The following is a 57,671-nucleotide window of genomic DNA, read 5'->3' as shown; positions in this document are numbered from 1 at the left end:
TCGTGCCGCGGAGCGACGAGAGGGGCGCGCCGTCGACGAGGAAGACGGACGGGACGCGCGGCGCCCCGAAGCGGCGGGACGCGACGAGCTGGTGCTCGTCGAGCATGCGACGGACGCGCCCGAGCGGCTCTCCCGTCAGCTCGACCAATTCGGGAAGGCTCAGCCAGTCAGTGGACACGGGCGACTCAGAACTCACCCTCCCACTATCGCATTCCCACCCCGCACTCGCTCATAACACCAGTCACATCCGTCTCATGGATTGACACCAGTCACATCGGCGTGTCACGGTTTCAGCGGGGGGATCCACCGATCTGGGACCGAACGAAGGAATGTCTGTGCGCCGGAACGACGTACTTCCCGCTGCTCTGATTCAGAGAAGCGCCCCGGCGGTGATCGGGTCCATCGCCCTCTCACTGTCTCTCCTCCCCCTCGATGCTGCGTCTGCCGACGAGCGGCGGGTCTCCGCTCCGGAACCGCTGACGGCTCGGGCCTACGCCGGCCCGACCTCCGCGACCGCGAAGGTCGACGTCGTCGGGACCGCGGCAGCTGCGCGATCCGTCAAGACGCACGTCGTCGCGCGAGGCGACACCGTCAGCGCCATCGCCGCAGCGCACGGAGTCCGGACCGCCGACGTGCTCACGTGGAACGGGCTCAGCTGGCGTTCGGTGATCCATCCCGGCGACGTGCTGCGGCTCGGCCCCAAGGCCGCCCGGACGGATGCCGCGCCCCCAGCGAAGGCTCCTGCCGCGGCATCCACCTACACCGTGCGTCGCGGCGACACGCTCTGGTCCATCGCGGCTCGTCACGACGTCAGTGTGTCGACGCTGTCCCGCGCGAACGGTCTGGGGGGCTCGACGACCATCCACCCCGGGCAGAAGCTGATCGTCCGCGCCCTCGCCGCGCCGCGCGTCGCTGTGGTCGCCGCGCCGGCCGCCGGACCCGTGCACGAGGTGTCCGCCGGGGAGACGATGTGGGCGATCGCGACGCGAAGCGGCGTCAGTCTCGCGCGGCTCCTCGCGGCCAACGGCCTGGACGAGGGGTCCATCATCTACCCGGGGCAGAAGATCCGCATCCCGACCGCGAAGCCGGCACCCGCGGCCGCCGGGAAGGCACGCGCCGCCCTCGACGGCGAGCAGATCGCGAACATCAAGACGATCATCTCCGTCGGGCGGGAACGCGGCGTCTCCCGGGACGGCATCGCGATCGCCCTCGCCACCGCGATGGTCGAGTCGTGGATCCGCAACCTCGACGGCGGAGACCGGGACTCGCTGGGACTGTTCCAGCAGCGTCCGAGCGCCGGCTGGGGAACGCAGACGCAGATCCGCGACCCCCGCCGATCCGCCGCCGCGTTCTTCGGCGGTCCGTCTGACCCGAACGGCGACCGCACGCGCGGCCTGCTGGACATCGACGGCTGGGAGGACATGGCGTTCGGGGACGCCGCGCAGGCGGTGCAGATCTCGGCCTACCCCGAGCGGTACGGTCCGTGGAAGGCCGAGGCGTACCGCTGGCTCGAACTGTACGGGTGAGTCCGGACCGGCACCCGAGCGAGGGTGCGCCGTTACCCGGGCTCGCAGGGTCGGCTCCGTAGACTTCTGACGTGAACGCCAACCCGCAGACCGACCCGCTGATCGGCCGCCTGGTCGACGGCCGGTACCGGGTCCGCGGGCGCATCGCGCGCGGCGGGATGGCGACGGTCTACGTCGCCACCGACCTGCGCCTCGAGCGGCGGGTCGCGCTCAAGGTCATGCACGGCCACCTGTCGGACGACACCGTCTTCCAGAACAGGTTCATCCAAGAGGCCCGATCGGCCGCACGACTCGCCGACCCGCACGTCGTCAACGTCTTCGACCAGGGCCAGGACGGCGAGATGGCCTATCTCGTCATGGAGTACCTGCCCGGGATCACTCTGCGAGAACTGCTGCGCGAGCAGAAGCGGCTGACGCTCCCCCAGACGATCACCATCATGGATGCGATCCTCTCGGGGCTCTCGGCCGCACACCGCGCGGGCATCGTCCACCGCGATGTGAAGCCCGAGAACGTCCTGCTGGCCGAGGACGGTCGCATCAAGATCGGAGACTTCGGCCTGGCGCGCGCGACGAGCGCGAACACGGCGACCGGCCAGATGCTCCTCGGCACGATCGCCTACCTCGCGCCCGAGCTCGTCACGCGGGGGACGGCCGACGCCCGAAGCGACATCTACGCCCTCGGGATCATGCTCTACGAGATGCTCTCCGGCGAACAGCCCTACAAGGGCGAGCAGCCGATGCAGATCGCCTACCAGCACGCGACGCATTCGGTGCCACGCCCGAGCGTGAAGAACGCCGGTGTGCCGGAGCAGCTCGACGAACTCGTCCTCTGGGCGACCGAGCGCTCACCGGACGATCGCCCCACGGACGCGCGGGAGATGCTCGAGCGTCTCCGTGAGATCGAGAAGGACCTCGGCGTGTTCCCGCAGGTCGTCCGCTCGACGCCCGCGGGCGCCACCGTCGTCGTCGACGATTCGCTCGACTCGGACGAGGTCACGCGTGTCATGCCGGGCACCTTCACGGCCCCCAGCGTCACCACCGAGATCGACAACGCGACCCGGCTCCGCCGTCGATCGCACCGCAACTCCGTCAAGGGGGGCTGGATCCTCGCCGTGGTGCTGGTGCTCGCCGCCGCCGCGGGCGGACTGGGCTGGTGGTTCGGGTCGGGTCCGGGCTCGCTCGTCGCGGTCCCGGCCGTCGAGGGCATGAGCTTCGACAGCGCGCAGAGCCTGCTCTCCGACAGCGCCCTCGTCGCGCGTCGGAGCGACGTGCACAGCCTGGAGGTTCCCGCGGGCGAGGCGATCGGAACGAAGCCCGGCACCGGGACCTTCCTCGACCGCGACACCACGGTCACGGTGGAGATCTCCGCCGGGCCGGCGACGGCTGATCTCCCGAAGCTCCAGGATCGGACGAGCGCCGAGGTCGAGACGCTGCTGAAGGACAACAGCATCCAGGTCTCGACCACCAAGAAGTACTTCACGAGCTTCGCGGCCGACCGGATCGTGCGCGTGTACGTGACCCAAGCCGGATCGGCCGAGCCGGTGGAGTGCACCGACGGCTGCTCGGTTCTGCAGGGCTCGACCGCGGAGCTGCGCGTGTCGCTCGGCCCTCTCCCCGACGTCACCGGCAAGACCGGCGACGAGGCCACGGACATCCTCGAGAAAGCCGGCATGAAGGTCGAGGAGGACCGGGAGTACAGCAGCAGCGTCGCCGACGACCTCGTCATCCGGGTCGAGGACCGTCCCGGCGGGGGCTCGTGGCAGCAGGGTGAGACCCTGACCATCGTCGTCTCAGACGGTCCGCAGCCGGTCGAGGTGCCCAATGTGGTCGGCGAGACGGTGCGGACCGCCGTCGACCGCCTGCAGGCAGCCGGGTTCAAGGTCAACCCGAACATCGAGGATGCCGAGATCCCGCTGGGCGGTCGATACTGGGACGTCTACCGCGTGAGGTCCATGACGCCCGACGGCGGAAGCCTGCAGCGTCCGGGCACGACGATCAGTCTGACGCCGCAGTTCCAGCCGTTCGGCTGACGCCCGGCCGTCGGCATCCGGAGACGACGAAGGCCCGACGGTGAGAACCGTCGGGCCTTCGCGGTGGATCAGCGGTTGCCGAGCTCCTCGGCGACGAGGAACGCCAGCTCGAGAGACTGCATGTGGTTCAGACGCGGGTCGCAGAGCGACTCGTACCGCGTCGCCAGGGTCGCCTCGTCGATCATCTCCGAGCCACCCAGGCACTCCGTCACGTCGTCACCCGTGAGCTCGACGTGGATGCCGCCCGGGAAGGTGCCGACGGACCGGTGCGCCTCGAAGAAGCCGCGCACCTCGTCGACGACGTCGTCGAAGCGACGCGTCTTGTAGCCGGTCGGCGTCGTGATCCCGTTGCCGTGCATCGGGTCGGTGACCCAGAGCGGGGTGGCACCGGAATCCTTGACGGCCTGCAGGAGCGGGGGCAGGGCGTCGCGGATCTTGCCCGCTCCCATGCGCGTGATGAACGTGAGACGGCCGGGCTCGCGCTCAGGGTCCAGCTTGTCGATGAGCGCCAACGCGGTCTCGGGCGTCGTCGTCGGACCCAGCTTGACCCCGATGGGGTTGCGGATCTTCGAGAAGTAGTCGACGTGCGCGCCGTCGAGCTCGCGCGTGCGCTCCCCCACCCAGAGGAAGTGGGCGGACGTGTTGTACGGCGTGCCCGTCCGCGAGTCGATGCGGGTCATCGGGTGCTCGTAGTCCATGAGCAGGCCCTCGTGGCCCGTGTAGAACTCGACGCCGCGCAGCTCGTCGAAGTTCGCTCCTGCGGCCTCCATGAACTTGATGGCGCGGTCGATCTCCCCCGCGAGGCGCTCGTAGCGCTGGTTGGCCGGGTTCTTCGCGAAGCCCTGGTTCCAACTGTGCACCTCGCGAAGGTCGGCGAAGCCGCCCTGCGTGAAGGCCCGGATGAGGTTCAGGGTGGATGCCGCTGTGTGGTACCCCTTCAGCAGTCGCTGGGGGTCCGCCGTCCGCGACGCTTCGGTGAAGTCGTAGCCGTTGACGATGTCGCCGCGGTAGGCCGGGAGCGTGACGTCGCCGCGGGTCTCGGTGTCGCTCGACCGAGGCTTGGCGAACTGGCCGGCCATGCGACCCATCTTCACGACGGGCATCGATGCGCCATAGGTCAGCACGACCGCCATCTGCAGGACCGTCTTGATGCGGTCGCGGATCTGCTGAGCCGTCGCACCGGCGAACGTCTCGGCGCAGTCGCCGCCCTGAAGCAGGAACGCCTGACCGGATGCCGCCTTGGCCAGGCGCGCGCGGAGGTTGTCGACCTCACCGGCGAAGACGAGCGGCGGGAGGGTCGCGATCTCGGCGGAGACGGCAGCGACCGCATCCGCGTCGGGCCACAGCGGCTGCTGCTTGATCGGGAGCGAGCGCCAGTGGTCGAGAGGAGTGGGCATCCGCTCATTCTACCGACGAGGGAGGGGGCCGTCGGTCGTGTGACGCCGGCCCGATCGTCGCCTCAGGCTGCGGCGGGGCGGCGGTCCTTGACGGTGGACGCGTAGACGTCCTCGTACTCCTGCTCCCCCATCCGCTGGAGCGCGACCATGATCTCGTCGGTCACCGACCGCAGCACGAAGCGGTCGGACTCCATGCCGTAGAACCGGCTGAAGTCGAGCGGTTCGCCGATCACCATGCCGACGCGCCCGACACGCGGGATGGAACGTCCGATCGGCATGACGTCGTCGGTGCCGATCATGACCACGGGGATGACGGGGACGCGCGCCGTGAGCGCCATGCGCGCCAGACCGGTCCGGCCCCGGTACAGCTTGCCGTCGGGGCTCCGGGTCCCCTCGGGATAGATCCCCAGGATGTCGCCTCGTCCGAGCACCTGGAGTCCGGTGTTGAGGGATGCTTCCGAGGCCTTGCCGCCGGTGCGGTCGATCGGGATCTGGCCCGTCCCCTGCATGAAGACGCGGGTCGCCCACCCTTTGAGGCCCTTGCCCGTGAAGTAGTCGCTCTTGGCCAGGAAGGACATGGGCCGGTCGATCATCAGCGGCAGGAAGATCGAGTCGCTGACGGACAGGTGGTTGCTGGCGATGATCGCCGCGCCGGATGCCGGGATGTTGCTGCGTCCCACGATCCACGGACGGAAGATCGCCTTCACGATCGGCCCGATGATCAGGTATTTCAGGACCCAGTAGATCATGTCAGACCCGGCCGCCCGCGAGGTCGGCGACACCGATGAGACCGGCGTCGTTGCCCAGGGTGGCGATCGAGAACGAGGCGATGGGCCGCTCGCCGTAGCCGGGAAGCGCCGTCGCATACGCTTCGCGCACGGGATGCAGGAGACGTTCGCCGAGGTCGGCGACGCCGCCGCCGATGACGAAGAGCGCGGGGTCCAGAACCGCCTGGAACCCACCGCACGCCTCACCCAGTGCGGTCGCGACCCGGTGGACCGCCTCGAGCGCGCCCTCGTCACCCGCGGCGATGAGGGCCTCCATCGCCGCGGCAGGGACGATACCCTCGGCCGTCCGGGCGGCGGCGAGGCCGGCTCCGAGTGCGCCGGATGCCGCGATGTCCGCGGCCTCCCGCTGCAGCGCCCGTCCCGAGGCGTACTGCTCGAGGCATCCGTTCTGACCGCATCCGCACGCGCGCCCGCCCCGTTCGAAGCGGATGTGGCCGAGCTCGGCCCCGATGCCGTTGCCGCCGACCAGGAGTTCGCCGTCGATGATCGCGGCTCCGCCGACACCCGTGCCGAGGGTGATCATCACCATGTCGCTGACATCTCGCCCCGCACCGAAGCGGAACTCGCCCCACCCCGCGGCGTTCGCGTCGTTCTCGAGTGTGACGGGGCGGCCGATGCGCCGCTCGAGCTCGTCGCGGAGCGGTTCGTCCGCCCAATCGATGTTGGGAGCGTGCAGGATGACCGAGCGGGTGGCGTCGATGAAGCCCGCGGCCGCCACACCGACGGCGTGGACGACGCGATCGGCGACCAGCTCGTCGACCATGGCCGCGACCGCGTCCGCAAGGGCATCGGGGTCCGTCGGCGTGGGCACGCGGCGCCGATCGACGATCGTCCCGTCCGGATCGACGACGCCGCCGGCGATCTTGGTCCCACCGATGTCGATGCCGACGTTGAGCACGCCACTCCCCTCCGCGCGTGCGCGGTCGCACGGCATCCGTGAGTCTAATGGGGCGGGCGAATCCCGACAGTCGCCGCGGGACCGAGGATCACCATGCCCTAGACTCGGTCGCACCTGACGCCACCCGGTACCAAAGGAGTTGCCGCCCATGAGCGCCGTACAATTCGACGTCCCCGCCGTCGTCGCCGCGGATCCGACCGCGAACACCTCGGACATCCTCGTGGAGCGGGTGAAGGCGACTCCGTCGCTCGCCCTGTTCGCCGTCCCCGACGGAGGCGGCTGGCGCGACATCACCGCGGCGGAGTTCCACCGCGAAGTCCTGGCGCTGGCCAAGGGCCTCGCGGCCAGCGGCATCCAGCCCGGCGACAAGGTCGCCTTCCTGGCGCGAACGACCTACGACTGGACCCTCGTCGACTTCGCGCTCTTCTTCACCGGGGCCGTCATGGTGCCCGTGTACGAGACCAGCTCGCCGTCGCAGATCGAGTGGATCCTCAGCGACTCGGGCGCCGTCGCCATGATCGTCGAGAGCACCGTGCATGCGGAGCGCGTCGCCGAGATCCGTTCGGACGTCCCGCTCCTGCGCGAGGTGTGGACGATGCAGGCGGGTGACCTCGACGTGCTGCGCTCGCGCGGCACCGACGTCACCGACGACGAGATCGAACGCCGTCGCTCGCTCGCAGATGCGGACGACATCGCCACGCTCATCTACACGTCCGGCTCGACCGGCCGCCCCAAGGGGTGCGTCCTCACCCACAAGAACTTCGTCGAGCTGTCGCGGAACTCCGCCGTCGCGCTCAGCGAGGTCGTGCAGCAGCCGGGCGCCGCGACCCTCCTCTTCCTCCCCCTCGCGCACGTCTTCGCGCGTTTCATCTCGATCCTCAACATCCACGGCGGGGTGAAGACGGGGCACGAGCCCGACACGACGAAGCTCCTCGCGGGTCTGGGGTCGTTCAAGCCGACCTACCTGCTCGCCGTGCCGCGGGTGTTCGAGAAGGTCTACAACTCGGCCGAGCAGAAGGCGGAGGCAGGCGGGAAGGGCAAGATATTCCGAGCGGCGGCCGCCGTCGCCGTCGAGCACTCGCGTCGACTGCAGGACGGGGAGAAGATCCCGCTCGCGATGAAGGTGAAGTTCGCCCTGTTCGACCGTCTCGTCTACAGCAAGCTGCGCACCGCGATGGGGGGCCGGGTCGCCCACGCCGTCTCGGGGTCCGCCCCGCTCGGCTCGCGCCTCGGGCACTTCTTCCACAGCCTCGGCGTGCAGATCCTCGAGGGGTACGGCCTGACCGAGACCACGGCGCCCGCGACCGTGAACCTCGCGACGAAGTCCAAGATCGGCACGGTCGGACCGGCCCTCCCGGGTGTCGGCGTCCGCCTCGCCAACGACGGCGAGATCGAGGTGCGCGGCGTCAACGTCTTCAAGGAGTACTGGCGGAACCCCGAGGCCACCGCGGCCGCATTCGACGACGGGTGGTTCCGCACCGGCGACATCGGGTCCTTCGACTCGGAAGGCTATCTGACGATCACCGGTCGCAAGAAGGAGATCATCGTCACCGCCGGCGGCAAGAACGTCGCCCCAGCCGTCCTGGAAGACCCGATCCGCGCCAACCCGATCGTCGGTCAGGTCGTCGTCGTCGGCGACCAGAAGCCGTTCATCGGCGCCCTGGTCACCCTGGACCGCGAGATGCTTCCGACGTGGATGGGCAACAATGGGCTGGCGGCCGACATGCCGATGTCGCAGGTGATCACGCACCCGAAGGTCCTCGCCGAGGTCCAGACCGCCGTCGACCGCGCCAACTCGTCGGTCTCCCGAGCGGAGTCGATCCGCAAGTTCGTGATCCTCGACACCGAGTGGACCGAGGCATCCGGCCACCTCACGCCGAAGATGAGCATCAAGCGCAACGTCATCCTCTCGGACTTCGCCGCCGACATCGACGAGCTCTATCAGGCCAACGTGTCGACGACGAACATCTCGCTCGGCAACTGAGCACCACGACGAAAGGCCCCGGAGATCCGGGGCCTTTCGTCATCGGCGGGTCAGAACCAGTCCGACTCCCGCACCTCGCGCATCGCCTGCCGGCGGACATCCTTCGGCAGACGATCCAAGTAGAGGATGCCGTCGAGGTGATCGCACTCATGCTGCAGCGCCTGGGCGAGCAGGCCCTCGCCCTCGATGACGATCTCTGCGCCGTCGAGGCCGAGCCCCGTCACACGCGCCCACGGGTGCCGGAGGGCGTCGTGCCAGAGGCCCGGAACGGAGAGGCATCCCTCCCCCGTCGGCTCCGGATCACCGGACACCTCGAGCACGGGGTTGAGGACGTACCCGATCACTCCGTCGACGTTGTAGCTGAAGGCCCGGAGCGCGACTCCGATCTGCGGCGCCGCCACGCCGGCGCGGCCCGGCTCGGCGACCGAATCGACGAGATCGGTGACCAGACTCCGGACACCGTCGTCGATGTCGTCGATGGGTGCACATGTTCCTCGGAGCACGGGGTCGCCGAAGATGCGGATGGGACGGACGGCCATCAGCGGACCGTCCCCGCCGCACGGAGCCCTTCGACGACGACCGCAGCAAGCTCCCGCGCAGCGAGTCGCGTGGCGGGGTCGAGGTCGCGGAAGGTGATCGGTCCCCCCGTGGCGATGTGCGAGTCGTAAGGGATCGTCACTACCGCGCGCACCCGCGACCGGAAGTGGGCTTCCAGCTCGCTGGGTCGGATGAGGCTCGCGCCGGGACGCGAGGTGTTCAGCACGACGACGGCATCGCGGGCGAGGTCGGCGTAGCCGTTGGACTCGAGCCACGACAGCGTCTCGGAGGCGAGCTTCGCCTCGTCGACGCTCCGCCCCGCGACGATGAGAAGCTGGTCCGCCAACTCGAGCGTGGCATCCATCACGGAGTGAACGATGCCGGTCCCGCTGTCGGTCAGGACGATGGAGTAGTAGTGAGCCGCGATGGCCGCCACATCGTGATAGTCCCGATCGCTGAACGCTTCGGAGAGGTGCGGGTCGGCGTCGGACGCGAGGATGTCGAGGCGGGTCTCGTCGCGGGCCACGAGGGCGGACAGGTCGTTGAAGCCGTGCACCTCGGCACGCGAGCGCACCAGGTCGCGCACCGTCTTGCCGCTGGAACGCTCGATCCGTTCGGCGAGCGTGCCGCGATCAGGGTTGGCGTCGATCGCGATCACCCGGTCCTCGCGGGCGTCTGCGAGGGCCATGCCGAGGAGGGTGGTGACGCTGGTCTTGCCCACACCGCCCTTCCGGGACAGGACGGGCACGAACTTCGCACCGCCGACGAGGGGAGCCGCGATACGACGGCCGAGTTCCTTCCGCGCGCGGACGCGAGGATTGTCCGCCAGGACGACCCGGCGGCCCGTGGCGGTGTAGACCAATCGCTGCCACAGGCCCTCGGGCTCGGACGGAGCGACGCGCGCGCGGTCGATGAGCCGGTCGGCGGTGAGGAGGTCCGGACTCTCGCGATCGGCACCGAGCTGGTCGAGGCGCCGCGACTGCAGCGGCTCCTCGTCGATGCGGGCACCGCGCACGCGTTCGAGGGCGTGCTTGTCCGTCGCGACTGCGTGGTGAGCCGCGCGGCGGGTGGTGCCCGTCTGCGTCGACACGGCGGTCGTCGTGGGGGGCACCACCTCGGCGTCGACCACGTCCTCGGTCACCTCGGCAGGCGACGCGTCGGCGGCGGGTTCTTCGACCGAGATCGGCTCCTCCAGTGTCGGCTCCTGAGTGGTGACGTCGTCCTGATCGGCAGAGATCGTCGTGGTCGCGACATCCTCGTCGTCGACGTAGTCGTCGTCATCGTCGGAGAGCGGCGGCAGCGCGAGATCGATCTGCGCCGTCGCCCCCTCGACGATGCCGATGCCGGTGGTCTCGAGGTTGTCGGTGCGCTCGAGCACACCGTTGTCGACGTCGTCCGACGTCTCGTTGTCGTGCTCGCGCATCACGGGGGTCACTCCTGGTGGTTCTCGGGGCTCGAAAAGCCCGACGCACCAGGTTAGTCCGCGGGACGGACCACGAGCAAAAGGTCGCCGGCCTCGACCTGCGCCGTCGACGCGATGACGATCCGCTCCACGACGCCGTCGACGGGAGCGGCGATCGCCGCCTCCATCTTCATGGCCTCGATGGATGCGACGGGCTCACCCGCCCGGACCTTCCTCCCCTCCTCGGCCTTGACGGTGACGACGCCCGAGAAGGGTGCTGCCACCTGGCCAGGCTTCGACGTGTCGGCCTTCTCGGCCTGCCGGGCCTCGACCGAGACGGCGCGGTCGCGCACGGTGACCGGACGGAGTTGACCGTTGAGGGTCGCCATCACCGTCCGCATCCCCTTCTCGTCGACCTCGCCGATCGCTTCGAGCCCCACGTAGAGCTGAACGCCGCGCTCGATCTCGACGACGTGCTCCTGGCCGGGCCGCATGCCGTAGAGGTAGTCGATCGTGTCGAGGACGCTGAGGTCGCCGAACGTCTCCCGCACCTCGTGGTAGGCCTTCGTCGGCGCAGGGAACAACAGCCGGTTGAGCGTATGACGTCGGGTCGCCGAGTCGGCGTTCAACGCCGCCGCGTTCTCTGCCGAGATCTCCGTCACGCCGACCCTCCTCGACCGACCGGCGAGAACCTTCGAACGGAACGGCTCCGGCCACCCGCCCGGCAGGTCACCGAGTTCGCCCGCCATGAAGGCGACCACCGAATCGGGGACGTCGTACTTCTCTGGGTTCGCCTCGAAGTCCGCGGGGTCGGCCTTCACCGCCGTCAGGTGAAGCGCGAGGTCGCCCACGACCTTCGACGACGGCGTCACCTTGGGGATGCGACCGAGCATGCGATCCGCCGCGGCGTACATGTCCTCGATCAGTTCGAAGTCCTCCGCCAGCCCCAATGCGATGGCCTGCTGACGAAGGTTCGACAGCTGCCCGCCGGGGATCTCGTGATGGTAGACGCGTCCGGTGGGGCCGGGCAGCCCGGACTCGAACGGTGCGTACAGATTGCGCACCGCCTCCCAGTACGGCTCCAGGTCCGTGACCGCCTGCAGATCGAGGCCGGTGTCGCGGTCGGTGTCGGCCATCGCGGCGACGAGCGCCGAGAGGGAGGGCTGACTCGTGGTGCCCGACATCGGCGCTGCGGCGACGTCGACGGCATCCGCCCCCGCCGCACTGGCGGCCAGGAGCGTCGCCAGCTGTCCGCCGGCGGTGTCGTGCGTGTGGACGTGAACCGGAAGGTCGAATCGCTCGCGGAGCGCCGTCACGAGCTTCGTCGCGGCAGCGGGCCGGAGCAGACCAGCCATGTCCTTGATCGCGAGGACGTGGGCCCCGGCCTCGACCATCTGCTCCGCGAGACGGAGGTAGTAGTCGAGCGTGTAGAGGTCCTCCGCCGGGTCGAGCAGGTTTCCCGTGTAGCAGACGGCCGTCTCCGCGACCGCCGTCCCCGTCGCCAGCACGGCCTCGATCGCGGGGCGCATCTGACTGACGTCGTTCAGCGCGTCGAAGATGCGGAAGATGTCGACCCCGGATGCGGCGGCTTCGGCCACGAACGCGTCGGTCACGCTCGTCGGGTACGGCGTGTACCCCACCGTGTTGCGACCGCGTAGGAGCATCTGGATCGCGACGTTCGGGAGCGCGGTACGCAACGCGTCGAGCCGCTCCCACGGGTCCTCGCCGAGGAAGCGGAGTGCCACGTCGTACGTCGCGCCGCCCCATGCCTCCACCGACAGCAGTTGCGGCGTCAGCCGGGCGACGTGCGGCGCCACGCGGACGAGGTCCTTCGTCCGCACCCGGGTCGCCAGGAGCGACTGGTGTGCGTCGCGGAACGTCGTCTCGGTGACGGCGAGGCCGGGCTGCGCGCGGAGCGCCTCGGCGAACCGCTTCGGCCCCAGCTCGAGCAGACGCTGACGCGATCCCGGCGCCGGTTCCGCGTTCAGATCGACCGCGGGGAGCTTCGCGGCGGGATCGGTGTGGACCGGGCTGTCGCCGTTCGGCCGGTTCACCGTCACATCGGCCAGCCACGAGACGATCTTGGATCCCCGGTCCTTCGACTCGCGGCCGAGGACGAGCTCAGGACGCTCGTCGATGAAGGCCGTGCTGAGGTCGCCCGCGACGAAGGCGGGGTCGTCGAGGACACGCTGCAGGAAGGGGATGTTGGTCGAGACGCCGCGGATGCGGAACTCCGCCAGGGCGCGCCGGGACCGGATGACGGCCGCCTCGAAGTCGCGACCACGGCAGGTCAGCTTCGAGAGCATCGAATCGAAGTGCGGGCTGATCTGCGACCCGGCCGCGGTCGTACCTCCGTCGAGACGGATGCCGGCACCCCCCGGCGAGCGATAGGTCGTGATCTTGCCGGTGTCGGGGCGGAAGCCGTGCGCGGGATCCTCGGTCGTGATGCGGCACTGCAGCGCGGCTCCGCGCAGCTGGATCTGCTCCTGACGGAGACCCAGGTCGGCCAGCGTCTCCCCCGATGCGATGCGCATCTGAGATTGAACCAGATCGACATCCGTGACCTCCTCGGTCACGGTGTGCTCCACCTGGATGCGAGGGTTCATCTCGATGAAGACGACCTCGCCGGTGCGCGGGCCCGCCGTCTCGAGGAGGAACTCGACGGTGCCGGCGTTCTCATATGCGATCGATTCGGCGAAAGCGACGGCGTACGCGTGCAGGCTCCGGCGGATCTCGTCGTCGAGGTTGGGCGCCGGCGCGATCTCGACCACCTTCTGGTGGCGACGCTGCACCGAGCAGTCGCGCTCGAAGAGGTGGACGGTGGTGCCGGCCTTGTCGGCGAGGATCTGCACCTCGACGTGACGGGGTCGCTGGACGGCCTGCTCGAGGAAGACGCGGGCGTCGCCGAACGCGCTGCCCGCCTCACGCATCGCCTCGGACAGGGCGGGCGGGAGCGCATCCGGGTGCTCGACGCGACGCATCCCTCGCCCGCCGCCGCCGGCGACGGCCTTCACGAAGATGGGGAAGCCGATGTCGCCCGCCTGCGCGACCAGGTGATCGATGTCGTCGGATGCCTCGGTCGAGCGGAGGACGGGCACACCTGCCGCGATGGCGTGCTGCTTCGCCGTGACCTTGTTTCCGGCCATCTCGAGAACGGTCGAGGACGGGCCGATGAACGCGATGCCGTTGGCCGCGGCCTTCGCGGACAGCTCGGGATTCTCCGACAGGAACCCGTAACCGGGGTAGATCGCGTCCGCGCCGCTCTCGAGGGCGACCCGGATGATCTCGTCGACGTCGAGGTACGCGCGGACCGGATGCCCCACCTCGCCGATCTGGTAGGCCTCATCCGCTTTCAGCCGATGAAGCGAGTACCGATCCTCGTACGGGAACACCGCCACCGTGCGGGCCCCCAGCTCATACGCCGCGCGGAATGCGCGGATGGCGATCTCTCCGCGGTTTGCGACCAGAATCTTCCGAAACATGCTCTTCCCCTCTACAGGGTGCGGGGCCGCTGCGTCGGGGCCGCCGAGGTACGGGCTGAGTACCCTCACAGCCTAGGGGACGGTAACGTGGTCGCTTGTGCACGTACTCTCCGTCAGCTCCCTCAAAGGTGGCGTCGGCAAGACGACCGTGACCCTGGGCCTCGCCTCCGCGGCGTTCGCGCGCGGGGTGCGGACCCTTGTCGTCGACCTGGACCCGCAGTCCGACGTGTCGACGGGGATGGACATCCAGGTGGCGGGGCGTCTCAACGTCGCCGACGTCCTCGCGAATCCCAAGGAGAAGGTCGTCCGGCAGGCGATCACCTCGAGCGGCTGGGCGAAGGTCCACCCCGGGACGATCGACGTCATGATCGGCAGCCCCTCGGCCATCAACTTCGACGGACCGCACCCGAGCGTCCGCGACGTCTGGAAGCTCGAAGAGGCGTTGGCGACCATCGAGGCGGACTACGACCTGGTCCTCATCGACTGCGCGCCGTCGCTGAACGCCCTCACCCGCACGGCGTGGGCGGCATCCGATCGCGTCGTCGTCGTGACCGAACCGGGTCTCTTCTCGGTCGCCGCCGCCGACCGCGCGCTCCGCGCCATCGAGGAGATCCGTCGCGGCCTCTCGCCGCGCCTGCAGCCCCTCGGGATCGTCGTCAACCGTGTGCGCCCGCAGTCGATCGAGCACCAGTTCCGCATCAAGGAACTCCGCGACATGTTCGGTCCGCTCGTCCTCACCCCTCAGCTGCCCGAGCGCACCTCGCTGCAGCAGGCTCAGGGCGCGGCGAAGCCCCTGCACATCTGGCCGGGCGACTCCGCACAGGAGCTCGCCGCGGACTTCGACTCGCTGCTCGACCGGATCGTCCGCACCGGCAGGATCCCCGTCTCCGGAGCCGTCTCCCCCGCCTGACCTCCGGGCGCACGACAACGGGCGACGCGCGTCGTGCGCCGGCGTCGCCGAAGTGTCAGGCCGAGCGGGCTGAGCGACGAGCCGCGAGCTCGTCCATCTGCTCGGGCTGCTGAGCGTCGAAGTCGACCAGCGTGGTCTCGACCTCGCGGAGCACCTTTCCGACGGCGATGCCGAAGACGCCCTGGCCCCGACTGACCAGATCGATGACCTCGTCGTTCGAGGTGCACAGATACACAGAGGCTCCATCGCTCATGAGCGTGGTCCCGGCGAGGTCGCGGATGCCGGCAGCGCGCAGCTGGTCGACGGCGATGCGGATCTGCTGCAGCGAGATACCGGTGTCGAGAAGACGCTTCACGAGCTTCAGGACGAGGATGTCGCGGAAGCCGTACAGTCGCTGCGATCCCGACCCGCTCGCCCCACGGACCGTGGGCTCCACCAGTTCGGTGCGCGCCCAGTAGTCCAGCTGGCGGTAGGTGATACCGGCTGCGCGAGCCGCTTGGGCACCGCGGTAACCGACTTCGTCGTCCATCTCGGGGAGGCCGTCGGTGAACAGGAGCTCTGTCGAGAACTTCTGCTCGCCCAGCGCGTCGTGCGCAGTCATCGAGGCCTCCTGCAGGTGATCGGTTCTTCAACGCTAGAGGAGGGAGGGGCCTCGGGCAATGACATCCGACTCCCGGGCCTCGGCGTGTCGCGGAAGGGACTCACGGCGTCAAGCGCTCGAGCGCGGCGCTGACGAACACCTGCCGGATCTCTTCGAGACGCCGTGCCAGCTCGGGCGCCACCTCACTGGCCTGCGCGCGCGAACCGGCATCCGTTCGGCGCAGCAACGGGGCGATGGCGCTCTCGATCAACGAGACCTCGCGCTCGGCGCTCTGACGGATGGTGCGGATGTGGCGAGGCTGGATGCCGTGCGCGTTCAGCGCGACGAGCGACCGCAGGACTCCCAGTGCTCGCTCGTCGAAGGTGTCGGCGGGAGCGATGATCCCCGCGGAGACGGCTTCGTTGAGCAGTGTCGCGGAGGCGCCGGCCGTGCTGAGGAGCTCGTCGCGACGGTAGCGTCGCGACGTGTGAACGATGGAGGCGGGAGGAGCGGGAGCGACGTCGTCGCCGTGTTCTTCGAGGTACTCGCGGATGCGGGCGAGCGGGATGCCGAAGTCACGCTGCATCGTGAGAGCCGTCCGCAGCCGCTCGACGTCAGCCGAGGAGAACTTCCGGTACCCCGAGTCGGTGCGCACGGGAGTCACGATGCCCTGGACTTCGAGGAAGCGGAGCTTGCTCGCCGTGAGCGCGGGGAATTCGGGACTCAACCGAGCGAGGACCTGACCGATGCTCAAGGAGCCCGAGGACGCTGCTCGTCCCCGGGTCGCGGCGGCCGGGCTCACGCGCTGATCGCCCGCTCGGCAGGAGCCACGAAGAAGTTGAGACGGAACTTGCCCACGCGGACCTCCGCGCCGTCCGTCAGGGTTGCGCGATCGACGCGCTCACCGTTGACGTAGGTGCCGTTCAGCGACCGCTGGTCGATGAGCTCGAACGTCGCACCCGTGCGGGTGATCTCGGCGTGACGACGCGACACCGTCACGTCGTCGAAGAAGATGTCGGCCTCGGGGTGACGACCCACGGTCGTGACGTCGGTGTCGAGCAGGTAGCGGGCACCTGCAGTCGGGCCCGAACGCACGATCAGGAGCGCGGCACGCGCCGGAAGGGCGTTGATCGCCTCGACCTCCGCCGCCGTCAACTCCGCGCCGAAGGGCACGAAGGAAAGGTCCGAGTCGTGCCCGAACGTCTGCGTCGAGTCCACGAGACGCGGGTGCGCCGAGGTCTCGGCACCACGATGGATGTCGCCGCCCGGTCGCTGATTGTCGTCCACGATGTCCTCCTTCTTCCACAGTAACCGATCGGTCACGCTCCCGGTTGCCGGGCACCCCGGATCGGGGCGCGCGGAGGGGCGTTGTCCTGGATGTCGTCGGGCACGACGAGCCGCTCCCCGCCTGGGTAGCCTGACGCACATCGTCCCCTTCTCACAAGGAGCAGATCGCGTACCTCCCCCGCCGTGCGACCCGATCATCTTCGCGGCGGTCGGAGTCGTCCTCGCCGTCGCGATCGTGCGCGGACGACGGGGCGCCGCGAAGGAGTGACGGCACCCGCAGCGGGCTAGGCTTGTCGCATGCCTCACTACGACGTCGTCATCCTCGGTGCCGGCCCCGGCGGCTATGTCGCGGCCGTCCGCTCAGCACAGCTCGGACTGTCCACCGCCATCATCGAAGAGAAGTACTGGGGCGGTGTCTGCCTCAACGTGGGCTGCATCCCTTCGAAGGCTCTTCTGAAGAACGCCGACCTCGCGCACACCTTCACCCACAAGGCCGACCTGTTCGGCATCAGCGGTGACGTGAGCTTCGACTTCGGCGTCGCGTGGGACCGCAGCCGCAAGGTCGCCGACACCCACGTCAAGGGCATCCACTTCCTGATGAAGAAGAACAAGGTGACCGAGTACGACGGTCGCGGCACGTTCCTCGACGCGAAGACCATCGAGGTCGCGAAGTCCGACGGCTCCACCGAGACCGTCACCGCCGACAACGTCATCATCTCGACCGGCTCGACCGTGCGCCTCCTGCCCGGCGTCACCCTGAGTGAGAACGTCGTCACCTACGAGGAGCAGATCCTCACCCGTGAGCTGCCGAACTCGATCGTCATCGTGGGCGCCGGTGCCATCGGCATGGAGTTCGCGTTCTTCATGAGCAACTACGGCGTGAAGGTGACGATCATCGAGTTCCTCGATCGCGCGCTGCCCAATGAAGACGTCGAGATCTCGAAGGAGATCCAGCGCCAGTACAAGAAGTACGGCATCGACATCCTCACCTCGACCAAGGTCGAGTCCGTCGTCGACTCCGGAGACAAGGTCACCGTGTCGTACTCGGCGAACGCCGACGGCGCGAAGGGTCAGATCGAAGCCGACAAGGTGCTCATGTCCATCGGCTTCGCTCCGCGTGTCGAGGGCTTCGGTCTCGACAAGACCGGCGTGAAGCTCACCGAGCGCGGTGCGATCGAGATCGACGACTACATGCGCACGAACGTCGACGGCGTCTACGCCATCGGCGACGTCACCGCCAAGCTGCAGCTCGCGCACGTGGCCGAGGCGCAGGGCGTCGTCGCCGCCGAGACGATCGGCAAGGCCGAGACCCAGACGCTGGGCGACTACCGCAACATGCCCCGCGCCACCTTCTGCTCGCCGCAGGTCGCCTCGTTCGGGCTCACCGAGCAGCAGGCCCGCGACGCCGGCTACGACATCAAGGTCGCGAAGTTCCCCTTCTCGGCCAACGGCAAGGCCAACGGCCTGGGAGAGCCGGTCGGCTTCGTGAAGCTGATCGCGGATGCCGAGCACCTCGAGCTGCTCGGCGGCCACCTCATCGGTCCGGACGTGTCCGAGCTCCTCCCCGAGCTCACGCTCGCCCAGAAGTGGGACCTCACCGCCCTCGAGGCCGCGCGCAACGTGCACACGCACCCGACCCTCTCGGAGGGCCTGCAGGAGGCGTTCCACGGCCTCGCGGGCCACATGATCAACCTCTGATCGCAGCGGGAAGACCTATCGGATCGATGGGGTCTTCAGTAACCTGACGATCACGACTGACGCCGCCCCGAACGAAGCCGGGGGCGGCGTCAGTGCGTTAACGGGTGCGGCGGCTCAGAGACCGAGTGCGCGTTCGAGCTTGGAGCCCGACGCCGACACGTCTCCGCCGGCGGCTCGGACCAGCTCGTCGGCCGCATCGAAGACCGCGTCGCGGGCGGCGGCATCCGCGGGCGCCGCAGGCCCGAGCTCGAGTTCCCACTCGCGCCAGGCCGTCTCGACGCCCCGGCGGACATCCGTCGCGGTGACGCGGTCGTCGACGAATTCGGCGAGGAGGCCTCCCCCGGCGTCGAGGAGGGCGTAAGCGGTGCGCGAGTTCCGGATGCGAGCGAGGGGCGCGAACGGGGGCGCTGCGATCTCGGCGAGGACGCTCTCGATCTCTGCCGGGACGACGATGTGCTCCGGGTCGCCGTCGTCGAGCGGCCAGCGCGACTCGGCCTTACCCTCGGGGGTCACGCGCTTGATGTGCCACCCCTCGTCGGGGCCGCCGCTCCGGCGACGCAGGGCGACGCGCGCGCGGCCGAGCGCTCCGTCCACCGTGTCGAGATAGTGCGCGTCGAGTTCGCGGGGCTCGGGCGCGCCGACGACGGCGACGCCGGGAAGCCGTGCCCAATCGGGCAGCGGCGTCCCGGCGTCGACGTCGTAGGTCCGCTCGATCTCGAGCGAGTGCTCCGGCTCAGTCGTCAAGGGTCGAACGGTCGTCGCGCTCGTCCGCGGACGGGTCGATGTCGTCTTGAGCGGCGATGAAATGGAAGTCGGCGGACGTGGGTCCGTCGTCTTCTCCCGTGTTCTCGTCGGCGCCCGAGCGCTCGTACGTGATCTGCGTCTCGCTGTAGGGCAGGATCAGCCGATCCGTGTCCTCTTCGAGCGGGATGACCTGTCCGTCGAGCGGACCGCCGTGAAGTCGTGCAATAGCCATGATGAACCTCCGCTACCGACTCTAATCGGGCGGATGCAGCTCGACCCGATGCCTTGTCAGCGGGCCGAGGCGGTGATATCCCGGCGACTCAGAGGATCGGCGGGGTGTGCCAGATGCGGTCGATGTAATCGCGCATCGACCGATCCGACGAGAAGAAGCCGCACCGTGCGACGTTGAGGATCGCGGCGCGGGTCCACGCATCCTGGTCGGCGTACAGGGCGTCGACGCGCTTCTGCGCGGCGATGTAGTCGGTGTAGTCCGCGAGCGCCATGAAGGGATCGTGGTGCGTCAGGTTAGACACGACCGGCTCGAACACCGAGGCGTCCCCGCCGGAGAACGCACCGGAGGAGATCAGCTCGAGAGCGCGCGACAGGTTCTCGTCGGCGCGGACGAAGTCGATGGGGTGGTAGCCCCGCGCCTGCAGGTCGGCGACCTCGGGCTCGGCCATGCCGAAGAGGAAGAAGTTGTCGTCGCCGACGAGCTCGCGGATCTCGACGTTCGCACCGTCGTCCGTGCCGATCGTGAGGGCACCGTTGAGGGCGAACTTCATGTTGCCGGTGCCGGAGGCCTCTTTGCCTGCGAGCGAGATCTGCTCGGACAGGTCGGCGGCCGGGACGATGCGCTCCGCGAGGGTCACGTTGTAGTTCGGCGGGAACAGCACCTTCAGTCGACCCTCGACGCGCGGGTCGTCGTTGACGACGGATCCCACAGCGTTGATGAGGTGGATGATGCGCTTGGCCATCGCGTAGCCGGGCGCCGCCTTCGCGCCGAACACGAAGGTCCGCGGAGTCACCTGGTCGGGCGTCACGCGGCCCGAGACGATGGCGTCGTACTCCGTGATGATGTGGAGGAGCTTGAGCGTCTGACGCTTGTACTCGTGGAGCCTCTTCACCATCACGTCGAGCAGGTGGTCGTCGGCGACCGTGAGCCCGTCGCGCTCGGCGAGCGTGCGGGCGAGCACTCGCTTGTTCGCCGCCTTGACCGCACGGAAGGCGGAGCGGAACTCGGCATCGTCGGCGTACTCCTCGAGCTCGCGCAACCGATCCAGGTCGGTGAGCCACCCCGCGCCGATCGTGTCGGTGATCAGACGCGACAATCCCGGGTTGGCGAGCTTGACGAACCGACGCGGCGTCACCCCGTTCGTGACGTTCGTGAACTTGTCGGGGTAGAACTCGTCGAAGTCCGGCAGGACCTTCTCGCGGAGCAGCTGGGAGTGCAGCTCCGCGACGCCGTTGACCTTCGACCCGGCGACGGTGGCGAGGTAGGCCATCCGGATCGCCCCGTCGGGCGAGACGATCGACATGCGGCGGATCCGCTCCGAATCGTCGCCGAACCGCTCGCGGACCGCCTCGAGGAACTCGTCGTTGATCCGGTAGATGATCTCCAGATGCCGCGGAAGCAGGCGACCGAGCAGGTCAGCCGGCCACACCTCGAGCGCCTCGGGCAGCAGGGTGTGGCACGTGTAGGCGAAGCACTGCTGGGTGATCTGCCACGCGGCATCCCACTCGAGCCCCTTCTCGTCGACGAGCACGCGCATGAGCTCGGGGACACCGATGACGGGATGCGTGTCGTTGAGCTGGAAGATGACCCGGTCGGGAAGATTCGCGAGGTCGAAGTCGGCCGGCAGGATGAGATTGACGAAGTCGCTGATGGATGCCGCGACGAAGAAGTACTGCTGCTGCAGACGCAGTTCCTTGCCCTGCGGCGTGGAGTCCTCGGGGTAGAGCACCTTGGAGATGTTCTCGGCGTAGGTCTGCGCCCGCACCGCCTCCTGGTAGTCGCCGGCGTTGAAGACGCGGAGGTCGAAGCCCTGCGTCGCCTGCGCACTCCAGAGCCGGAGCGTGTTGACGCGGCCGTTGTGGTAGCCGGGGACCATGTAGTTGTAGGGCACGGCGAGGACGTTCCACGCGGGGACCCAGCGCGTCCGCGTCACTCCCCCGTCGTCGTAGGTCTCGGTGTGGCCGCCGAAGGAGACGGTCCGCGCTGCCTCGGGGTGCGGGAACTCCCAGGGCGAGCCGAGCGCGAGCCAGGAGTCGGCCTGCTCGACCTGCTGCCCGTCGACGAAGGTCTGCCGGAAGATGCCGTACTCGTATCGGATGCCGTACCCGACGCTCGGGACACCGAGGGTCGCGAGCGAGTCGATGAAGCACGCCGCGAGCCGTCCCAGTCCGCCGTTGCCGAGACCCGGCTCGACCTCCATCGCGCGGACGTCGTCGAGGTCGAGGCCGCACGCCACGAGCGCCTCGTCGGCGATGTCGGTGAGGCCCGTGGCGAGCAGGTTGTTGTCGAGCTGCCGACCGAGCAGGTACTCGGCCGAGAGGTACGCGACACCCTTCGACTGGATCGTGCGCTGACGCCGGACATCCTCGAGCCACCGTGCCATGAGGTAGTCGCGCACCGTCGCGGCGAGCGCGAAGTACCGATCGTTGGCCGTCGACGTCGACAGCGCGACGCCGCGCCCGTTGTTGAGGTTCCGGAGGAACTGGGTCACGAAGCCGTCGACGGTGGGCTCGGGTGCCTGCACGGGCGCGAGGGCGATCGGGTGAGTCGGTTGAAGGCGCGGGTTCTTCACGGTTCGACGGTACACACCCTCGCCCGGCAGCGCCGAGCGGATGCGTCAGAGTTCACACGGCGGTGATCCGGATGTGACGGATGCCGCTAGTCGGCGCGTTCCTCGGCGAGCGCCGCGCGAGCGGCGTGGAGTTCGTCGGCCGCCGCCTTCACCTGGTCTTCTGCGGTCTGCACCCGTCGCTCGATCAGGGTCCTCGCGCCGTGGACGCGGCGGACGCGATCCTCGCTCTCGAGTGTGGCCGCCACGATGTAGGACGAGGCGATGAGGATCACCTGGCACGAGAGGTTGATCCACAGGAGCAGGGCGATCAGCGACGCGAACGATGCGAGCAGCGGGTTGGACCCGGCGCCGCCGACGAAGAGGCTCGACAGCTGCTGCAGCACGGTGAGTCCGACGCCGCCGATGAGCGCCCCGGTCCACAGTGCCCGTGCCGGAGCACGGACGCCCGAGAGGGTGCGGAACAGCAGGGCGACGACGGCGGTGTCGAGGAGGAACGTGACGAGGATGCCGACCGTGGCGCTCACGCCGACCGTGAGCGGGTTCTCGGGCGAGACGCCGACGAAGCCGGCCACGAGGCCGACTCCCGCCGTGCCGAGCACCGTCGCCACCGCCGCGGCCGCCAGTCCGACGCCGATGACGATGGCGAGAAGGAGGTTCCGCGCGAGGACGATGAGGAAGAGCGTGTCGTCGTGCACCTTGTCGGCGACGATCCGCAGGGCTGTTCGGAGCGATCCGATGGCCCCGATCGCGGCCATGATCAGACCGATGAGGGACAGCACGCCCGCCAGAGAGAAGGCGACCGGCTGACTGAGGTTCTCGGTGTCGATGAGGCCGCCCTCGCCGACGAGTCCCGGGATCACACGGTCGACCGCGTCGAGGAGTCCCTGCCACGCCTGCGGGTTGCCCGACAGCCAGAGCGCGGCGACCGAGAACCCGAGGAGGACGCCCGCGAACACGCTGAAGAGGGTGCGGTAGGTCACGCTGTCGGCGAGCATCGGTCCGCGCCGTTCGCTGTACCGCAGGTAGGCACGGACGATCCGCAGGGACAGCGCCCGTGCGATGAGGCGCGGGATCAGCGGGGTCTTCGTACTATCGGCCATCCCCTCACGCTAGCGAGGCACCCGCGCTGGCCGACCTCCCCTTGCGTACCGGGCAAGGATCTGCCAGCGGCGACGCGTCACAGACCGAGGCGGTCGACGAGCGAGGCGCCCCACACGATGCCCGTCCACGCGCCCAGCAGCATCCATGGGCCGAAGGCGACGGCGGTGCGTCGGCCGGCGCGTCGCGTCGCGAGCAGGAGCATGCCGTAGAGCCCCCCGAAGACGAAGCCCGCGACGGCGCCGACGGCGAGCGCGGACCAGCCCACCCATCCCAGCGCGATGCCGAGCACCCCGGCGAGCTTGACGTCCCCACCACCCATGCCCCCGCCGGCCGCGCGCAGGAGGAGGTAGAACACGAACAGTGCCGCGCCGCCGATCGCCGCGCGCAGGAGTGACGCCCACGGCGCTCCGGCGAGGCACGCGAGGAGCATCAGGCCGCCGACGATGGGATAACCCGGGACAACCCACGCATTGGGGAGCCGGTGCGTCCTGACGTCGATGACGGTGAGTGCGACGGATGCCACGGCCACCCAGAGGTACGCGAGGGCGATCAGGGTGACAGCGAGTGGATGCGTGGTGCCTGCGAACACGGCGGACGCGCTCTCAGCCGTCGAGGACGTCGAGCCGGACGCGGACGGTGTCGCCGTCGGAGATCCCCTCGCGCTCACGCACCGACCGCTTGAGCGGAAGGACGTAGACCCCGCGGCCGGCGTCCGGGAAGATCGACGTCCGCCAGCTCGTCGCGCCGACCGTGGCCCTCACCGGCACGGAACCGAAACCGCGCCCGGGACGCGGGACCTCGCGGATGTCGGCGCTCACCTCTTCGGGCAACGGCACGAAGTACCAGTCGTCCCTCCGCGATTCCCAGCGGAACAGGACCCCAGCGACGTCGACGATCATGCGCTCACGGTAGCGAGTGCAGCGGGGCGGCGGCGGGCGGCATCCCCACCCCCGCTGTCACCACTGCGGGTGGATGTCCGCCCGCAGACGGCGGTCGTAGACGTCGACGACCGCCGCGGCGAAGGTGTCGAGGACTGCGGGGTCGATGAGTCCCGCCGCGGCGTTGGATGTCGCCTGAGAGGTCGTCCGTGCTCCGGGGATCACGGAGGTGACACCGGTCTGCGATGAGATCCAGGCGAGGGATGCCGCGGGCAGCGAGACACCGTCGGGCAGGGCCGCGCCGAGTTCTTCGGCCGCGACGAGACCGGTCTTGTAATCGACCCCCGAGAACGTCTCACCCCGGTCGAACGCCTCGCCGTTGCGGTTGTACGACCGGTGGTCGTCGCCGGCGAACGACGTGGACGTCGTGTACCGGCCACTGAGGAGGCCGGACGCGAGAGGGACGCGAGCGAACACGGCGACGCCCGCGGCGGCGGCGGCGGGAAGGACCTCGTCGAGCGGCTTGAGGCGGAACGGGTTGAAGATGATCTGCACGTTCGTCACGCCGGGGCGCGAGATGGCCGAGAGCGCCTGCGCGCAGGTCTCCACCGAGACGCCGTAGGCGGCGATCGCCCCGTCGGCGACGAGCGCATCGAGGGCGTCGTACGTCTCATCGGCGTCGATGACCGCGGAGGGCGGACAGTGCAGCTGAACGAGATCGAGGGTGTCGACGCGGAGGTTCCGGCGCGACCGATCGGTCCAGGCGCGGAAGTTCTCGGCCGTGTAGTTGCCGGGCTCCTGCGGCAGACGGCGACCCATCTTGGTCGCGACCGTCACGCCGTGGCCGGGATGTTCCGCCAGGAAGCGTCCGATCAGCGTCTCACTCCGCCCGTCGCCGTAGACGTCTGCGGTGTCGAAGAGGGTGACCCCGGCGTCGACGGACGTCGCGAGCACGTCGAGGGCGTCGGCCTCGGACACATCGCCCCAGTCCGCACCCAATTGCCAGGTACCGAGGCCGATGGCGGAGACGGAACGACCGGTGGCGGCGAGGGGACGCTGATGCATGGGGCTCACCCTACTTCGCCCGCGAGGCGGCGCGGGGAGCCGATGTCATCTCGGCGACAGCGGCTTCGAGGTGGCCGAGCACCGTGGCGACCGCGGGGACCCGTGCGGCGCCGCGCGCCGACACCGCGTGGAGCTCCCGCCGGTCGCCCGAGGCGAGAGGGCGCGTGCGGACGCCGGCCACGAGCGGGAAGGAGGCCACCGCCAACCGCGGAAGGGTCGCGACGCCGACCTGCTGCGCGACGAGCTGCTCGACGGCCGCGACGTTGTCCGTCTCGAACCGGATGCGGGGAAGGAACCCCGCTCGCGCGCACGAGTCGAGCAGATGGCTGCGGCAGCGCGGACAGCCGGCGATCCAGTCGTCGCCCGCGAGCGCTTCGAGCTCGACGACGTCGTCGGAGGCCTGCCGATGCCCTTCGGGGAGGATCAGCAGCAGGTCCTCGGCGCCGATGCGACGAGCGTCGAGGCCGCGGATGCTGTCGCCGTGGGCATCCGTGCCGTCGCCGGGGTGGCTGAAGGTGAGGGCGATGTCCGCACGATCGGCGCGGACGGCGGCGACCGCTTCGGGGGGCTCGGCCTCGACGTAGGTCAGGGAGACACCGGGATCGGTCTCGGCGAGGCGCCGCATGAGGCGGGGAAGGACGGTCGGGGATGCGGAGGGGAAGCCGACCAGGCGCACCGTCCCGCTCCGTCCACCGCTGAGGTCGGCGAGCTCCCCCGCCACCGCGCCCAGGGCGGTGGTGATCGAGACGGCGTGCCGGGCGAGGATGCGCCCGGCCTCGGTCAGCCGCATCCGTCTGCCGACCCGCTCCACCACGGGCATGCCGAGACGGGATTCGAGGCGGCGGATCTGCTGGCTGACGGCGGGTTGGCTGTAGCCGAGAGCGACGGCGGCCGCGGTCACCGACCCCGCGTCTCCGATGGCTTTCACGATCCGGAGTTCGGCGACGGAGAGGTCGGGAAGAGAGGTGGGCACGAAGACATATAACGCGACGTCATGTTCACGATGCAATACCTGCCGTGGTGCAATCCTCCGGTGGTCGGGACCATGGATGCATGGTCCTCTCCCCCGCCGCCGTCCGGGCATCCTTCCCCGAGGCCCGCGGCTACGTCGCGGCGTGCACCTCCGGCATCCCCTCCCTCGCGACGCGGGACGCCGTCCGCGCCGACCTCGACGTCCTGCCCGACCCGATCCGCTACGCCGAGGTCGCCGAACGGTGCCGTGCCGCCTTCGCTCGTCTGGTGGGCGTCGATCCCGGGGCCGTCGCACTCGGCGCGCAGACCTCGGCGATGGTCAGCCTCATCGCGGCAGCCCTGCCCGACGGAGCGGTCGTCGTCTGCCCCGACGGCGAGTTCTCCTCGCTCGTCCTGCCCTTCGTCCACGCCGGTCGCGGCATCACCGTGCGCACCGTCCCTCTGACGGCGCTCGCCGAGTCGCTCCGGGACGGCGACGCGCTGGTCGCTTTCTCGATCGTCCAGTCCGCGACGGGAGCCGTGGCCGACGCCGACGCCATCGTCGCAGCGGCTCGGGACCACGGTGTCCGGACGCTCTGCGACGCGACGCAGGCCGTCGGATGGATGCCGGTGGCCGCCGCTTCGTTCGATGCTCTCGTCTGCCACGCCTACAAGTGGTTGTGCGCCCCTCGCGGCGTGGCCTTCCTCACGCTCGACGAGGACTTCGCCGCCTCGATCGCACCCCGCCAGGCGGGCTGGTACGCCGGATCGGACCCGTGGGCCTCGTGCTACGGCCCGGATGCGGCACTGGCGGCATCCGCTCGACGGTTCGACGTGTCGCCGGCGTGGCAGGCGTTCGTCGGCGCGGAGCCCGCGCTCGCCCTGTTCGCCGACGCCGACGCCGACGCATTGCGCGATGAGGTGACGGGGCTGGCGGCCGCGCTCCGGGAGCGTCTCGACCTGCCGACCCCCGAGCGCGCGACGCCTATCGTCACCTGGCCGGATGTGGACGGGGACGACGTCGACCGCCTGCGGGCGGCGGGGATCGTGGCATCCCGCCGCGCCGGCAACGCCCGGGTCGCCCTGCACATCTTCAACGACCTGCGGGATGTCGACGACATCGCCCGCGCGCTCGGCCGCTGACCCGGGTCACCCCCGATCGGAGCGGAGCTCGATCGCGATCTGCGACGCGTCGATGACGGCGAGCTCGTGCGCGAGGACGTCGGCGTCGAAGGTCCCGCTGTCGCGCGCATCGAGGAGCACCCGCCGTTGCACCGCCAGCACCTCGAGTCGTCGGGCGCTCTCGATCTCGAAGATCCGGGAGCGGTCCGCGTCCGCCGGCCGCTCGGCGGCCGGAACGGTCGCTGCGCTGTCGCGGAGGAGGTCGAGGATGTGCCGGCGCTCCTCCCGTTCGCGCTGACGGGTCTCCTCCTCGGAATCTGCGGCGGTCAGGGCGGTGACCATGGGGGCGACGGTGGCACCCTGTCCGACGAGGGAGAGGACGGCCACCCCGAAGGCCACGAGGATGAGGACCGAGCGCTGCGGTGTGTCCTCCGGCAGCGTCTGCGCGGCGGCGAGCGTGATCGCGCCCCGCATGCCCGCCCACACCACGAGCGCACCCTCCCGCCATCCGAGGGGAGCCTCTTGGAAGTAGCGGATGTCCGCGAGCCCACGGGTCACGCGCGGGCCGAAGCGGCGGACCGTGTCACGCGAGACCGTTCTGCCCCGGCGCGCGAAGGCGTCGACGAGCTTCTTCTCGCCCTCTTCGCTCTCGAGCCGCTGGGCGATGGTCTCGAGTCGTGGCTGCAGCCGGCGCACGCGGCGCGCGCTCGCGGACAGGAGCGCCAGGAGCGGTGCGACGTACGCGGCGCGGACGACGACGGTGAGCAGCCACGCCCCCGCCGCGATGAGGAGAGCGGGTGCCACGCCGGCGTGCACGGCCTGCACGTCCGAGATGATCGTCGTGAGCTGCAGGCCCATGAACAGGAAGACGAGTCCCTCGAGGATCAGCTCGATCGTGCGCCAGTTCTGCGCATCCGAGAGGCGGTTGCGCGCCGAGAAGACGCGCGGTCCCCCGACGCCCGTGATGATGCCTGCTACGACGGCGGCGACGAGCCCCGAGGCCCCGAGAAGCTCGGCCGGGATTGCGGCCAGGAACGGCACGGTGAAGGACAGGACGGTGTTCACGGTCGGGTCCGTCGCCCGACGACGGACGGTGAGGTTCAGCCAGCCCAGGAATGCTCCGATCAGCACGGCGACGACGACCGCGTAGGCGAACGTCCCGACGGCACCCCAGAACGAGAAGGATGCCGCAGCCGCCGCGATGGCCGTCCGCAGCAGCACGAGCGCCGTGGCGTCGTTGAGCAGACTCTCGCCCTCGAGGATGGCGATGACCCGTTTGGAGACCGGGGTGCGTTTGATGATCGACGTCGCGACCGCATCGGTCGGGCTCACGATGGCGCCGAGAGCGACTCCCCACGCGAACCCGAGGTCGGGGATCACGATCATGAAGAACAGCCCGAGGGCGAGCGCGGTCCCGATGACGAGGAAGACCGACAGCCCGGCGATCGCGCCGAACTCGCGTCGGAAGTGCATGGCCGGCATCGAGACGGCTGCGGAGTACAGCAGGGGCGGCAGGATGCCGAGGAGGATCCACTCCGGGTCGAGGACGAAGTCGTCGAAGACCGGGAGGAAGCTTCCTCCGACGCCGACGGCCACCATGAGGATCGGCGCCGCGATCCCCGCCCACCGGCCGACGACCGTGGTGAGGGCGACGACGAGGAGCGCGACCACGAGGCCCAGGAGTGTCTCGATCACACCGAAAGCCTGTCAGAGCATCCCCGTCGATGCGGCCGATTTCGGGCAGTTCGTCACCTGCCGATAGGCTCCCGGATCGTGCTTCGCCTGATCTTCTCCGCAGCTGTGGGCGCTCTCGTCGGCGGTGCCGTCGCCGCGGTGGTCGGTCCTCCCGGAGCCGGCATCTGGGTCCTCGCGGTCGCGCTGCCCATCGGCATCCTCAGCGTCGTCTTCCTCCGGCTGGGTGCGTCGGGACTCGCCTCGACATCGGTCTCTCAGGAGGATCTGACCCGCGCGCGGGCCGAGGATCGCCTGGGCGTGGCACGCATCGACGCCGTCCGTCAGACGGGAACGCAGATCAACGACCAGCCCGTGTGCGAGATCGACGTCACGGTGCAGCCGCGCCGGGGCGCCGCCTACGCCACCACCCTCTGCAGTGTCGTCCCGCTGGTCGAGCTCGGAGCCCTCAGGCCTGACACGACCCGGCCGGTCGCGATCCTGATCGAGGGCGGCCCCGAGTTCGGCTTCGTCGACGGCCAGGTCTCGCCGCAGGAGATCGACGGTCTCGTGGTCCCACCGCCGGGGTCGGTCCCGACGATCGCCTGGCCGAAGGCGCAGCGCGTGGTGAACGGCGCGCGGCGCGGCCCGCTCCTCGGCATCGGTCCGCGCGGGAGGGTGCTCCGCGGCATCCTCTTCGTCGTCATCGCGCTCGCCGTGGCGGCCGTCGTCGTCGCTCCATACGGCCGCGCCGTCGTGATGACCGCGCAGGCGGCGCAGGAGGGGCGCATCGGCGTGGACCTGCGGCGGCCCGACGAACTGGCCGTCGCGGTGCGGGCCCTCGAGGACGAGATCGGGCACGACCGGGTCAGCACCGTCCTCATCACGTCTGATTTCATCCGGGTCGAGGCACCCCTCACCCCGGGCAGGACCGAGACCGATGTGTGGATGTACCGGGGCGGTGTCGTCGATCACGAGGGCCCGGCGCCGTCACAGCCCGACCTCGCGGCCGAGCAGTTCTCCTGGAAGGACATCGCCCTCTCGACCGTGTGGGCGCTGATGGAGAAGGCGTCGGCGGAGTCGGGCATCCCCGTCGGCGACGCGAGCGCCGTCGTCTCGCGGGGCACCGACAGCGACATCGACAGCGAGACCTTCGGAGCGTCCGTCGAGAACCCCGAGATGTTCATCTCGCTCCGGACCGGATACAAGAGCGTCTCGTTCCGGGTGAACGCCGACGGATCGGGCGACGTCGTCGCCCAGTGACGCGCGTCAGGCCGCGGCGAGCTCCGTCGTCGCGCGGAGCGACCGCATCGCGTCCGCGCTGGGGAGATCGACGCGCAGACGGGTGGTCCCGGGACGGGGACCGGCCCCGTTGACGATCGCCGCGCCGCCCAGACCCGCCAGGGGGGCGGCGAGCGCGGCCGAGGCTGCCGCCGGCAGGTAGCCGACGACGCGTCCGTTCGAGTGGACGGAGATGTCCGCGGCGCGACGGGTGCGCCCGCGCCCCATCCGCAGCACGTACAGCCGATCGTCCCGGGTGCGGCGTTCGGGGTCGTCGACGAGGTAGTAGGTCCGTTCGACGTCCACACGCGACGTCGGGAGGTCACGGAGGTCCGGGAGATCGTCGTGCGATCGCGTCCGGCCGATGAGAGCGTGACAGAGATGTTCGAGCCAGGTGGGCACGAGGCCCCCTTCCTGCACGCGGCATGAAACTCATGCCGCTGCATCGAGCCTCTCACAGCGCGCCTGGCAATCCCCCGGTCTCGGAATGCCCGCGCGCTACGGTCGGTTCATGCTCCACATGAAGGCCATCGTCTACCGCACCCCGGGCGCCTCCGACGTCCTGTCCCTCGTCGAGCGAGAAATCGCCGACCCCGGCGCCGGCGAGGTGCGCGTGCGCATCGCCGTGTCGGGCGTGAACCCGACCGACTGGAAGTCCCGCGCCGGCGGCACGGCGCGGGCGACGTTCGCCGAGACCGTCCCGAACCAGGACGGCAGCGGAATCGTCGACGCGCTCGGCGACGATGTGGAGGGACTCGCCGTCGGCGACCGCGTGTGGGTGCACCTCGCGCAGCACCAGCGCCCCACGGGCACCGCGCAGGAGTACACGGTGGTGCCGGCATCCCGCGCCATCCGACTCCCCGAGGGCATCGACTTCGAGACCGCCGCGAGCCTCGGCGTTCCCGCCGTGACGGCGCACCGCGCCCTCACGGTCCACGAGGACGGGCCGGCTCGCCTGGCCCCCGGAGCGCTCACCGGACGCACCGTGCTCGTCGCGGGAGGCGCCGGCGCCGTCGGTCACGCCGCGATCCAGCTGGCCCGCTGGGCGGGCGCGACGGTCATCACCACCGTCAGCTCCGACGCGAAGGCGGCACTCGCGCGGGCGGCCGGCGCGCACCACATCATCGACTACACGCAGGGTGACCTCGTCGAGAACATCCGCGAGGTCGCGCCCGACGGCGTCGATCAGATCGTCGAGGTGTCGCTCGCCACGAACGCCGCCGTCGACGCGGAGGTCGCGGCGGGACACGCGGTCATCGCGTTCTACGCCGACGACAACGGCGACACGTTCAGCATGCCGATCCGGCCCACCTTCGCGAAGAACATCCGTGTGCAGGGCGTCCTGCTCTACACGGTCGGAGAACCGGCTCTGGATGCGGCGGTCGCCGACATCACGCGCGCACTCGAAGACGGTGCGCTGCCGGTGGGCGAAGATGCCGGCCTGCCGCTGACCTGGTTCGCGCTCGAGGAGACCGCAGCCGCGCACGACGCGGTCGAAGCGGCCACCGTCGGCAAGGTGCTCATCCGCGTCGCGGAGCTCTGAGTCCGCACGCCACCGCCTGACAGTGGCGAAGGGATGCCGCGGGTCGCACCTTCTGCGAGGGCCACCCGCGGCATCCGTCTCAGCGGACGACGACCGTCAGCGGAGTCGAGCGGGTCGCGCCCGCCTCGTTGCGGTACTCGACGACGTACTCGTACGTGCCCGGGGCACGGCCCGTGACCGCGGTGCGGGTGCGCTGCGCATTCGGCGACGCGGCGGCGAGCTGCTGCTCGTCGATGACCCTCCCGTTCTCGTACAGCGCGTACGAGGTCGCGTTGGTCCCCCACCACAGGTTCGACGTGACCGTGTAGGCGCCGTCCCGATCGTGGTTGTCGTGCGAGAGCACGGGCGTTCCGGGAGCGGCATCCGTCACGGTGACGGTGATCGACGTCGTCTCGGTGACACCGGCCGCATTGATCAGCTCGCCCGTGTAGACGTACGTGCCGTTCGAGCGGCCGGCGATCGGCACCGCGACCTGCTGCGCCCGCGGCGATTGCGGGGTCAGAAGGCGGGTGTCGAGGAGTTCGCCGTTCTCGTACAGCCGGAACACGGAGCCGTTGACGCCCCACCACAGGTTCATGGTGACCGTGAACGATCCGTCGCGCAGGCCGTCACCCCACCCGCTGTCGCTCGTGAGCGCACCCCGGCCGGGCCGGGCGGTCGCCCCTTCGTCGGCGTAGACCGAGAACCGGGACTCCGCCGTCGCGACGAGGCCGTCGTGGTTGACGGCCCGGACCGTCAGCACGTGGTCCCCGGCCTTGTCCGACAGATCGATGACGGCGTCGGCCGCGATCGGCTCCCCGTCGAGGGCGACGTCGAGGTTCCGCACGCCGGACTCGGGGTCTGCCGCCGACACCCCGAGCGCGAGCTCGCCGCTGTCAGGCAGGAGCGCACCGTTCTTCGGGAGACCCGAGATCACCGGAGCGGTCTCGTCGGCACCGCCCGAGGGACCACCCGTAGCGGCGATGCGCGGCATCGGAGCCGGTTCCATGCCGTCGCCGATGAAGAAGCTCGGGTGCGGCGGCTGGTTGTAGCCGGTGTTCTGCCAGGCGACCGCGACCCGGTACTGCATGTCGTGCATGAGCGTCGGGATGCGGATGTCGGTCTCGTCGGAGGTCGAGTAGATGCGCAGCTCCGACGAGTCCGCCGAGCGCCACACGATCTCTTCGCGCCAGTCGCCGAACAGGTCGGCCTGGAGGTTGGGCGTACCCTTCGTGCCGTTGTTCGACCGGGCCCCGGCATCCGAGAGGATCGTCTTCTGCTCCCCGGCCTCCCAGTCCCACTTCGCGACGACGGGCGTGCCCTGCGATGTCGTGGCATCCCAGTCGTGGTCGACGATCTCGCGCAGCGGGTCGCCGTCGAACCAGGCGAGGAAGTTCGCCGCCGGGATGCGGTCCCCGATGACCTCGCCGTCGGCGGCGACGAGAGTCCCGGTCCGGGAATTCCACGCGGCGTCGCCGCCGACGGCCCAGCCTTCGGCGCCGGGATGCCGCGGGTCGATGTCGCCCATGGCGGCACGGCCCGTGTCGACGGTGGCGGGAATGCTCCAGAGCACCTCGCCGGTCTTCGCGTCGCGGAACGTCGCCCCGCGGTTGCCGGACGCCGCCATGTTCTCGTGAGCCGCGAAGGCTTCGAGTCCCGGTCGCGACGGGTCGAAGTCACCGACGTGGAGGGCGTCGCCGTGGCCGAGTCCGGTCGAGTACAGCAGCTCCCCGTCGTCGTCGATCGCGGCCGAGCCGAAGATGATCTCGTCCTTCGCGTCACCGTCCACATCGGCGACCGTCATGGAGTGGTTGCCCTGCCCGTAGAGGGCCTCCGCACCGTCCTCGTTCGAATCGGCGACCCAGCGCGTCGTCAGCTCCTCGCCGTCGAAGTCGACGGCCGCGACGACGGCACGCGTGTAGTACCCGCGGCTGAAGATCGCGCTCGGGTGCTCACCGTCGAGGTAGGCGACGGATGCGAGGAACCGGTCGACCCGGTTGCCGTACGTGTCGCCCCACGATCCGACGTCGCCGCGCTGCGGGATGTAGTCGATCGTGTCGACCGCCGCGCCCGTCAGCCCGTCGAAGACCGTCAGGAACTCCGGGCCCTGCAGGACGTACCCCGAGCTGTTGCGGTGGTCTGCGCTCGCGTCGCCGATCACCCGTCCGGCCCCGTCGACCGTGCCGTCCGCGGTCCGCGTGATCAGTTCGGCACGGCCGTCGCCGTCGAAGTCGTAGACCATGAGGTCGGTGTAGTGGGCACCGGCCCGGACGTTCACGCCCAGGTCGATGCGCCAGAGTCGCTCCCCGTCGAGTCGATAGGCGTCGACGTAGACGTTGCCGGTGTAGCCGCCCTGCGAGTTGTCCTTCGCGTTGGACGGGTACCACTTGACGATGAGCTCGTACTGCCCGTCCCCGTCGACGTCGCCGACGGTGGTGTCGTTGGCCGAGTACGAGTAGGGCTGCCCGTCCTTCGTGTACGCGTCCGCCGGCTTCTGCAGCGGAAGCGCGCGGTACGCGGCGGTCTGCACGCCCACCGGGTCGGATTCGGTCGTCTCGACGGTCTCGTCGCCCGAGCCGCTCAACCGGGTGACGAAGTACTCCGAGGCATCCGTCCCGTCGGTGTCGAGCAGGTTGGTCGAGGCGGTGATCGGCGTCGTCGTGATGCGCCGGCCGTCACGGTACACGTGGAAACCCGCGTCGGCAGGGTCCGTGCCCAGCAGTCGCCACGACACGAGCACGCCGCCATCGGTCCGGACCGCGGCGACGCCACGGTCCAGGTACTCCGCCTGACGCTGCAACACCGTCGGCGCCGCCGTCTCGTACGGGTCGGATGCCGCACCGGCACCGCCCACACCGACCGGAACGACCGTGTAGAAGTACGGCACGGTGGTCAGCACGTCGTCGTCGACGAAACGCGGGACGTCGCTCGTTCCCACGAGCGCGCCGCGCTCCCCCTCGACCTCCGAGCGGAAGACGAGGAAGAAGACGCTGTCCTCCGCCGCGGTCCAGGCGAGCTCCACCTCGCGCGGGTCGATGCGGACGGCGTCGACATCCGTCGGCGAGCCGGGGGCAGCGACGTCCGGGTCGGTCAGACTCGTCTCGACCTTCGCCGACGGCACGGACTCGAGGCCCGTCCGGTCCACGGCGGTCACGTGATAGCTGTAGTCGAGTCCCACGCGCGCCGTGCGGTCGGTGTACGCCGGCTCGGTGCTGCTTCCCACGAGCGTCGGGACGGTGTCGAAGGCGGACGAGCGGTACACATTCCAGGTGAGACCGGATTCGGCATCCCACGCCAGGTCGATCTCGGGATCGGCCGGATCGGCTTCGACACCCGTCACCGTCAGGCCCGTGGGGCCGAGGAGGATCGGCGTGATCTCGAGTCCGTTCAGACGCGTCCCGGCAGCGGCGCCGTAGGCCTCGATGTTCAGCTGGCCGTCGGTCACGAGGAAGGGCCCGCGGAGGACCGCCGCGACCGAGCCGCGGCCGGCGTTGCCCGTGCCCGCTTCCTTCCCTTCGATGCGGAAGCTCGTGCGGGTCGATCCGATCCAGTCGCCCGAGAACGTCTTGACCGAGTAGGTGCCGTTCGGCACGTCTAGGACGAAGGTCGAGCTGTCGCCCGGCAGGACGAAGTCGCGGAGCAGGTCGTTCGATCCCTCGGCGGCTCCACGGTCTCGGCCCGCGTTGGCGGGGAGGGTGTTCGTGAAGCCGTACCCGCGGTCCTTCGTGTACGCGAGGTTGGGCGTGACCTCGGTGTACCCGGCGGCGAGGGGGTTGCCGGCGAGCTGGAAGTCGAACCGGTACGCGGCCTGCTTGGTGGTGAACTCCACCGGCGCCGACGGCTCGGATTCGCCGCGACCGTTGACGGCGACGACGCGATAGCGGACCGTCGCGCCCTCGTTCAAGCCCTGCACGATTGTCGTCGGCTGAGTCACGGTACCCACCAGGGTCCAGGCGTCCTCACCGGCCGTCTGACGGAACACCTTGTAGATGTCCGCGGTGGGCACGGCGTCCCACTTCAGGGTGGCCCCGGCGTTGCTGACGGCTCCGGCCACGAGCCTCTGCGGGGCTTCGGGGACCTCGGCCGGGGGCTCCGTGTCGGTGACCTCGTCGGCAAGCGGGATGTCGAGGGCGCTGACGCCCTGCGCGACCAGACGTGCCATCTGGATGGCGCCGTACTCCTGGAAGTGCGTGTCGTCGACCGTCCCGGCGGGCCGGTTGGGGAACACACCCGGGTCGACGTGCAGGAAGACGGCCTTCGCCGCTTCGGGACCGATCTCGTCGAGGTAGGCGCGGCTGGATGCCGAGAGGTCGACCAGCGGCACGTCCTCCTCGTCGGCGAGCTCGGTCATCTTCTCGACGTACTCGGGGAAGCTCACGCGGAAGAGCCCCGTCTCGGGGTCGAAGTTCCGGCGCGAGACGGGCGTGACGAGTACGGGCGTCGCGCCGCGCTGGCGGGCGCCCTCGACGTAGGTGCGGAGGTACTCCTTGTAGTCGGCGGGCGAGGCGTACCGGTCGTCTACTCCCTGTGTCGCATCGTTGTGACCGAACTGCGCGAACAGGTAGTCGCCGGGGCGGATCGCGCGCAGCACCTCGTCGAGGCGGCCCTGTGTGAGGAAGTTCTTGGACGAGCGCCCGCCGATCGCGTGGTTCTTCACCGCGACGTCGTCCGTGAGGAAGCGGCTCAACATCTGGCCCCACCCCGCCTGCGGCGCGTACGCGGTAGCGTCGTAGGTCTGGACGGTCGAGTCGCCCGTCAGGTACGTCGTGGGGACGGCGCCCGCGGTGCGCTCGGGCAGCCGCGTGATGGTGAGTGCATTGAGGGATGCCGCGCCTCCCGCGATCTGCAGCGTCAGGCGCCCGTCGACGAGAGCGATGGGGAACGCCATCTCGAGGTACTCGCCCGTCGCCTTCGCCGTGGGCTGCACCTTGGCTATCGACTCGGCTGTGATCGCGATGTCGGTCGCGCCCTCCGCGTCGCCGGCGACGAGCGAGACCGAGTAGTCACCCGGCGCGAGATCGACCTCGAAGGTACCGCCCTGCGCTGCGACGAAGTCGGACCGCACGGCGTCGTCGCCCCCGCGGTCGACATCCGGGGCCGCCGAGGTTGGCGCCGTGGAGAAGCCGTACCCCCACTCGGCATCGAACGCCGTTGCTGACGTCACGGCGAGCGAGCCGGATGCGACCGCGCCGGGCCCGAAGTCGAACGCGATGACGTCGCCGTCGGGAAGCGGTGCGGGGGCGTCGGCAGCGACGGCAGGTGCCGCAGCGATGAGCGACGCAGTGAGCGCGGCCGCGGACGCGATGGCGAGCGCGGAGCGGGGACGGCGGATGGGCATAGGTCCTCCTGGACGGCGTCGACGAGAAGGCGAGCCGGATGACCCGCACCGGAGGGGCGCTGGACGATCCGACAACCTCGAGACATGGGGGCTTACGTCATGTCGTGAGCCCACGCACCACCATCATTGGAAAGCGCATTCCGGCTCAATGCGACCGATCCTGGCACGGCTGACGGAGCTCGCGCAAGGCATCCATCCGGAAGAATGAATCGTGTCAATGCGATGAGGTGTGGCGGCTCGTCCTCGCCGGTGGGCTGGCCTGTATCGCCCGTGACGCGGCCGGCCGGTGAGAAGCTGGGGCGATCAGGCGACGGCAGGGCCGGCGGCAGGCAACGAGAAAGTGAAGGTTGCGCCCTCCCCCTTCCGCCCATCCGCGTAGATGCCGCCGCCGTGGAGTTCGACGATGCGGGCGACGGAGGCGAGCCCGAGCCCCGTGCCCGGGAACTCCTCCGCGGAGTGCAGTCGGGTGAGCGGTTCGAAGATCCGGGACGCGTCGGACGGGTCGAAGCCGTCGCCGTCGTCCGTCAACTCCAACACGACCCGTTCGGGACCTGCGTCCACCTGCCGGAGGACGATGTGCGCCGACGGCTTCTTTCCGGTGTACTTCACGGCGTTGCCGAGGAGGTTCTCCAGCGCGAGGTGGACGAGCGCGGGATCCGCGCTCACGACGATGGCTTCGTCGACCCGGATGTCGAGGTCGCGACCGCGGTTCTGCGCGAGGAGTTCGTCCGCGATCCCCCGCGCGATCTCGCTGAGGTCGAGCCGCTCAGGCGCCGGCGGGGCGGCGGTGATGCGGTAGATCGACAGCATCCGCTCGATCTGCGCCGACATCCGCTCACCCGCTCGGACCACCGCGTGCGCGTAGGTGGCGCTGGTCTGATCGGTCGCATCGTCCGCGATGAGTTCGGCGAAGCCCATCATCGCCCCCAGGGGTCCGCGCAGGTCGTGTACGAGCGAGTGCATGGTCGCGTCGAGTTCGTCCGCCCGTGCGGCCATCTGATCGCGCTCCGCACTGCGCCGGCTGATCGCGCCGCGGAGCTCGAGATTTTCCAGGGTGACCGCCGCGGTGTTCGCGAGCACTTCGAGCTGGCGCACGTGCTCGGGGTCGGGCACGTGCCGCTCGGCCCAGTACGCCCCGATCGCGCCGATCGGATCGGACGAGCGCACCGGTGCCATGCACATGCTCGCCACGAACGTCGGCCGGTAAGCGTCGATCGGCACGCGCTCGTCGTCGTAGATGTCGGGGATGATGACCGTTTCGCGGTGCAACATCGACCACCCGCTCACGCAGGCCGTCAACGGGAATCGGCTGCCCTTCCACAAACGTCCGATGGCGTCCTCATCGACGTAGAAGCACTGATCGTCCTCGCGCAGGACGAAGGTCGCGCCGTCGGCACCCGTCAGTTCACGCACGGCATGGGCGACGATGGAGGTCACCTCCAGCAACCCGGTCGCCGTCGAGAGCGCATCCACCGTGCGTGCGAGGACATCGGGGGCAGCGACCGGTTCAGCTGGCTTCCCGCCCATGTCGACCTCAATGCAACTCGAAGAAGCGGATGTCTGGGGCTCCGAGAAGAAGCCTCCCCCAGGGTACTGCGTGCCGACGGGCAGCGGCGAGAAAGCAGAAGGCCGGAATCCGCGTGGATTCCGGCCTTTCTCCAACCGTCGGGATGACAGGATTTGAACCTGCGACCCCTTGACCCCCAGTCAAGTGCGCTACCAAGCTGCGCCACATCCCGGTCCGTTGCCCTCGCGGACAACTCCACTATCCTAACCGGTCCGGAGGCCGCCCGCGAACCGCCACGGGGTTCCGCGTGTCCGATGCCGCCACTAGCCTGCCCGCATGAGCCAGATCTCGATCGAACCGGCCCGTGCCGATCGCTTCACCGACGCGGAACGCGCGCTGACCGGGGGTGGCGATGGCGCCGACTGCTGGTGCCAGTGGTGGATGCTCGCGCCGAAGGACTTCGAGGCGACCAGCGTCGACGAACGGCGTGAGCGACTGCGTCAGGACCTCTCGGCTCCGGTCCCGTCGGCGCTGATCGCGTACGTCGACGGCGACGCCGCCGGCTGGGTCAAGGTCTCCCCCCGCCCCGATCAACCCCGCCTCGCGCGTACCCGCAACATCCAGACGTCACCGGAGCCGATGGACGACCCGACCGTCTGGGCGATCACCTGCTTCGTCGTCCGTAAAGAGCACCGATCCCAGGGCATCGCGAGCCGCCTCTTGGATGCCGCCGTAGACCACGCGCGCGCGAACGGCGCACGCATCGTCGAGGGGTACCCGCTCGACACCGACGTGAAGCGGTTCTCGACGAACGACCTCTACCACGGCACCCTCTCGAGCTTCCTCGCCGCCGGCTTCACCGAGACCGCGCGCCCCGGCGCGGCCCGCCCGATCGTCGCGAAGGATCTGTCATGAGCCGCGTCACCGTCGTCCGCGGCGACATCACCCGTCAGAAGGTCGACGCGGTCGTCAACGCCGCCAACCGCGCCATGCGCGGCGGCGGGGGCGTCGACGGGGCCATCCACCGCGCCGGCGGACCCGAGATCCTCGCCGACTGCATCGCCCGATTCCCGCACGGCCTCGTTACCGGGGATGCCGGGTGGACGACCGCGGGGAACCTCGCCGCGCGTTGGGTCATCCACGTCGTCGGACCGAACCACACGGCGGGCGAGCGCGACCGCAGCCTTCTCACCTCGTGCTACCGACGCGCGCTCGAGGTCGCCGACGAGCTCGGCGCCACGACCGTCGCCTTCCCCCTGATCAGTGCCGGCATCTACGGCTGGCCGCTCGACGACGCGGTAGACGCCGCCGTCACGACGCTCGCCGAGACCCCCTCGACCGTGACCGAGGCGCGGATCGTCGCTTTCGACGACGCCATGTTCACCCGCGTCGAACGGCGACTCGCGGCATCCTGACCCGTCCTACGATGGACCCACCGGACGGGAGGAGGATCACATGGCAGATGCCGTGCGTGTCGACTCCTGGCTGTGGGCAGTCCGCGTCTACAAGACCCGATCGGCTGCGACCACCGCGTGCCGCGCGGGGCACGTCCGGGTCAACGGCGACAAGGCGAAAGCCGCCCAGCAGGTCAAGCCTGGAGACGAGCTGCGGGTGCGGATCGCCGGATTCGACCGCATCCTCGTCGTGCGCCAGACGCTCACCAAGCGTGTCGGCGCTCCGCTGGCCGCCGTCGCCGCCGAGGATCGCACGCCCGAGCGCGAACCGGTCGCACTGGTCGCCGTCCGCGACCGCGGCGCCGGGCGGCCCACCAAGCGCGAACGCCGCGACATCGAACGGCTACGCGGCCGCTGACACCCCCGCACGGCGCCACCCGACCGCGCGGCGGACCGCGGCATCCGTCACGGCGAGCACGAGACCCGTCACCGCATAGACCAGCAGGTCGCGGGCGTCGAAGACGGTCCCGAACACGAGGACGATGGGCGGCCACTCCCCCGCCCACGCGACCGGCAGCCCCGTGAGCTGGAACAGTTCGACGCCGACCGACCAGGCGACCACCATCGCGCCGATCAGCCACGACGACGCCCGAGGGAACAGCGCCACGAGCCCGCCCCACACCGCGACGACGTAGAGCGCATCACCGGCGATGTCGGATGCCGCAGTGTCCGCCGCTCCGAGATGCACGGCGAGTCCGCAGATCACCGCCGCCAGAGCGACGGCGATGCCGAGAACCCGTCGCTTCACACCCGGTCGCGCAGCCACGACGCCCCACGGACCTCCGCGCCCACCGCGACCGCCCGCTCGCCGAGCGCGCGGTCGCTGGTCACGAGCAGGACCCGCTCTCCGTCGCCGACGCGCCGTCGCGCCTCGGCGACGAGCGTGTCGTCACCCGCGGCATCCGCTCGCACCACCTCGACGGCGTCCGCCGGGTCGGCGGCGGCGCGCGCCTCGCCCTCGAGTACAGCGACGACGTGGGGGTACCACGTGTCGCCGGGGAGCGACAGCTCGGAGGCCGCCACCCCCAGGCGCGACAGACCCTGAAGCCGCTCGAGCAATCTCGATGCGGCACCGGCGCGGTCGCGCCACCAGCCGTCAGGAACCGAGCCGACGACGTTCGCCGCGTCGACGAGGACAGTGGGTCGGACGGCGAGCAGGTCGCGCAACGCGGGCCACGAGTCCGCGAACCCGGGGTGCAGGGGCAGAGTGTCGACCTCGTCGAGCGGTACCCACTCGAGGGCGTAGCTCTCGGGGTCGGCGATCACCGGCTCGAACGGGTCGACGACATCGGCGACGAGGGTCGTGTACGTCCAGACCTCGAGATCGAGCACGCTCGTGAACCGCGGTCGGAGAGCTGCGGCGGGGACGCCCGCTTCCTCCTGCGATTCGCGGATCGCGGCATCCGTCGCACTCTCGCCTTCGTGCCGCGCACCTCCCGGGATCCCCCACGTGCCGCCGTGGTGACTCCACGAGACGCGGTGCTGCAGCAGGACCCCGCGCGCGGGGTCGTGCGCCAGCAAGCCGGCGGCACCGAATCGGCCCCAGTACCGATCGCCGGCATCGGTCACCACCCAGGCATCGCCCGGATCGCGAGGACCGGAGGGGCGCGGCGGCCCGCTCGACGGTTCCTCGATCCTCATGCGATCAGCCTCTCACGCGCTCGGCGGCGAGGCGCGGCATCCGTCATGTCCCGGAACAGATCCCCAGCGTGCAGCAGACAACGAAGGAGATGACGGTTCGCGAGGACCGGATGACCCGGATGCCTCCTCGCGAACCGTCATCTCCTCTCGAAGCGACGGTGGACGGGCGTCAGCGCTGCCGACGCTCGCGCACGCGCATGTTCGTGACGATCGGCGTGCCCTCGAAGCCGAAGATCTCGCGCAGGCGCCGCTGGATGAACCGGCGGTAGCCCGGGTCGAGGAACCCGGTCGTGAACAGCACGAATGTCGGCGGGCGCGTCGACGCCTGCGTGCCGAACAGGATGCGGGGCTGCTTGCCGCCGCGGAGCGGGTGCGGGTGCTCGGCGATGAGTTCGGCGAGGAACGCGTTGAACTTGCCGGTCGGGATGCGCTGGTCCCACGACTCGAGCGCCGTCTCGAGAGCCGGGACGAGCTTGTCGAGGTGACGGCCGGTGCGTGCCGACAGGTTCACGCGCGGCGCCCACGTTACGTGCGCGAGGTCCTGCTCGATCTCGCGCTCGAGGTAGCGGCGGCGATCGGCGTTGTCCATGTCCTCGTCGTTCAGGCGATCCCACTTGTTGAAGGCGAGGACGAGCGCACGACCGGACTCGAGGACCAGATCGATGATGTTCAGGTCCTGCACGCTGATCGACTCCGTCACATCGAGGACGACGACGGCGACCTCGGCCTTCTCGAGGGCCGCGCTGGTGCGCAGCGACGCGTAGAAGTCCGCGCCCTGCTGCAGGTGCACGCGACGACGGATGCCGGCGGTGTCGACCAGACGCCAGAGCTTGCCGCCGAGCTCGACGACCTCGTCCACGGGGTCGCGGGTCGTGCCGGCGAGGTCGTTGACGACGACGCGCTCTTCGCCCGCGGCCTTGTTCAGCAGCGACGACTTGCCGACGTTCGGGCGACCGAGGATCGCCACGCGGCGGGGGCCGCCGAGCTCGTTCTTGGCGACGGCCGAGACCTCGGGAAGCACCTTCATGATCTCGTCGAGCAGGTCGGCGACGCCGCGGCCGTGGATGGCCGAGACGGGGTGCGGCTCGCCGAGACCCAGGTTCCAGAGCGCTGCGGCTTCGGGCTCCTGACGGGCGTCGTCGATCTTGTTGGCGACGAGGAAGACCGGCTTGTCGGTTTTGCGGAGCATGCGGACGACCTGCTCGTCGGTCGCCGTCGCGCCGACCATCGCGTCGACGACGAACATGACGACGTCGCACAGCTCGATCGCGATCTCGGCCTGGGCGGCGACGGAGCGGTCGATGCCCTTGGCGTCGTGCTCCCAGCCGCCGGTGTCGACGAGCGTGAAGCGGCGGTCCATCCACTCGGCCTTGTAGCTCACGCGGTCGCGTGTGACACCGGGGGTGTCCTCGACGACGGCCTCGCGGCGGCCGAGGATGCGGTTGACGAGGGCCGACTTGCCGACGTTCGGCCGTCCGACGATCGCCACGACCGGCAGCGCCGGGAGCATCTCGACGACCTCGCCACCCGCGGTGAAGCCGGCGAGCAGGTCGTCGTCCTCCTCGTCGAGCTCGTAGTCGGCGAGCGAGGCGCGCAGGGCGGCGGCGCGCTGCTCGGCGAGATCCTCGTCGAGGTTGGCGAGCTTCTCTTCGAGCTGGTCGGGCCCGCCGTCGTATTCGTAGTCGTCTTCGGCGCTCATCGTGAGCCTTCCGTTCCCGACCGCACGACGTCCAGGACGGCGTCGACGGTCTGTGCGAAGTCCAGGTCGGTCGAGTCGACGACCGTCACGCCGGGGGCGGCGGTGAGGAAGTCGACGACCTGGGAGTCGGATGCGTCACGCTTGTGCAGCGCGGCGGCCACAGCCGCGGCATCCTCTGTGGTCAATTCGGCGCTGCGCCGCGCGGCGCGCACCTCGGGGGCGGCGGTCAGCAGGATCCGCACGGGGGCGTCGGGGGCGACGACGGTCGTGATGTCGCGGCCCTCGACGATGACGCCGGGGCGACCGGAGTCGGCCACGAGGCGACGGAACAGCACGTTCACCTGCTCGCGGATCACCGGCACGCGGGCCACACCGCTCACGGCGGAGCTGACCCGGGGCTCGCGGATCGCTTCGGTGACCGAGGCGTCCCCGACCCGCACCCAGTACTCGTCGGGGTCGAGCGAGATGGCGTAGTCGAAGTCGCCGGCGGCGTCGACGACCGCAGCCGCGTCGGACGTGTCCGCGCCGTGCTGGAGCACGTGCCAGGCCAACGCCCGGTAGGCGGCACCGGTGTCGAGGTAGCCGAAGCCGAGCCGTCGGGCGGCCTCCTTCGACACGCTCGACTTGCCGCTGCCCGCGGGGCCGTCGATGGCGATGGTGATGGGGTCAGTCATTGAGGCTCGCAATCTTCCACCCGCGTGCCGCGAGACCGTCGGTGGCGACGGAGACGGCGGACGGGACGACACTGATCTCGCCGAGACCGAATTGGGCTCCCGGCGAGTGCTCGAGACGGAAATCCTCGACGTTGACGCCGAGGTCGCCGAGGTCGCCGAACAGCCGGCCCAGTTGACCGGGGGTGTCGTCGACCATGACGACCACCGTCTCGAATCGGCGGTTCTGACCGTGCTTGCCGGGCAGGCGTTCGACGCCCTCGTTGCCGCGGCGGATCGTGTCGGCCACCGCGCGACGCGAACCGGGAGCGTCGGGGTCGCGGAGCGCGCCGGCGACGGTGGTCAAGTCGGCTGCGAGGGCGTCGAGGACGTCGACGACCGGCTGCGCGTTGGCACCGAGGATCTGCACCCACAGTTCGGGGGCGGATGCCGCGATGCGGGTCGTGTCGCGGACGCCCTGGCCCGCGAGACGCAGCGACGCGTCCTCCGCCCCGACGAAGCGTCCGGCGAGGAGGGATGCGACGAGCTGCGGCACGTGCGAGATGAGAGCCACGGAGCGGTCGTGCTCCTCGGGGGTCATCTCGACGAGGCTGGCGCCGAGGTCGAGGGCGAGCCCCTCCACGACGGCGAGGTCGCGCGCCGAGGTCTCCTCGTCGCGGCAGATGACCCACGGGCGGCCGAAGAAGATGTCGGCGCGCGCCGAGATGGCTCCGCCGCGTTCGCGACCGGCCATCGGGTGGGACCCGATGTAGCGGGAGAGGTCGACGCCGCGCTCGCGCAGCGCGAGCAGCGGTTCGAGCTTGACGCTCGCGACGTCCGTGACGACGGCGTCGGGGTGGGCGCCGAGTTCGCGCTCGATGACGTCGGCCGTGACGTCCGGCGGAACGGCGACGACGACGAGGTCCGGGCGGTCGTCGTCACGGGCAGCGCGGCCCGCCCCGTAGTCGACCGCCAGTCGAAGCTGAGCCGGGGACGCGTCGGCGAGGACGACGTCGACGCCGAGCGCGCGGAGCGCATGACCGATGCTCGAACCGAGCAGGCCCGCGCCGACGATGCGGACGAGCCCGCTCGTGCGGACGGCGCGGGCGCGCGCGTCGATGGCGTCGGTCACAACTGCTCCTGAGTGGGATCCCCGGGCGGGGTCTCCGCCTGGCGCGCGAGAGTCAACAGCGCACCACGCTCCACTGTAGTCAACTCGCGTGCCCGACCCGCTGGGAGCGTGCCCAGGTGCAGGGGACCGAACTGGCGGCGGACCAGCTCCTCGACGGGGTGCCCGACGGCCGCCATCATGCGGCGGACGATGCGGTTGCGCCCCGAGTGCAGCGTCAGCTCGACGAGACTCGTGTCACCGCTCGCGTCGAGCAGCCGCGCCTTGTCGGCGGCGATCGGGCCGTCCTCGAGCTCGACGCCCCGGGTGAGCTGCGCGATGGTCTGCGGCAGCACACGGCCCGACACCTTCGCGATGTAGACCTTCGTGACGCCGAACGACGGGTGCGCCAGGACGTGGGCGAGCTCGCCGTCGTTGGTGAGGACGAGGAGGCCACTCGTCTCGGCATCCAGTCGGCCGACGTTGTAGAGACGCTCGGGCCAGTCCTTCGTGAAGCGCCGCAGGTCGGGGCGCCCCTGGTCGTCCTTCATCGACGACACGACGCCGGTGGGCTTGTTGAGGATGACGTACCGCTTGCTCGTGTCGAGCTGGATCGCGGTGCCGTCGACGTCGACCTGATCGGTCTCGGGGTCGATCCGCGATCCGAGCTCGGTGACGACGACGCCGTTCACCCGCACCCGGCCCTCGACGATGTACTGCTCGCAGACGCGTCGCGAGGCGACGCCCGCATTCGCGAGGATCTTCTGCAGGCGGACCCGGTTCTCGTCGGACTGCTCGTTCATCGGATGGTCTCTCCTTCGAATCCCGCGGAGCCGTCGTCCAGCAGCGGGGAGATGGGGGGCAGCTCGTCGAGGGAGTTGATCCCCAGATGGCCGAGCAGCGCGTCGGTGGTGCGATAGTTGATGGCCCCGGTCTCGGGGTCGGTGAAGGCCTCGGTGATGAGGCCGCGGGCCAGGAGCGTCCGGACGACGGAGTCGACGTTGACGGCGCGGATCGAGGCGACCTGACTGCGCGACACCGGCTGCTTGTAGGCGATGACGGCCAGCGTCTCGAGCGCGGCCTGCGACAGTCGCGACGGCGCCTGGCCGTTCACGAATTCGGCCACCAGGTCGTCGTGCTCGTCGCGGACGTAGAAACGCCACCCGCCGCCGACCTCGCGCAGTTCGAACCCGCGCCGCGGCCCGGAACGCTCCCCGTCGTAGTCGGCGACGAGCTCCTCGACCGCGCGGCGGACGGCGGCGACGGGCGCGCCGACGGCGGCGGCGAGCGAGACGAGGCTCTGCGGCTCGTCGATGATCATGAGGATCGCCTCGAGGCGGCGTGCGATGTCCCCGGCGTCCTGCGAACGCGGTGGCGCCTCGATCTCGGTGGCGTCATCGGTCATAGTCGGCTCCCAGTGTGGCGAGGTTCTCTTCGGACCACCGGTCGGCGGTCCAGCGCAGGGTCAATTCGCCGAGCGGCTCGAGCTGCTCGAACGACAGCGCGGCATGACGGTAGAGCTCGAGGACGGCGATGAAACGGGCCACGACGACACCGGTCTGGGTGACACCGGCGACGAGCTCGCGGAAGTTGAGCTGACCGGCATCCCGCAGCAGCGTCACGACGATCGCGGCCTGCTCCCGGATCGAGACGAGCGGCGCGTGCAGGTGGTCCAGCCCGACGTGCGGGATCTCCTTCGGCGCGAACGCGAGCATGGCGATCGCCGCGAAGTCGTCGGGAGACAGCGTCCATACGAGCTCGGGTACGGCCCGACGGTGCTTCTCATCGAGCCGAACGGCGCGCATGTGACGTTTGCCCTCCCGCTCCAGGCACCGTGCGAACCACGCGGACACCTCCTTGAAGGCGCGATACTGCAGCAGACGGGCGAAGAGCAGGTCGCGGGCCTCGAGCAGGGCGACGGATTCGGCATCCACCAACTCGCCCTGCGGCAGCAGCCCCGCGACCTTCATGTCGAGCAGCGTCGCCGCGACCACCAGGAACTCGGATGCCTGGTCGAGATCGGCGTCGTCGTCGAGCCCCTTCAGGTACGAGATGAACTCGTCGGTGACCTTGCTGAGCGAGACCTCGGTGATGTCGAGCTCGTGCTTGGAGATGAGGGTCAGGAGCAGGTCGAACGGTCCGTCGAAGTTCCCGAGCGACACGCGGAAGCGATCGCCGGATGCCGTCTCGGCCTCTGGGGTGTCCGCCCGCGGCGGCGCAGCGTCGGCGTCGGCGACGTCCTCAGGCGACGGCGCCACGGGAGACCAGCTCCCGCGCGAGGCGCAGGTACGCCTGGGCGGCGGAGTGCTCGGGAGCGAACTTGGTGATCGGCACGCCCGCGACCGAGGCGTCGGGGAACTTCACCGTGCGGCCGATGACCGTCTCGAGCACGTCATCACCGAAGGCGTCCACGACGCGCTCGAGGACCTCGCGCGAGTGCAGCGTGCGCGGGTCGTACATCGTCGCGAGCACGCCGTCGAGCTCGATCGCCGGGTTCAGGCGGTCGCGGACCTTGTCGATCGTCTCGATGAGCAGCGCCACACCGCGCAGCGCGAAGAACTCGCACTCGAGCGGGATCAGCACACCGTGACTCGCCGTCAGCGCGTTGACGGTGAGCAGGCCGAGCGAGGGCTGGCAGTCGATGAGGATGACGTCGTAGTCGCCGGCCACCTTGCGGAGCACCCGGGCCAGGATCGTCTCGCGGGCCACCTCGTTGACGAGGTGGACCTCTGCTGCCGACAGGTCGATGTTCGCGGGCAGGATGTCGAGGCCCTCGACCGACGTCGACACGATGACCTCGTGGGGGTCGCGCTTCGGGTCGAGGAGGAGGTCGTAGATCGTCGCCGTCTCGTGCGTCTGCACGCCGAGACCGGCGGACAGGGCGCCCTGCGGGTCGAAGTCGACCGCGAGCACGCGGCGGCCGTACGAGGCGAGGCCTGCGGCCAGGTTGATGGTGGTCGTCGTCTTGCCGACGCCGCCCTTCTGATTGCACAGCGAGATGATGCGCGCGGGACCGTGGCCGTCGAGCTTCGGCGGGGTCGGGAAGCCGTGGTAGGGGCGACCCGTCGGCCCCATCGGGGTGTCGGTCGCCACCGTCGAATCGACGTCCGCCGTACTCCGCTTGCTCGCCACTGATCTCCCGCCTTCGCCGTGCTCACCCGAGTCTAGTCATCCCGTCGCGGCGCGCCGTGGAGCGACTCCCCGCAGGGTGGGGAGCCGGAGCTCATCTCGCGCGCGGGTGCGAGGTGAGGTAGACGTCGCGGAGCGCGTCCACGGTGACGTGCGTGTAGATCTGGGTCGTGGCGACCGAGGCGTGGCCGAGGAGCTCCTGCACGACGCGGACGTCGGCGCCGCCCTGCAACAGGTGCGTCGCGAACGAGTGCCGGAGCGTGTGCGGAGAGACGTGCGCGGTGATCCCCGCCCGCTCCGCGGCCTGCTGGATCACGAGCCATGCGCTCTGGCGCGACAGCGGAGCTCCCCGCGCGCCCAGGAACGCACGCGGCGTCGCGCGTCCGCGGCGCGACAGCTCCGGCCTCACGCGCGTGAGGTAGGCGTCGACCGAGACCCGGGCGTACGAGCCGACCGGGACGATCCGCTCCTTCGAGCCCTTGCCCCGCACGCGCAGGACCTCACCGTGCATGAGGTCGTCGACATCCAGATCGATGATCTCCGAGACACGGGCCCCGGTCGCGTAGAGGAGCTCCAGCAGCGCGCGATCGCGCAAGCCCACCAGCTCGCCCGGCGCGGCGTCCTCGGGCGCGGGACCGGCCGCATCCAACAGCCGGAGCACGTCCTCGACGGGCAGCGCCTTCGGCAGACGCATCGGCGCCTTGGGAGGCCGGAGCTTCGTGGTCGGATCCTCCGTCACGATTCCCTCCCGCGCGAGGAAGCGGTGGAAGCTGCGGATGGCCGACTGCAGCCGGGCCAGCGACGTCGAGGCGGGTGGTGGATCGGATGCCGCGCGCTCCGTGGCGAACCTCGTCACGAGCTCCCCCGTCACGGCGTCGGTGTCGTCGACTCCGTGCTCGTCGAGCCAGTCGAGGTAGCCGGAGAGGTCGCGACGGTACGCCGCGACGGTGTGCGCCGAGAGTCCGCGCTCGATGGTGATGTGCCGGAGGAACGCGTCGACGGCGCGAGCGAGCCTCACGGCGCCTCAGCCCTGCGGTCGGTCCGCGCCCACGGGACGCGAGCGTCCGGGCCACGGCGCGTCGGCGGCGCCGAGCGTCGTCCACTCACGGGAGCGGCCGGCAGCGGCGGCCAGGGCCGCGATCACGAGAGACGGGTTCTGGAGCTTCCGCGCCAGAACGGCGTCCACGACGTCGTCGAGCGCGACCCAGCGCACCTCGATGTCGGCTTCCTCGTCGGTGCGGGCGAACGCTTCAGGCGTCGCCGCGAGCCCGCGTGCCAGGTAGATGCGGATGGCCTCGTCGCTGCCGCCGGGGCTCGTGAAGAAGTCCGACAGCACGTCCCACCGTTCTGCGGTCAGGTCGGCCTCCTCGGCGAGCTCGCGCTTCGCCGCCTCGAGGGGGTCCTCCCCCGGCACGTCCAGCAGGCCGGCAGGGATCTCCCATTCGCGGAACCCCACCGGGTGACGGTACTGCCGGATGAGGAGCAGGCGTCCCTCCTCGTCGAGCGCCAGGACGGCGACGGCGCCGGAGTGGTCGACGTACTCCCGCACGATCGAGCCCTCGCCGTAGGTGAACGCGTCGCGGCGCAGGTTCCAGACCCGCCCCTCGAAGACCGTCTGGGTCTCGGTCACCTCGACGGTGACGGCGTCGTCCTGCAGCGGCGCGGCATCCGTCACGGCTCAGTCCTCGTTCTCGACGTCGAACAGCTCGCTCGAGCGGTGCCGCTCGAGCGCCGCGGCGATGAGACCGCGGAAGAGCGGGTTCGCCTCGGTGGGGCGCGAGCGCAGCTCGGGGTGCGCCTGCGTCGCGATGTAGTACGGGTGCACGTCGCGGGGCAGCTCGACGTACTCGACGAGATCGAGGTCGGGGTTCAGCCCCGAGAACCAGAGGCCCGCATCGGCGATCTGCTGACGGTACGTGTTGTTGACCTCGTAGCGGTGCCGGTGACGCTCGGTGGCGCGGTCCGAGCCGTACAGCTCCGCGGCGAGGGACCCCTCGGCCAGCGCAGCCTCGTACAGGCCCAGGCGCATCGTGCCGCCCATGTCGCCGCGGTCGAGGATGTCGACCTGCTCCGCCATGGTCGCGATGACCGGGTGCGGCGTCTCGGGGTCGAACTCGCTCGAGGACGCGTCCTCGATGCCCGCGACGTGGCGGGCGTACTCGATGACCATGCACTGCAGACCGAGGCAGATGCCGAGGGTGGGCAGTCCCTGCTCGCGGGCGAACTTCAGCGCGCCCAGCTTGCCCTCGATGCCGCGGATGCCGAAGCCACCCGGGATGACGATGCCGTCGACCGCCGACAGGGCCTTCGCCGCACCCTCGGGCGTCTCGCACAGGTCGGAGGGGATCCACACGATCTGGACCTTCGTCTCCTGCGCGAATCCGCCCGCCTTCAGGGCCTCGGTGACCGAGAGGTACGCGTCGGGCAGGTCGATGTACTTGCCGACGAGGCCGACCGTGACCTCGTGCTTGGGGTTGTGGACGGCGTTGAGGACCTTGTTCCAGCGGGTCCAGTCGATGTCGCCCGCCTTGGCGTCCAGGCCCAGGCGGCGCACGATGTACGCGTCGAGACCCTGGTCGCTGAGCGTCGAGGGGATGTCGTAGATGCTCGGCAGGTCGACGGTGTTGATGACCGCGTCCTCGTCGACGTCGCACATGAGCGCGATCTTGCGCTTGTTGGACTCGGTGACGGGGCGGTCGCTCCGCAGGACGAGGGCGTCGGGCTGGATGCCGATGGAGCGGAGCATCGCGACGGAGTGCTGCGTGGGCTTGGTCTTCTGCTCGCCCGAGGCGCCCATGAACGGGACCAGCGAGACGTGCACGAAGAAGACGTTGTCGCGGCCGAGCTCATGGCGGATCTGGCGCGCCGACTCGATGAACGGCTGCGACTCGATGTCGCCGACCGTGCCGCCGACCTCGGTGATGATCACGTCGGGGCGGGGCTCTTCGCTCGCCTGCAGGCGCATGCGCCGCTTGATCTCATCGGAGATGTGCGGGATCACCTGGACCGTGTCGCCCAGGTACTCGCCGCGGCGCTCCTTGGCGATGACCTCGGAGTAGATCTGACCCGTCGTGACGTTCGCCGCCTGGCTCAGCTCGATGTCGAGGAAGCGCTCGTAGTGGCCGATGTCGAGGTCGGTCTCGGCGCCGTCGTCGGTCACGAAGACCTCGCCGTGCTGGAACGGGTTCATCGTGCCCGGGTCGACGTTCAGGTACGGGTCGAGCTTCTGCATCACGACACGCAGGCCGCGCGCGGTGAGGAGGTTACCGAGGCTGGCGGCGGTCAGACCCTTGCCGAGAGACGAAACGACACCACCCGTCACGAAGATGTGCTTGGTGATGTCGTTGTTTTTGCGTCCCGCGCCCGAAGAGTCCGTCACGGGCTTTCACTCTATCAGCCCTCTCGGGTGCCGGGTCTCAGCGCGCGCGTCCGAGGGCCAGCAGCTCGCGCGCGTGGTCCAGCGCGGCATCCGAGTCGGCCATGCCCGACAGCAGGCGCGCCATCTCGGCGGCGCGTTCATCGCCTTCCAGCCGGCGCACGCTGGAGGCGGTGACCGACCCGTCGTTGGACTTCACGACCGACAGGTGATTGCCGGCGAACGCCGCCACCTGTGCGAGGTGCGTGACCGCGATCACCTGACTCGTCTCGGCGAGCTTGGCGAGTCGCCGGCCGACCTCGATTGCGGCGGCGCCGCCGATACCGGCATCCACTTCGTCGAAGACGAACGTCGGAACAGGGTCGGTCGCCGCGATCACCACTTCGATCGCGAGCATGACGCGACTGAGCTCACCGCCGGACGCTCCGCGGGCGACCGGTCGAGGCGAGGCGCCCGGGTGCGGCGCGAGTTGGATCGTCACGACGTCGCGGCCGTGCGCCGCCTCGGCCCCCGGGTCTACGGCGACCGTCAGCCGCGCGTCCGGCAGCGCCAGATGACGGAGTTCATCGGTGACGGCGTCGCCGAGTCGGGATGCCGCCGCCCGCCGCGCGTCCGTGAGCTCAGCGGCGCGCGTGTCGAGGTCGTCTCGGAGGCGATCGCGTTCGAGGGTGAGTCGCTCGATGCGGTCGCCGTCGTCATCGAGCTCGGCGAGACGGGCGGACCCGGTCGCGAGGAGCGCGATCGCCTCGTCGAGGGATCCGTGCGCGCGGATGAGCGCGCCCAAGGCCGCGCGACGCTCCTCGACGGCGGCGAGTTCATGGGGGCCGCCCTCGTCGAGGTCGGCGAGATATCCGCTCAGCTCGCCGGCGATGTCGGCCACCCGGTACCCGAGTTCCTCGATCGCCGCGGCGTGGCCGCGCAGCGCCTCGTCCGAACCGGCGGCGCGTTCGAGAGCGCGCCGCGCCTCGGCGAGGAGGGCCTGCACGTCGGGCAGGTCGTCCTCGTTCGAGAGTGCCGTGTGCGCCGTCGCCGCCGCCATCCGCAGTTCCTCGGCGTTCGCCAGGCGATCTGCGCGCTGCGTGAGCTCGAGGTCCTCCCCCGGCTGCGGGTCGACTGCCTCGATGTCCGCGATCGCGGCCCGGAGCTCCTCCGCCTCACGGGCGCGGGACGTCTGCTCGGTCGTCAGGGTCTCGAGTTCCGCGGCCGCGGTGCGCCAGGCATCCCACACCCGGCGGTACCGGTCGCGCGCGTCGGCGACCGTCGCGCCGCCGAAGCGGTCGAGGGCCTCGCGCTGGGCCGCGGCCGACGTGAGCCGCAGCTGATCGGACTGCCCGTGGACGACGACCAACTGGTCGGCGAGGTCGGCGAGCACTCCGGCGGGAGCCGTCCTGCCGCCCACCGTGGCGCGGCTGCGTCCCTCGCTCGACAGCGTCCGCCCCAGGTAGAGTTCCGCGCGTCCGTCTCCGATGGGTTCGACGTCGCCACCGGCATCCCGTACGCGCTCGACCACCGGGCCGTCCTCGGGGACGATCCACACTCCGTCGACCGCGGCTTGATCCGCACCGGCCCGCACCGCGCCCGAGTCGGCACGCTGGCCGAGAAGGAGCCCGAGCCCCGTCACGACCATCGTCTTGCCGGCACCGGTCTCACCCGTCACCGCGGTGAACCCCGGCCCGATCGGCAGGGTCGCCCCCGCGATCACGCCGAGATCCCTAAGCCGGATCTGCTCGATCACAGCGAGGCCTCCGCACCGCCGCGCCAGCCCGCGATGGGGAGCTGGAACTTGCGCACCAGTCGGTCGGTGAAGGCCGAGCGATGCAGGCGTGCGAGGCGGACCGGGCGTCCCGATCGCCGCACGACCACGCGGGCACCGGGCGGAAGGTCGTGCGAACGTCGTCCGTCGCACCAGAGCACTCCCCTGCCCTGATTCCGCTGGAGGACGTCGATCGACACGGAGGTCTCGGGACCGAGGACGACCGGTCGGGCGAACAGCGCGTGCGCCGACAGCGGGACGAGGCAGAGCGCCTGCACGGAGGGCCACACGACGGGGCCGCCGGCCGAGAAGTTGTACGCCGTCGAGCCCGTGGGAGTGGCGACCACGACGCCGTCGCACCCGAAAGCCGACAAGGGGCGATCGTCGATCTCGATCATGACCTCGAGCATCCGCTCCCGCGACGCCTTCTCGACCGTGGCTTCGTTCAGAGCCCAGGTCGAGTAGACGACGTCGCCGTCGGCGTCTCGGACCTCGACCGACAGCGTCATCCGCTCGTGGATCTCGTAGTCCCGCGCGAGCGCCCGGCGGATCGCTTCGTCGACGCCGTCCGCCTCGAGTTCGGCGAGGAAGCCGACGTGACCCATGTTGACGCCGAGAAGGGGGACGGATGCCGCCCGCACCAGCTCGGCGGCGCGCAAGATCGTGCCGTCGCCACCGAGGACGATCGCGACCTCGATGTCGGTGACGTCGATGCCGCCCTCGCCGAGGACCACGGTGTCGAGGTCCCCGAGGGCCGCGGCGAGCTCGGGGTCGTCGCCCGGCACGACGGGCTGGAGGCCGGCCGCGTGCACCGCTTCGACGACGCGACGGGCTCCTGCGACCGTGTTCTCGCGGAGCGCGTGCGCCACCACGAGGATGTTGCGCGTCGCGTCGGTCATGCGGCTCCCGCCAGTCGGTTCACGGTGTCCAACCATTGTGTCGGATTCGCGTCGTCGTTCGTCCCGGGTCGGAGATGGATGAGGAATTCGCGGTTGCCGTGCGTTCCCGCGATCGGCGAGGCGATGACGCCGTGGGTGCCGAGCCCGGCATCCCACGCCGACCACAGGACGGTGGCGACGGCGTCGGCTCGACGCCCGGCATCCGTCACCAGGCCTTCGCGGACCCCGGTGCGGCCCACTTCGAACTGCGGTTTCACGAGCAGGACGAGATCGGATGCCGGGGCGCAGACCGACGCCGCCGCGGGGAGGACGTGCGTGAGCGAGATGAACGAGAGATCGCCCGTCACGAGCGTCGGCACGTCGGCGACGCCGCTCGCCTCGGCGAGGGAGGCGCGCGTCATGTGCCGCACGTTGAACCCTTCGACGACGGCTACTTCCGGGAGGGCCGCGATCTCCGCCGCCAGCTGCCCGTGCCCCACGTCGACGGCGAGCACCCGTGCGGCGCCGCGTTCGACGAGCACCTGCGTGAACCCCCCGGTCGACGCGCCCATGTCGAGCGCGACGCGCCCGCGTGGGTCGACCCCGAACGCGTCGAGGGCGGCGAGGAGCTTGTGTGCGGCACGGCTGACGTAGTGGTCGGATGCCGCGACCTCGATGCGCTGCTCGTCGCCGACCTTGACCGAGGCCTTCACAACGGGCTCGCCGTCGACGGTCACCAGTCCCGCATCGATGAGCTGCGCGGCGTGGGTGCGGCTGCGCGCCAGGCCTCGGGCGGCGACGGCCGCGTCGAGCCGGCTGGTCATGCGTTCGGGTCGCGGGGACCCGATTCGAGACGCTTCGCGAGCTCGTCGTGCAGGAGTGCGTACGCAGCCGCCCGTTCGCCCAACGGCTGGTCTTCGATGACATCGAGCGTCGAGAGCAGGTCCTCGCGGCGCGCGTCGCCGTCAGCAGCATCCATCGACATGTCACCCACCCTACGCGGCGTGGACGACGGCGGACGTGAACGCGGCGGAGCGGTCGTCAGCGTCGGTGGAACGGGTCCGCGTAGAGCCGCTCCGGCACCCGGAAGCCGTAGATCGCGCGTCCGGTGCCCCAGATCGCCGCGGCACCTGCGCGCACGAGATCGATCGGACGATCGCCCTCGGTGACGATGTGCACGTCGGGCCCGTCGATCCGAACCGAGGCGGAGCCGACGGTCGTCACGTCGCCCTTCACGATCGTCTCGGGGTACGGCTCGTGGAGCTCCCGCAGGTCGCCGACGATGTAAGTCGGCCTCGAGGAGTTCGGAGCGGCGAGGACGTGCTTGGGCCGGTCGATGCCGGTGAGCACCAGCACCGAGTCGATTCCCGCAGCCTGCGCGCCGGCGATGTCGGTGTCGAGTCGATCGCCGATGAAGAGCGGATGCCGCGCCCCGAAGCGTGCGACCGCTTCGTCGAAGATCGGTCGCTCCGGCTTGCCGGCCACGGTGGCGAGTCGACCGACCGCGGTGTGCACGGCGGAGACCAGGGTGCCGTTGCCGGGCGCGATGCCACGAGACTGCGGGATCGTCCAGTCGGTGTTGGTGGCGATCCAAGGGATGCCGCCCTCATCTTCGGGCTGGGCCAGGGCATAGGCCGCTTCAGCGAGCTGCGCCCAGCCGACGTCAGGAGAGAAACCCTGCAGCACGGCTGCGGGACGGTCGTCGGCGCTGCGTGTGACGGTGTAGCCCGCCTTCTCCAGTTCGAAGACCAGTCCGTCTCCACCCACGACGAGGATCGTCGATCCGGTGGGAACCCTGTCCCGCAACAGCCGCACGGCGGCCTGCGGACTGGTGACCACCTCGTGAGGCTGGGTCTCGAGCCCGAGCTCGGTGAGATGGGAGGCCACAACGCTGTCACGTCGCGACGCGTTGTTCGTGATGTACGCGAGCGGACGTTCGCGCCGCGCTGCATTCAGGCTCTCGACGGCATGAGGAATGGCACCGTCACCCGCGTAGACGACGCCGTCGAGGTCGGCGAGCACCAGGTCGACGCCGTCGAGCGGTGTCGATCGGGAACGCGAGAAGAGACCCATCAGGCGCGGTCCTCCTCGTCCTCCTCCTGAACGGATGCCGGGTCTCCCCCGGCGTCGCCGTCCTCGGTGTCGTCGCCGTTTTCCTCGGGTTCGTCCTCGAGTTCGATTTCATCGATCTCGTCGACCTCGATGGTCTCGGAGTCCGCGTCGATCTCTCCGAGCGCCGCAGCGGCGATGTCTGCACGACGCTGCCACTGCGCGGCCTCCTCGACCTGACCGAGTTCTTCGAGGACGGCGGCTCGCGCAGCGAACAGCCCGGGGCTCCACGGGAAGGCGGTGTCGGGATCGAGTTCGGGGATGTCGAGCTCCTGCAGGGCACGGTCGGGCTGGCCCAGGTCGAGCCGTGCACCGGACATCGCGATTGCGAGCTCGACGCGGACGTCGGTCGGGAGCGACGCACGGTCGACGGCGCGTCCGACCTCGAGCGCACGGTCGGGTCGACCGACGCCACGCTCGCTGTCGACCATGAGCGCGATCTGGTCGTCACGACCGGAGATCCGACGGAACGTCCGTAGTTCGCGCAGGGCCAGTGCGAAGTCGCCGACGGCGTAGGCCGTGATCGCGACGGTCTCGCGGACCACAGCGATCCGACCAGCGCTACGGGATGCCGCCAGTGCGTGCTCGTGCGCGAGAGCCGGGTCCTCGTCGATGAGACGGGCAGCCATGGCCAGGTGCCGTGCGACCTGCTCGGCGTTGTCCTTACTGAGAGTCTTCAGCTCGTTCCGGGCCGCACCGTTCAGGTCGCGGGCCGTGACCTCATCGGGAACGACCGGACCCGCCGGCACGTTCCGACGGTCCGAATCCTGCGGCGGCCGCGAAGACCGACGGTCCCCGTCGCGCTGCGGGTACGACGGACGGTCGCCATCGCGACGCGGGTACGAGGGGCGGTCGCCATCGCGCTTCTCGTACGGACGACGCTCCCCGTCACGCTTCGAGTAGTTGGGCCGGTCACCATCGCGACGCGGGTACGAGGGACGGTCACCATCGCGCTTCTCGTACGGACGGTGTTCGCCGTCGCGGTTCGGGTAGCTGGGCCGGTCACCATCGCGGCGCGGGTAGGAAGGACGGTCTCCGTCGCGGCGTGGGTACGACGGACGGTCGCCATCGCGCTTCTCATACGGTCGACGCTCTCCGTCACGCTTCGGGTAGGAAGGACGGTCACCATCGCGACGTGGGTACGAGGGACGGTCACCGTCACGCTTCTCGTATGAACGACGTTCGCCGTCACGCGGGGGGTAGCTAGGACGGTCTCCGTCGCGACGCGGGTACGACGGACGATCCCCGTCACGACGCGGGTACGAGGGGCGATCACCATCACGCTTCTCATACGGACGACGCTCGCCGTCACGCTTCGGGTACGACGGACGATCCCCGTCACGACGCGGGTACGAGGGGCGATCACCATCA

The 57,671-nt window shown here is 70.1% G+C and carries 51 protein-coding genes and 1 tRNA gene (1 of these 52 only partly in view); 11 read left to right on the top strand and 41 right to left on the bottom strand.

Annotation, left to right across the window (positions count from 1 at the left end):
• Positions 1–178 carry the 5' portion of an Rv2175c family DNA-binding protein gene (locus AC4NN1_RS00265; protein WP_018186447.1) on the bottom strand. It extends 149 nt beyond the left edge of the window, so 178 of the gene's 327 nt are visible here — the first part of the coding sequence; its start codon is at positions 176–178; the stop codon falls past the left edge of the window.
• A 211-nt stretch (positions 179–389) separates the two neighbouring features.
• On the opposite strand from AC4NN1_RS00265, the gene AC4NN1_RS00260 reads away from it, so the two are divergent.
• Both AC4NN1_RS00260 and pknB read left to right on the top strand, forming a co-directional pair.
• The gene (locus tag AC4NN1_RS00260; protein ID WP_491954270.1) at positions 390–1,526 is read left to right on the top strand and encodes a LysM peptidoglycan-binding domain-containing protein; all 1,137 of its coding nucleotides are present in this window, start codon (positions 390–392) and stop codon (positions 1,524–1,526) included.
• A gap of 71 nt (positions 1,527–1,597) precedes the next feature.
• Complete coding sequence (gene pknB, locus AC4NN1_RS00255) at positions 1,598–3,556, top strand: Stk1 family PASTA domain-containing Ser/Thr kinase (RefSeq protein ID WP_491954269.1); 1,959 nt, start codon at positions 1,598–1,600, stop codon at positions 3,554–3,556.
• 68 nt (positions 3,557–3,624) lie between these two features.
• Here the strand turns inward: pknB and AC4NN1_RS00250 are convergent, their stop codons facing one another.
• From AC4NN1_RS00250 to AC4NN1_RS00240, 3 genes are all read right to left on the bottom strand, one after another.
• Positions 3,625–4,953, bottom strand: a complete 1,329-nt coding sequence (locus AC4NN1_RS00250; RefSeq protein WP_018186444.1) for a class II 3-deoxy-7-phosphoheptulonate synthase — start codon at positions 4,951–4,953, stop codon at positions 3,625–3,627.
• A gap of 62 nt (positions 4,954–5,015) precedes the next feature.
• Positions 5,016–5,702, bottom strand: coding sequence for a lysophospholipid acyltransferase family protein (locus AC4NN1_RS00245; RefSeq protein WP_036324138.1), 687 nt, complete (start codon positions 5,700–5,702; stop codon positions 5,016–5,018).
• A 1-nt stretch (position 5,703) separates the two neighbouring features.
• A complete protein-coding gene (locus AC4NN1_RS00240; protein WP_491954857.1) occupies positions 5,704–6,639 on the bottom strand; it encodes an ROK family glucokinase in 936 nt (311 codons plus the stop codon).
• 148 nt (positions 6,640–6,787) lie between these two features.
• Here AC4NN1_RS00240 and AC4NN1_RS00235 point away from each other — a divergent pair, with 148 nt between their 5' ends.
• On the top strand, positions 6,788–8,623 hold the full coding sequence (locus AC4NN1_RS00235; protein ID WP_491954268.1) for an AMP-dependent synthetase/ligase: 1,836 nt from the start codon (positions 6,788–6,790) through the stop codon (positions 8,621–8,623).
• A 50-nt stretch (positions 8,624–8,673) separates the two neighbouring features.
• Here the strand turns inward: AC4NN1_RS00235 and AC4NN1_RS00230 are convergent, their stop codons facing one another.
• From AC4NN1_RS00230 to AC4NN1_RS00220, 3 genes are read right to left on the bottom strand one after another with little or no spacing between them, the layout of a single operon-like run.
• On the bottom strand, positions 8,674–9,162 hold the full coding sequence (locus tag AC4NN1_RS00230) for a peptide deformylase (RefSeq protein ID WP_018186440.1): 489 nt from the start codon (positions 9,160–9,162) through the stop codon (positions 8,674–8,676).
• Positions 9,162–10,583: a MinD/ParA family ATP-binding protein gene (locus tag AC4NN1_RS00225; RefSeq protein ID WP_311870624.1), complete on the bottom strand. Its 1,422-nt coding sequence runs from the start codon at positions 10,581–10,583 to the stop codon at positions 9,162–9,164. Before AC4NN1_RS00225 ends, AC4NN1_RS00230 begins: the two co-directional genes overlap by 1 nt.
• 53 nt (positions 10,584–10,636) lie before the next feature.
• The gene (locus AC4NN1_RS00220; RefSeq protein ID WP_491954267.1) at positions 10,637–14,044 is read right to left on the bottom strand and encodes a pyruvate carboxylase; all 3,408 of its coding nucleotides are present in this window, start codon (positions 14,042–14,044) and stop codon (positions 10,637–10,639) included.
• Between the two features lie 97 nt (positions 14,045–14,141).
• Here AC4NN1_RS00220 and AC4NN1_RS00215 point away from each other — a divergent pair, with 97 nt between their 5' ends.
• A complete protein-coding gene (locus AC4NN1_RS00215) occupies positions 14,142–14,954 on the top strand; it encodes a ParA family protein (protein ID WP_018186437.1) in 813 nt (270 codons plus the stop codon).
• 55 nt (positions 14,955–15,009) lie between these two features.
• Here AC4NN1_RS00215 and AC4NN1_RS00210 read toward each other — a convergent pair whose 3' ends face one another.
• The 3 genes from AC4NN1_RS00210 to AC4NN1_RS00200 all read right to left on the bottom strand — a co-directional run bounded on the left by AC4NN1_RS00210 (position 15,010) and on the right by AC4NN1_RS00200 (position 16,821).
• A complete protein-coding gene (locus AC4NN1_RS00210) occupies positions 15,010–15,555 on the bottom strand; it encodes a MerR family transcriptional regulator (RefSeq protein WP_018186436.1) in 546 nt (181 codons plus the stop codon).
• A 100-nt stretch (positions 15,556–15,655) separates the two neighbouring features.
• The gene (gene ftsR / locus AC4NN1_RS00205) at positions 15,656–16,336 is read right to left on the bottom strand and encodes a transcriptional regulator FtsR (RefSeq protein ID WP_491954266.1); all 681 of its coding nucleotides are present in this window, start codon (positions 16,334–16,336) and stop codon (positions 15,656–15,658) included.
• Complete coding sequence (locus tag AC4NN1_RS00200) at positions 16,333–16,821, bottom strand: FHA domain-containing protein (protein WP_018186434.1); 489 nt, start codon at positions 16,819–16,821, stop codon at positions 16,333–16,335. Before AC4NN1_RS00200 ends, ftsR begins: the two co-directional genes overlap by 4 nt.
• A 297-nt stretch (positions 16,822–17,118) precedes the next feature.
• Here AC4NN1_RS00200 and lpdA point away from each other — a divergent pair, with 297 nt between their 5' ends.
• Positions 17,119–18,519 carry a dihydrolipoyl dehydrogenase gene (gene lpdA, locus AC4NN1_RS00195; protein WP_020097551.1) on the top strand — a complete coding sequence of 467 codons (1,401 nt, stop codon included), beginning with the start codon at positions 17,119–17,121 and terminating at the stop codon, positions 18,517–18,519.
• 114 nt (positions 18,520–18,633) lie between these two features.
• Here lpdA and AC4NN1_RS00190 read toward each other — a convergent pair whose 3' ends face one another.
• From AC4NN1_RS00190 to AC4NN1_RS00155, 8 genes are all read right to left on the bottom strand, one after another.
• On the bottom strand, positions 18,634–19,263 hold the full coding sequence (locus AC4NN1_RS00190; protein WP_491954265.1) for a CYTH domain-containing protein: 630 nt from the start codon (positions 19,261–19,263) through the stop codon (positions 18,634–18,636).
• On the bottom strand, positions 19,253–19,495 hold the full coding sequence (locus AC4NN1_RS00185; RefSeq protein WP_018186430.1) for a hypothetical protein: 243 nt from the start codon (positions 19,493–19,495) through the stop codon (positions 19,253–19,255). Before AC4NN1_RS00185 ends, AC4NN1_RS00190 begins: the two co-directional genes overlap by 11 nt.
• Before the next feature lie 88 nt (positions 19,496–19,583).
• A complete protein-coding gene (locus tag AC4NN1_RS00180; RefSeq protein WP_336123438.1) occupies positions 19,584–22,067 on the bottom strand; it encodes a glycogen/starch/alpha-glucan phosphorylase in 2,484 nt (827 codons plus the stop codon).
• A gap of 86 nt (positions 22,068–22,153) precedes the next feature.
• Positions 22,154–23,167, bottom strand: coding sequence for a YihY/virulence factor BrkB family protein (locus AC4NN1_RS00175; protein WP_116229286.1), 1,014 nt, complete (start codon positions 23,165–23,167; stop codon positions 22,154–22,156).
• Between the two features lie 77 nt (positions 23,168–23,244).
• Positions 23,245–23,757: a prepilin peptidase gene (locus tag AC4NN1_RS00170; RefSeq protein ID WP_491954264.1), complete on the bottom strand. Its 513-nt coding sequence runs from the start codon at positions 23,755–23,757 to the stop codon at positions 23,245–23,247.
• 13 nt (positions 23,758–23,770) lie between these two features.
• On the bottom strand, positions 23,771–24,067 hold the full coding sequence (locus tag AC4NN1_RS00165; RefSeq protein WP_018186426.1) for a DUF1905 domain-containing protein: 297 nt from the start codon (positions 24,065–24,067) through the stop codon (positions 23,771–23,773).
• Positions 24,068–24,124: 57 nt separating this feature from the next.
• Positions 24,125–25,111 (bottom strand): aldo/keto reductase, encoded by a 987-nt coding sequence (locus AC4NN1_RS00160; RefSeq protein WP_491954263.1) that lies wholly within the window; start codon positions 25,109–25,111, stop codon positions 24,125–24,127.
• A 10-nt stretch (positions 25,112–25,121) separates the two neighbouring features.
• Entirely contained in the window at positions 25,122–26,084 is a 963-nt protein-coding gene (locus AC4NN1_RS00155) for a LysR family transcriptional regulator (RefSeq protein WP_311870641.1), read from the bottom strand.
• Between the two features lie 80 nt (positions 26,085–26,164).
• Here AC4NN1_RS00155 and AC4NN1_RS00150 point away from each other — a divergent pair, with 80 nt between their 5' ends.
• Positions 26,165–27,205: an aminotransferase class V-fold PLP-dependent enzyme gene (locus AC4NN1_RS00150; RefSeq protein ID WP_491954262.1), complete on the top strand. Its 1,041-nt coding sequence runs from the start codon at positions 26,165–26,167 to the stop codon at positions 27,203–27,205.
• 6 nt (positions 27,206–27,211) lie between these two features.
• On the opposite strand, the gene AC4NN1_RS00145 is transcribed toward AC4NN1_RS00150, so the two are convergent.
• A complete protein-coding gene (locus tag AC4NN1_RS00145) occupies positions 27,212–28,879 on the bottom strand; it encodes a cation:proton antiporter (RefSeq protein WP_491954261.1) in 1,668 nt (555 codons plus the stop codon).
• 78 nt (positions 28,880–28,957) lie between these two features.
• Between AC4NN1_RS00145 and AC4NN1_RS00140 the strand changes: the two genes are divergently transcribed.
• Positions 28,958–30,118 (top strand): hypothetical protein, encoded by a 1,161-nt coding sequence (locus AC4NN1_RS00140; protein WP_491954260.1) that lies wholly within the window; start codon positions 28,958–28,960, stop codon positions 30,116–30,118.
• Positions 30,119–30,124: 6 nt separating this feature from the next.
• Here the strand turns inward: AC4NN1_RS00140 and AC4NN1_RS00135 are convergent, their stop codons facing one another.
• Positions 30,125–30,538: a hypothetical protein gene (locus AC4NN1_RS00135; RefSeq protein ID WP_116229290.1), complete on the bottom strand. Its 414-nt coding sequence runs from the start codon at positions 30,536–30,538 to the stop codon at positions 30,125–30,127.
• 118 nt (positions 30,539–30,656) lie between these two features.
• Here AC4NN1_RS00135 and AC4NN1_RS00130 point away from each other — a divergent pair, with 118 nt between their 5' ends.
• Complete coding sequence (locus AC4NN1_RS00130) at positions 30,657–31,679, top strand: NADPH:quinone reductase (protein WP_491954856.1); 1,023 nt, start codon at positions 30,657–30,659, stop codon at positions 31,677–31,679.
• A gap of 79 nt (positions 31,680–31,758) precedes the next feature.
• On the opposite strand, the gene AC4NN1_RS00125 is transcribed toward AC4NN1_RS00130, so the two are convergent.
• The 3 genes from AC4NN1_RS00125 to AC4NN1_RS00115 all read right to left on the bottom strand — a co-directional run bounded on the left by AC4NN1_RS00125 (position 31,759) and on the right by AC4NN1_RS00115 (position 38,735).
• Complete coding sequence (locus AC4NN1_RS00125) at positions 31,759–36,996, bottom strand: rhamnogalacturonan lyase family protein (RefSeq protein ID WP_491954259.1); 5,238 nt, start codon at positions 36,994–36,996, stop codon at positions 31,759–31,761.
• 303 nt (positions 36,997–37,299) lie between these two features.
• Positions 37,300–38,523, bottom strand: a complete 1,224-nt coding sequence (locus tag AC4NN1_RS00120) for a sensor histidine kinase (RefSeq protein WP_336123427.1) — start codon at positions 38,521–38,523, stop codon at positions 37,300–37,302.
• Between the two features lie 138 nt (positions 38,524–38,661).
• Positions 38,662–38,735 (bottom strand) — tRNA-Pro (locus tag AC4NN1_RS00115).
• Between the two features lie 104 nt (positions 38,736–38,839).
• Between AC4NN1_RS00115 and AC4NN1_RS00110 the strand changes: the two genes are divergently transcribed.
• Genes AC4NN1_RS00110 through AC4NN1_RS00100 form a run of 3 tightly spaced genes read left to right on the top strand, consistent with a single transcriptional unit; the run spans position 38,840 to position 40,315 of the window.
• Entirely contained in the window at positions 38,840–39,418 is a 579-nt protein-coding gene (locus tag AC4NN1_RS00110) for a GNAT family N-acetyltransferase (protein ID WP_336123426.1), read from the top strand.
• Positions 39,415–39,918 (top strand): O-acetyl-ADP-ribose deacetylase, encoded by a 504-nt coding sequence (locus tag AC4NN1_RS00105; RefSeq protein WP_491954258.1) that lies wholly within the window; start codon positions 39,415–39,417, stop codon positions 39,916–39,918. The genes AC4NN1_RS00110 and AC4NN1_RS00105 overlap by 4 nt, the downstream gene beginning before the upstream one ends.
• 40 nt (positions 39,919–39,958) lie before the next feature.
• Positions 39,959–40,315 (top strand): RNA-binding S4 domain-containing protein, encoded by a 357-nt coding sequence (locus tag AC4NN1_RS00100; RefSeq protein ID WP_018186413.1) that lies wholly within the window; start codon positions 39,959–39,961, stop codon positions 40,313–40,315.
• Here the strand turns inward: AC4NN1_RS00100 and AC4NN1_RS00095 are convergent.
• The 18 genes from AC4NN1_RS00095 to AC4NN1_RS00010 all read right to left on the bottom strand — a co-directional run bounded on the left by AC4NN1_RS00095 (position 40,301) and on the right by AC4NN1_RS00010 (position 57,049).
• Entirely contained in the window at positions 40,301–40,705 is a 405-nt protein-coding gene (locus AC4NN1_RS00095) for a ribosomal maturation YjgA family protein (protein ID WP_491954257.1), read from the bottom strand. The genes AC4NN1_RS00100 and AC4NN1_RS00095 overlap by 15 nt on opposite strands.
• Positions 40,702–41,598, bottom strand: coding sequence for an NUDIX domain-containing protein (locus tag AC4NN1_RS00090; RefSeq protein WP_491954256.1), 897 nt, complete (start codon positions 41,596–41,598; stop codon positions 40,702–40,704). The genes AC4NN1_RS00095 and AC4NN1_RS00090 overlap by 4 nt, the downstream gene beginning before the upstream one ends.
• Positions 41,599–41,767: 169 nt before the next feature.
• Entirely contained in the window at positions 41,768–43,297 is a 1,530-nt protein-coding gene (gene der / locus AC4NN1_RS00085) for a ribosome biogenesis GTPase Der (protein ID WP_018186410.1), read from the bottom strand.
• Positions 43,294–43,971, bottom strand: coding sequence for a (d)CMP kinase (cmk, locus tag AC4NN1_RS00080; RefSeq protein ID WP_020097574.1), 678 nt, complete (start codon positions 43,969–43,971; stop codon positions 43,294–43,296). Before cmk ends, der begins: the two co-directional genes overlap by 4 nt.
• Positions 43,964–45,079 carry a prephenate dehydrogenase gene (locus AC4NN1_RS00075; RefSeq protein ID WP_336123419.1) on the bottom strand — a complete coding sequence of 372 codons (1,116 nt, stop codon included), beginning with the start codon at positions 45,077–45,079 and terminating at the stop codon, positions 43,964–43,966. Before AC4NN1_RS00075 ends, cmk begins: the two co-directional genes overlap by 8 nt.
• A complete protein-coding gene (locus AC4NN1_RS00070) occupies positions 45,076–45,858 on the bottom strand; it encodes a pseudouridine synthase (protein WP_336123418.1) in 783 nt (260 codons plus the stop codon). Before AC4NN1_RS00070 ends, AC4NN1_RS00075 begins: the two co-directional genes overlap by 4 nt.
• Entirely contained in the window at positions 45,855–46,460 is a 606-nt protein-coding gene (gene scpB / locus AC4NN1_RS00065) for an SMC-Scp complex subunit ScpB (protein ID WP_020097577.1), read from the bottom strand. Before scpB ends, AC4NN1_RS00070 begins: the two co-directional genes overlap by 4 nt.
• Entirely contained in the window at positions 46,450–47,313 is an 864-nt protein-coding gene (locus AC4NN1_RS00060; protein ID WP_336123415.1) for a segregation and condensation protein A, read from the bottom strand. Before AC4NN1_RS00060 ends, scpB begins: the two co-directional genes overlap by 11 nt.
• Positions 47,297–48,130 (bottom strand): ParA family protein, encoded by an 834-nt coding sequence (locus AC4NN1_RS00055; RefSeq protein WP_091362304.1) that lies wholly within the window; start codon positions 48,128–48,130, stop codon positions 47,297–47,299. The genes AC4NN1_RS00060 and AC4NN1_RS00055 overlap by 17 nt, the downstream gene beginning before the upstream one ends.
• Before the next feature lie 148 nt (positions 48,131–48,278).
• A complete protein-coding gene (gene xerD / locus AC4NN1_RS00050) occupies positions 48,279–49,202 on the bottom strand; it encodes a site-specific tyrosine recombinase XerD (protein ID WP_336123413.1) in 924 nt (307 codons plus the stop codon).
• A gap of 6 nt (positions 49,203–49,208) precedes the next feature.
• Complete coding sequence (locus AC4NN1_RS00045; protein WP_116229303.1) at positions 49,209–49,859, bottom strand: NUDIX domain-containing protein; 651 nt, start codon at positions 49,857–49,859, stop codon at positions 49,209–49,211.
• 3 nt (positions 49,860–49,862) lie between these two features.
• Positions 49,863–51,563 carry a CTP synthase gene (gene pyrG, locus AC4NN1_RS00040; protein WP_018186401.1) on the bottom strand — a complete coding sequence of 567 codons (1,701 nt, stop codon included), beginning with the start codon at positions 51,561–51,563 and terminating at the stop codon, positions 49,863–49,865.
• Positions 51,564–51,600: 37 nt separating this feature from the next.
• Complete coding sequence (recN, locus tag AC4NN1_RS00035) at positions 51,601–53,295, bottom strand: DNA repair protein RecN (RefSeq protein ID WP_491954255.1); 1,695 nt, start codon at positions 53,293–53,295, stop codon at positions 51,601–51,603.
• Positions 53,292–54,212 (bottom strand): NAD kinase, encoded by a 921-nt coding sequence (locus AC4NN1_RS00030; RefSeq protein WP_018186399.1) that lies wholly within the window; start codon positions 54,210–54,212, stop codon positions 53,292–53,294. The genes recN and AC4NN1_RS00030 overlap by 4 nt, the downstream gene beginning before the upstream one ends.
• Entirely contained in the window at positions 54,209–55,015 is an 807-nt protein-coding gene (locus AC4NN1_RS00025; RefSeq protein ID WP_491954254.1) for a TlyA family RNA methyltransferase, read from the bottom strand. Before AC4NN1_RS00025 ends, AC4NN1_RS00030 begins: the two co-directional genes overlap by 4 nt.
• Positions 55,012–55,176 carry a hypothetical protein gene (locus AC4NN1_RS00020; RefSeq protein ID WP_018186397.1) on the bottom strand — a complete coding sequence of 55 codons (165 nt, stop codon included), beginning with the start codon at positions 55,174–55,176 and terminating at the stop codon, positions 55,012–55,014. Before AC4NN1_RS00020 ends, AC4NN1_RS00025 begins: the two co-directional genes overlap by 4 nt.
• Positions 55,177–55,232: 56 nt before the next feature.
• Positions 55,233–56,264, bottom strand: a complete 1,032-nt coding sequence (locus tag AC4NN1_RS00015; protein WP_491954253.1) for an HAD-IIA family hydrolase — start codon at positions 56,262–56,264, stop codon at positions 55,233–55,235.
• Positions 56,264–57,049 carry a hypothetical protein gene (locus tag AC4NN1_RS00010; RefSeq protein ID WP_491954252.1) on the bottom strand — a complete coding sequence of 262 codons (786 nt, stop codon included), beginning with the start codon at positions 57,047–57,049 and terminating at the stop codon, positions 56,264–56,266. Before AC4NN1_RS00010 ends, AC4NN1_RS00015 begins: the two co-directional genes overlap by 1 nt.
• Positions 57,050–57,671: the final 622 nt, after the last annotated feature.

The organism is Microbacterium sp. MDV22-iso44 (genome assembly GCF_058629135.1).
The sequence above is the reverse complement of the archived record's forward strand: the minus strand, read 5'-3'. Positions and strand labels throughout refer to the sequence as shown.

What these genes read in the sequence shown, in the direction of transcription:
- scpB (WP_020097577.1), bottom strand. Translation starts at nt 46,460, where the DNA reads ATGACCGATGACGCCACCGAGATCGAGGCGCCACCGCGTTCGCAGGAC.
- AC4NN1_RS00055 (WP_091362304.1), bottom strand. Translation starts at nt 48,130, where the DNA reads ATGGGGCCGACGGGTCGCCCCTACCACGGCTTCCCGACCCCGCCGAAG.
- AC4NN1_RS00245 (WP_036324138.1), bottom strand. Translation starts at nt 5,702, where the DNA reads ATGATCTACTGGGTCCTGAAATACCTGATCATCGGGCCGATCGTGAAG.
- AC4NN1_RS00175 (WP_116229286.1), bottom strand. Translation starts at nt 23,167, where the DNA reads ATGGCCGATAGTACGAAGACCCCGCTGATCCCGCGCCTCATCGCACGG.
- AC4NN1_RS00220 (WP_491954267.1), bottom strand. Translation starts at nt 14,044, where the DNA reads ATGTTTCGGAAGATTCTGGTCGCAAACCGCGGAGAGATCGCCATCCGC.
- AC4NN1_RS00165 (WP_018186426.1), bottom strand. Translation starts at nt 24,067, where the DNA reads ATGATCGTCGACGTCGCTGGGGTCCTGTTCCGCTGGGAATCGCGGAGG.
- AC4NN1_RS00120 (WP_336123427.1), bottom strand. Translation starts at nt 38,523, where the DNA reads ATGGGCGGGAAGCCAGCTGAACCGGTCGCTGCCCCCGATGTCCTCGCA.
- AC4NN1_RS00020 (WP_018186397.1), bottom strand. Translation starts at nt 55,176, where the DNA reads ATGTCGATGGATGCTGCTGACGGCGACGCGCGCCGCGAGGACCTGCTC.
- der (WP_018186410.1), bottom strand. Translation starts at nt 43,297, where the DNA reads ATGAGCGCCGAAGACGACTACGAATACGACGGCGGGCCCGACCAGCTC.
- cmk (WP_020097574.1), bottom strand. Translation starts at nt 43,971, where the DNA reads ATGACTGACCCCATCACCATCGCCATCGACGGCCCCGCGGGCAGCGGC.
- AC4NN1_RS00100 (WP_018186413.1), top strand. Translation starts at nt 39,959, where the DNA reads ATGGCAGATGCCGTGCGTGTCGACTCCTGGCTGTGGGCAGTCCGCGTC.
- lpdA (WP_020097551.1), top strand. Translation starts at nt 17,119, where the DNA reads ATGCCTCACTACGACGTCGTCATCCTCGGTGCCGGCCCCGGCGGCTAT.
- AC4NN1_RS00210 (WP_018186436.1), bottom strand. Translation starts at nt 15,555, where the DNA reads ATGACTGCGCACGACGCGCTGGGCGAGCAGAAGTTCTCGACAGAGCTC.
- AC4NN1_RS00090 (WP_491954256.1), bottom strand. Translation starts at nt 41,598, where the DNA reads ATGAGGATCGAGGAACCGTCGAGCGGGCCGCCGCGCCCCTCCGGTCCT.
- AC4NN1_RS00235 (WP_491954268.1), top strand. Translation starts at nt 6,788, where the DNA reads ATGAGCGCCGTACAATTCGACGTCCCCGCCGTCGTCGCCGCGGATCCG.
- AC4NN1_RS00030 (WP_018186399.1), bottom strand. Translation starts at nt 54,212, where the DNA reads ATGACCGACGCGACGCGCAACATCCTCGTGGTGGCGCACGCGCTCCGC.
- AC4NN1_RS00125 (WP_491954259.1), bottom strand. Translation starts at nt 36,996, where the DNA reads ATGCCCATCCGCCGTCCCCGCTCCGCGCTCGCCATCGCGTCCGCGGCC.
- AC4NN1_RS00070 (WP_336123418.1), bottom strand. Translation starts at nt 45,858, where the DNA reads ATGAACGAGCAGTCCGACGAGAACCGGGTCCGCCTGCAGAAGATCCTC.
- AC4NN1_RS00015 (WP_491954253.1), bottom strand. Translation starts at nt 56,264, where the DNA reads ATGGGTCTCTTCTCGCGTTCCCGATCGACACCGCTCGACGGCGTCGAC.
- AC4NN1_RS00110 (WP_336123426.1), top strand. Translation starts at nt 38,840, where the DNA reads ATGAGCCAGATCTCGATCGAACCGGCCCGTGCCGATCGCTTCACCGAC.
- AC4NN1_RS00025 (WP_491954254.1), bottom strand. Translation starts at nt 55,015, where the DNA reads ATGACCAGCCGGCTCGACGCGGCCGTCGCCGCCCGAGGCCTGGCGCGC.
- AC4NN1_RS00225 (WP_311870624.1), bottom strand. Translation starts at nt 10,583, where the DNA reads ATGCGCGAGCACGACAACGAGACGTCGGACGACGTCGACAACGGTGTG.
- AC4NN1_RS00130 (WP_491954856.1), top strand. Translation starts at nt 30,657, where the DNA reads ATGAAGGCCATCGTCTACCGCACCCCGGGCGCCTCCGACGTCCTGTCC.
- AC4NN1_RS00150 (WP_491954262.1), top strand. Translation starts at nt 26,165, where the DNA reads ATGGTCCTCTCCCCCGCCGCCGTCCGGGCATCCTTCCCCGAGGCCCGC.
- AC4NN1_RS00185 (WP_018186430.1), bottom strand. Translation starts at nt 19,495, where the DNA reads ATGGCTATTGCACGACTTCACGGCGGTCCGCTCGACGGACAGGTCATC.
- AC4NN1_RS00105 (WP_491954258.1), top strand. Translation starts at nt 39,415, where the DNA reads ATGAGCCGCGTCACCGTCGTCCGCGGCGACATCACCCGTCAGAAGGTC.
- AC4NN1_RS00250 (WP_018186444.1), bottom strand. Translation starts at nt 4,953, where the DNA reads ATGCCCACTCCTCTCGACCACTGGCGCTCGCTCCCGATCAAGCAGCAG.
- AC4NN1_RS00160 (WP_491954263.1), bottom strand. Translation starts at nt 25,111, where the DNA reads ATGCATCAGCGTCCCCTCGCCGCCACCGGTCGTTCCGTCTCCGCCATC.
- AC4NN1_RS00230 (WP_018186440.1), bottom strand. Translation starts at nt 9,162, where the DNA reads ATGGCCGTCCGTCCCATCCGCATCTTCGGCGACCCCGTGCTCCGAGGA.